At 73.9% G+C, this 56,208-nt stretch carries 49 protein-coding genes and 1 tRNA gene (1 of these 50 only partly in view); 26 read left to right on the top strand and 24 right to left on the bottom strand.

Annotated features, from left to right (window positions below; translation table 11 throughout):
• Nucleotides 1-179 carry the 5' portion of a hypothetical protein gene (locus ACFQBR_RS14400; protein ID WP_267947156.1) on the bottom strand. The gene continues 151 nt to the left of window position 1, outside the view, so 179 of the gene's 330 nt are visible here — the first part of the coding sequence; the start codon lies at nucleotides 177-179; its stop codon lies beyond the left edge, outside the window.
• Between the two features lie 853 nt (nucleotides 180-1,032).
• On the opposite strand from ACFQBR_RS14400, the gene ACFQBR_RS14395 reads away from it, so the two are divergent.
• From ACFQBR_RS14395 to ACFQBR_RS14385, 3 genes are all read left to right on the top strand, one after another.
• Complete coding sequence (locus ACFQBR_RS14395) at nucleotides 1,033-2,469, top strand: DUF6177 family protein (RefSeq protein WP_267947157.1); 1,437 nt, start codon at nucleotides 1,033-1,035, stop codon at nucleotides 2,467-2,469.
• Nucleotides 2,470-3,016: 547 nt separating this feature from the next.
• The gene (eccCa, locus tag ACFQBR_RS14390) at nucleotides 3,017-7,015 is read left to right on the top strand and encodes a type VII secretion protein EccCa (protein WP_344185560.1); all 3,999 of its coding nucleotides are present in this window, start codon (nucleotides 3,017-3,019) and stop codon (nucleotides 7,013-7,015) included.
• 167 nt (nucleotides 7,016-7,182) lie between these two features.
• Complete coding sequence (locus ACFQBR_RS14385) at nucleotides 7,183-7,734, top strand: hypothetical protein (protein ID WP_344185561.1); 552 nt, start codon at nucleotides 7,183-7,185, stop codon at nucleotides 7,732-7,734.
• Between the two features lie 119 nt (nucleotides 7,735-7,853).
• Here the strand turns inward: ACFQBR_RS14385 and ACFQBR_RS14380 are convergent, their stop codons facing one another.
• Nucleotides 7,854-8,447, bottom strand: coding sequence for a hypothetical protein (locus tag ACFQBR_RS14380; protein ID WP_344185563.1), 594 nt, complete (start codon nucleotides 8,445-8,447; stop codon nucleotides 7,854-7,856).
• A complete protein-coding gene (gene cutA, locus ACFQBR_RS14375; protein WP_267947160.1) occupies nucleotides 8,444-8,779 on the bottom strand; it encodes a divalent-cation tolerance protein CutA in 336 nt (111 codons plus the stop codon). Before cutA ends, ACFQBR_RS14380 begins: the two co-directional genes overlap by 4 nt.
• A gap of 66 nt (nucleotides 8,780-8,845) precedes the next feature.
• Between cutA and pyrE the strand changes: the two genes are divergently transcribed.
• Nucleotides 8,846-9,379 carry an orotate phosphoribosyltransferase gene (pyrE, locus tag ACFQBR_RS14370; RefSeq protein ID WP_267947161.1) on the top strand — a complete coding sequence of 178 codons (534 nt, stop codon included), beginning with the start codon at nucleotides 8,846-8,848 and terminating at the stop codon, nucleotides 9,377-9,379.
• Between the two features lie 103 nt (nucleotides 9,380-9,482).
• Here the strand turns inward: pyrE and ACFQBR_RS14365 are convergent, their stop codons facing one another.
• Nucleotides 9,483-9,866, bottom strand: a complete 384-nt coding sequence (locus ACFQBR_RS14365) for a RodZ domain-containing protein (RefSeq protein WP_267947162.1) — start codon at nucleotides 9,864-9,866, stop codon at nucleotides 9,483-9,485.
• Nucleotides 9,867-10,274: 408 nt separating this feature from the next.
• Between ACFQBR_RS14365 and fbaA the strand changes: the two genes are divergently transcribed.
• Together fbaA and ACFQBR_RS14355 are read left to right on the top strand one after the other, a co-directional pair.
• A complete protein-coding gene (gene fbaA, locus ACFQBR_RS14360) occupies nucleotides 10,275-11,297 on the top strand; it encodes a class II fructose-bisphosphate aldolase (RefSeq protein WP_378553568.1) in 1,023 nt (340 codons plus the stop codon).
• A gap of 160 nt (nucleotides 11,298-11,457) precedes the next feature.
• Nucleotides 11,458-11,874 carry a DUF3151 domain-containing protein gene (locus ACFQBR_RS14355; protein WP_267947164.1) on the top strand — a complete coding sequence of 139 codons (417 nt, stop codon included), beginning with the start codon at nucleotides 11,458-11,460 and terminating at the stop codon, nucleotides 11,872-11,874.
• Nucleotides 11,875-11,931: 57 nt separating this feature from the next.
• Here ACFQBR_RS14355 and ACFQBR_RS14350 read toward each other — a convergent pair whose 3' ends face one another.
• Nucleotides 11,932-12,363, bottom strand: a complete 432-nt coding sequence (locus tag ACFQBR_RS14350; protein WP_344181043.1) for an LmrA/YxaF family transcription factor — start codon at nucleotides 12,361-12,363, stop codon at nucleotides 11,932-11,934.
• Here ACFQBR_RS14350 and ACFQBR_RS14345 point away from each other — a divergent pair.
• The 6 genes from ACFQBR_RS14345 (at nucleotide 12,340) to ACFQBR_RS14320 (ending at nucleotide 19,892) form a co-directional block, all read left to right on the top strand.
• Nucleotides 12,340-12,897 (top strand): imine reductase family protein, encoded by a 558-nt coding sequence (locus tag ACFQBR_RS14345; protein WP_344181041.1) that lies wholly within the window; start codon nucleotides 12,340-12,342, stop codon nucleotides 12,895-12,897. The two genes, ACFQBR_RS14350 and ACFQBR_RS14345, sit on opposite strands and share 24 nt — an antisense overlap.
• Before the next feature lie 308 nt (nucleotides 12,898-13,205).
• Nucleotides 13,206-14,489, top strand: a complete 1,284-nt coding sequence (locus ACFQBR_RS14340) for an adenylosuccinate synthase (RefSeq protein WP_267947167.1) — start codon at nucleotides 13,206-13,208, stop codon at nucleotides 14,487-14,489.
• 40 nt (nucleotides 14,490-14,529) lie between these two features.
• Nucleotides 14,530-15,780, top strand: a complete 1,251-nt coding sequence (gene purD / locus ACFQBR_RS14335; RefSeq protein WP_344181039.1) for a phosphoribosylamine--glycine ligase — start codon at nucleotides 14,530-14,532, stop codon at nucleotides 15,778-15,780.
• A gap of 19 nt (nucleotides 15,781-15,799) precedes the next feature.
• The gene (locus ACFQBR_RS14330) at nucleotides 15,800-16,720 is read left to right on the top strand and encodes a phosphoribosylaminoimidazolesuccinocarboxamide synthase (RefSeq protein WP_267947169.1); all 921 of its coding nucleotides are present in this window, start codon (nucleotides 15,800-15,802) and stop codon (nucleotides 16,718-16,720) included.
• Nucleotides 16,721-17,079: 359 nt separating this feature from the next.
• Nucleotides 17,080-18,375 carry a UDP-N-acetylglucosamine 1-carboxyvinyltransferase gene (murA, locus tag ACFQBR_RS14325; protein ID WP_267950568.1) on the top strand — a complete coding sequence of 432 codons (1,296 nt, stop codon included), beginning with the start codon at nucleotides 17,080-17,082 and terminating at the stop codon, nucleotides 18,373-18,375.
• A gap of 251 nt (nucleotides 18,376-18,626) precedes the next feature.
• The gene (locus ACFQBR_RS14320) at nucleotides 18,627-19,892 is read left to right on the top strand and encodes a transcriptional regulator (RefSeq protein WP_378553683.1); all 1,266 of its coding nucleotides are present in this window, start codon (nucleotides 18,627-18,629) and stop codon (nucleotides 19,890-19,892) included.
• A gap of 753 nt (nucleotides 19,893-20,645) precedes the next feature.
• Here ACFQBR_RS14320 and hisC read toward each other — a convergent pair.
• Nucleotides 20,646-21,728 carry a histidinol-phosphate transaminase gene (gene hisC, locus ACFQBR_RS14315; RefSeq protein ID WP_344181037.1) on the bottom strand — a complete coding sequence of 361 codons (1,083 nt, stop codon included), beginning with the start codon at nucleotides 21,726-21,728 and terminating at the stop codon, nucleotides 20,646-20,648.
• A 210-nt stretch (nucleotides 21,729-21,938) separates the two neighbouring features.
• Here hisC and ACFQBR_RS14310 point away from each other — a divergent pair, with 210 nt between their 5' ends.
• Nucleotides 21,939-22,604, top strand: coding sequence for a hypothetical protein (locus ACFQBR_RS14310; RefSeq protein WP_267947171.1), 666 nt, complete (start codon nucleotides 21,939-21,941; stop codon nucleotides 22,602-22,604).
• Between the two features lie 147 nt (nucleotides 22,605-22,751).
• On the opposite strand, the gene ACFQBR_RS14305 is transcribed toward ACFQBR_RS14310, so the two are convergent.
• Both ACFQBR_RS14305 and ACFQBR_RS14300 read right to left on the bottom strand, forming a co-directional pair.
• Nucleotides 22,752-23,744: a MauE/DoxX family redox-associated membrane protein gene (locus ACFQBR_RS14305; protein ID WP_344181065.1), complete on the bottom strand. Its 993-nt coding sequence runs from the start codon at nucleotides 23,742-23,744 to the stop codon at nucleotides 22,752-22,754.
• 2 nt (nucleotides 23,745-23,746) lie between these two features.
• A complete protein-coding gene (locus ACFQBR_RS14300; RefSeq protein WP_344181034.1) occupies nucleotides 23,747-24,718 on the bottom strand; it encodes a hypothetical protein in 972 nt (323 codons plus the stop codon).
• A 483-nt stretch (nucleotides 24,719-25,201) separates the two neighbouring features.
• On the opposite strand from ACFQBR_RS14300, the gene ACFQBR_RS14295 reads away from it, so the two are divergent.
• The 4 genes from ACFQBR_RS14295 to ACFQBR_RS14280 all read left to right on the top strand — a co-directional run bounded on the left by ACFQBR_RS14295 (nucleotide 25,202) and on the right by ACFQBR_RS14280 (nucleotide 29,580).
• Nucleotides 25,202-25,729 (top strand): SigE family RNA polymerase sigma factor, encoded by a 528-nt coding sequence (locus ACFQBR_RS14295; RefSeq protein ID WP_267947173.1) that lies wholly within the window; start codon nucleotides 25,202-25,204, stop codon nucleotides 25,727-25,729.
• A 604-nt stretch (nucleotides 25,730-26,333) separates the two neighbouring features.
• Nucleotides 26,334-27,242 carry an ectoine hydroxylase gene (gene thpD / locus ACFQBR_RS14290; protein ID WP_344181032.1) on the top strand — a complete coding sequence of 303 codons (909 nt, stop codon included), beginning with the start codon at nucleotides 26,334-26,336 and terminating at the stop codon, nucleotides 27,240-27,242.
• Nucleotides 27,243-27,457: 215 nt separating this feature from the next.
• Nucleotides 27,458-28,873 (top strand): sensor histidine kinase, encoded by a 1,416-nt coding sequence (locus ACFQBR_RS14285; RefSeq protein WP_344181030.1) that lies wholly within the window; start codon nucleotides 27,458-27,460, stop codon nucleotides 28,871-28,873.
• 17 nt (nucleotides 28,874-28,890) lie between these two features.
• The gene (locus tag ACFQBR_RS14280) at nucleotides 28,891-29,580 is read left to right on the top strand and encodes a response regulator transcription factor (protein ID WP_344181028.1); all 690 of its coding nucleotides are present in this window, start codon (nucleotides 28,891-28,893) and stop codon (nucleotides 29,578-29,580) included.
• A 44-nt stretch (nucleotides 29,581-29,624) separates the two neighbouring features.
• Here ACFQBR_RS14280 and ACFQBR_RS14275 read toward each other — a convergent pair whose 3' ends face one another.
• The 7 genes from ACFQBR_RS14275 to ACFQBR_RS14245 form a co-directional block, all read right to left on the bottom strand.
• A complete protein-coding gene (locus tag ACFQBR_RS14275) occupies nucleotides 29,625-32,069 on the bottom strand; it encodes an FtsX-like permease family protein (protein WP_344181026.1) in 2,445 nt (814 codons plus the stop codon).
• Nucleotides 32,069-32,818, bottom strand: coding sequence for an ABC transporter ATP-binding protein (locus ACFQBR_RS14270; RefSeq protein WP_344181024.1), 750 nt, complete (start codon nucleotides 32,816-32,818; stop codon nucleotides 32,069-32,071). Before ACFQBR_RS14270 ends, ACFQBR_RS14275 begins: the two co-directional genes overlap by 1 nt.
• A gap of 131 nt (nucleotides 32,819-32,949) precedes the next feature.
• Nucleotides 32,950-33,726, bottom strand: coding sequence for an MBL fold metallo-hydrolase (locus ACFQBR_RS14265; protein WP_267947179.1), 777 nt, complete (start codon nucleotides 33,724-33,726; stop codon nucleotides 32,950-32,952).
• A gap of 31 nt (nucleotides 33,727-33,757) precedes the next feature.
• On the bottom strand, nucleotides 33,758-34,834 hold the full coding sequence (locus ACFQBR_RS14260; RefSeq protein ID WP_267947180.1) for an ABC transporter ATP-binding protein: 1,077 nt from the start codon (nucleotides 34,832-34,834) through the stop codon (nucleotides 33,758-33,760).
• Nucleotides 34,831-35,592: an ABC transporter permease gene (locus ACFQBR_RS14255; RefSeq protein WP_344181021.1), complete on the bottom strand. Its 762-nt coding sequence runs from the start codon at nucleotides 35,590-35,592 to the stop codon at nucleotides 34,831-34,833. The genes ACFQBR_RS14260 and ACFQBR_RS14255 overlap by 4 nt, the downstream gene beginning before the upstream one ends.
• A complete protein-coding gene (locus ACFQBR_RS14250) occupies nucleotides 35,589-36,446 on the bottom strand; it encodes an ABC transporter permease subunit (protein WP_344181019.1) in 858 nt (285 codons plus the stop codon). Before ACFQBR_RS14250 ends, ACFQBR_RS14255 begins: the two co-directional genes overlap by 4 nt.
• The gene (locus ACFQBR_RS14245; protein WP_344181017.1) at nucleotides 36,446-37,492 is read right to left on the bottom strand and encodes an ABC transporter substrate-binding protein; all 1,047 of its coding nucleotides are present in this window, start codon (nucleotides 37,490-37,492) and stop codon (nucleotides 36,446-36,448) included. Before ACFQBR_RS14245 ends, ACFQBR_RS14250 begins: the two co-directional genes overlap by 1 nt.
• A 218-nt stretch (nucleotides 37,493-37,710) precedes the next feature.
• Between ACFQBR_RS14245 and ACFQBR_RS14240 the strand changes: the two genes are divergently transcribed.
• The gene (locus ACFQBR_RS14240; RefSeq protein ID WP_267947184.1) at nucleotides 37,711-38,721 is read left to right on the top strand and encodes a LacI family DNA-binding transcriptional regulator; all 1,011 of its coding nucleotides are present in this window, start codon (nucleotides 37,711-37,713) and stop codon (nucleotides 38,719-38,721) included.
• A gap of 241 nt (nucleotides 38,722-38,962) precedes the next feature.
• On the opposite strand, the gene ACFQBR_RS14235 is transcribed toward ACFQBR_RS14240, so the two are convergent.
• The 3 genes from ACFQBR_RS14235 to ACFQBR_RS14225 all read right to left on the bottom strand — a co-directional run bounded on the left by ACFQBR_RS14235 (nucleotide 38,963) and on the right by ACFQBR_RS14225 (nucleotide 40,426).
• Nucleotides 38,963-39,051, bottom strand: a tRNA-Ser gene (locus tag ACFQBR_RS14235).
• A gap of 214 nt (nucleotides 39,052-39,265) precedes the next feature.
• Nucleotides 39,266-39,598, bottom strand: coding sequence for a hypothetical protein (locus tag ACFQBR_RS14230; RefSeq protein WP_344181015.1), 333 nt, complete (start codon nucleotides 39,596-39,598; stop codon nucleotides 39,266-39,268).
• A 66-nt stretch (nucleotides 39,599-39,664) separates the two neighbouring features.
• Nucleotides 39,665-40,426, bottom strand: coding sequence for a L,D-transpeptidase (locus ACFQBR_RS14225; protein WP_344181013.1), 762 nt, complete (start codon nucleotides 40,424-40,426; stop codon nucleotides 39,665-39,667).
• 228 nt (nucleotides 40,427-40,654) lie between these two features.
• Here ACFQBR_RS14225 and ACFQBR_RS14220 point away from each other — a divergent pair, with 228 nt between their 5' ends.
• Both ACFQBR_RS14220 and ACFQBR_RS14215 read left to right on the top strand, forming a co-directional pair.
• A complete protein-coding gene (locus ACFQBR_RS14220; protein ID WP_267947187.1) occupies nucleotides 40,655-41,362 on the top strand; it encodes a response regulator transcription factor in 708 nt (235 codons plus the stop codon).
• Nucleotides 41,343-43,535: an ATP-binding protein gene (locus tag ACFQBR_RS14215; RefSeq protein ID WP_344181011.1), complete on the top strand. Its 2,193-nt coding sequence runs from the start codon at nucleotides 41,343-41,345 to the stop codon at nucleotides 43,533-43,535. Before ACFQBR_RS14220 ends, ACFQBR_RS14215 begins: the two co-directional genes overlap by 20 nt.
• Before the next feature lie 53 nt (nucleotides 43,536-43,588).
• Here the strand turns inward: ACFQBR_RS14215 and ACFQBR_RS14210 are convergent, their stop codons facing one another.
• Complete coding sequence (locus ACFQBR_RS14210) at nucleotides 43,589-45,553, bottom strand: M3 family metallopeptidase (protein WP_344181009.1); 1,965 nt, start codon at nucleotides 45,551-45,553, stop codon at nucleotides 43,589-43,591.
• Nucleotides 45,554-45,852: 299 nt separating this feature from the next.
• Here ACFQBR_RS14210 and ACFQBR_RS14205 point away from each other — a divergent pair, with 299 nt between their 5' ends.
• The gene (locus ACFQBR_RS14205; RefSeq protein ID WP_344181007.1) at nucleotides 45,853-46,578 is read left to right on the top strand and encodes a hypothetical protein; all 726 of its coding nucleotides are present in this window, start codon (nucleotides 45,853-45,855) and stop codon (nucleotides 46,576-46,578) included.
• A gap of 65 nt (nucleotides 46,579-46,643) precedes the next feature.
• Here ACFQBR_RS14205 and ACFQBR_RS14200 read toward each other — a convergent pair whose 3' ends face one another.
• From ACFQBR_RS14200 to ACFQBR_RS14190, 3 genes are all read right to left on the bottom strand, one after another.
• Nucleotides 46,644-47,504 carry an ABC transporter permease gene (locus ACFQBR_RS14200; protein ID WP_344181005.1) on the bottom strand — a complete coding sequence of 287 codons (861 nt, stop codon included), beginning with the start codon at nucleotides 47,502-47,504 and terminating at the stop codon, nucleotides 46,644-46,646.
• Nucleotides 47,501-48,460, bottom strand: a complete 960-nt coding sequence (locus ACFQBR_RS14195; protein WP_344181003.1) for an ATP-binding cassette domain-containing protein — start codon at nucleotides 48,458-48,460, stop codon at nucleotides 47,501-47,503. Before ACFQBR_RS14195 ends, ACFQBR_RS14200 begins: the two co-directional genes overlap by 4 nt.
• Before the next feature lie 254 nt (nucleotides 48,461-48,714).
• The gene (locus ACFQBR_RS14190; RefSeq protein WP_267947193.1) at nucleotides 48,715-49,278 is read right to left on the bottom strand and encodes an HD domain-containing protein; all 564 of its coding nucleotides are present in this window, start codon (nucleotides 49,276-49,278) and stop codon (nucleotides 48,715-48,717) included.
• Nucleotides 49,279-49,526: 248 nt separating this feature from the next.
• On the opposite strand from ACFQBR_RS14190, the gene ACFQBR_RS14185 reads away from it, so the two are divergent.
• The 4 genes from ACFQBR_RS14185 to ACFQBR_RS14170 all read left to right on the top strand — a co-directional run bounded on the left by ACFQBR_RS14185 (nucleotide 49,527) and on the right by ACFQBR_RS14170 (nucleotide 52,788).
• The gene (locus ACFQBR_RS14185) at nucleotides 49,527-50,096 is read left to right on the top strand and encodes a DNA-3-methyladenine glycosylase I (protein ID WP_344181001.1); all 570 of its coding nucleotides are present in this window, start codon (nucleotides 49,527-49,529) and stop codon (nucleotides 50,094-50,096) included.
• Between the two features lie 117 nt (nucleotides 50,097-50,213).
• The gene (locus tag ACFQBR_RS14180) at nucleotides 50,214-51,038 is read left to right on the top strand and encodes an SDR family oxidoreductase (protein ID WP_344180999.1); all 825 of its coding nucleotides are present in this window, start codon (nucleotides 50,214-50,216) and stop codon (nucleotides 51,036-51,038) included.
• A 139-nt stretch (nucleotides 51,039-51,177) separates the two neighbouring features.
• Nucleotides 51,178-51,954, top strand: a complete 777-nt coding sequence (locus tag ACFQBR_RS14175) for a TetR/AcrR family transcriptional regulator (RefSeq protein ID WP_267947196.1) — start codon at nucleotides 51,178-51,180, stop codon at nucleotides 51,952-51,954.
• A gap of 117 nt (nucleotides 51,955-52,071) precedes the next feature.
• Nucleotides 52,072-52,788, top strand: coding sequence for a class I SAM-dependent methyltransferase (locus ACFQBR_RS14170; RefSeq protein WP_267947197.1), 717 nt, complete (start codon nucleotides 52,072-52,074; stop codon nucleotides 52,786-52,788).
• Nucleotides 52,789-52,929: 141 nt separating this feature from the next.
• Here ACFQBR_RS14170 and rfbH read toward each other — a convergent pair whose 3' ends face one another.
• On the bottom strand, nucleotides 52,930-54,252 hold the full coding sequence (rfbH, locus tag ACFQBR_RS14165) for a lipopolysaccharide biosynthesis protein RfbH (protein WP_267947198.1): 1,323 nt from the start codon (nucleotides 54,250-54,252) through the stop codon (nucleotides 52,930-52,932).
• 325 nt (nucleotides 54,253-54,577) lie between these two features.
• Between rfbH and ACFQBR_RS14160 the strand changes: the two genes are divergently transcribed.
• On the top strand, nucleotides 54,578-55,576 hold the full coding sequence (locus tag ACFQBR_RS14160; protein WP_267947199.1) for a Gfo/Idh/MocA family protein: 999 nt from the start codon (nucleotides 54,578-54,580) through the stop codon (nucleotides 55,574-55,576).
• Nucleotides 55,577-55,588: 12 nt separating this feature from the next.
• Here the strand turns inward: ACFQBR_RS14160 and ACFQBR_RS14155 are convergent.
• Nucleotides 55,589-56,208, bottom strand: a 620-nt coding sequence (locus ACFQBR_RS14155) for a nucleotide disphospho-sugar-binding domain-containing protein (protein WP_378553554.1), incomplete at its 5' end; no start/stop codon positions are given.

Genomic DNA, 56,208 nt, shown 5'->3' with positions numbered 1-56,208 from the left:
CTGTCGGCCTGCAACTTGAAGGAGTCGAAGGCCGCCTTGCCCGCGCCGTCGAACTTTCCTGCGAGCGGTTCCGCGGCCTGGATGAGCTGCTGGATGAGGCTGCTCAGCTCGTCACCGGCGCCGCCGGTGTTCTGGGCCAGCGTGTTCAGAGTGCTTTCGCCGACTTCCCAGCGTGACAACTGTTCACCTGCTTTCCTCGGGGGACCTCGCGAGGCGGTCGCCTCCCGAAGGGGAGGATGCACGCGGAGTGCCCGTGGTTCGGAGGGAGAGTCCCGGAACCGGACAATGGACTCGATCACCCCTGTGGGGGGAATCTGAATAGTACAAGCGACCCCTGACGAAGAAATAGGCGTACTCCGCGACCTGTGGACGGGAAGCCCCGTCCTGGGCCTCCGGGCCGCGCGGGCCGTGTGCGCGGAAGCGGTCGCGTCGGAGGGGTCCGGGCAGGTGGCGGGGGTCCCGGGCGGGTCGGGGGCCTGCCCCGCCCCGGCGCGGCCACCGGCCCCGCTCCGAACGGGGAATGACCGGGGCCGCAGGTCGGAGCGGATATGTCCGCCGCGAATTCCGCCTCGGGAAAACCCCTCCCGTCCCCCGGACCCCGCGGGGCGGTGCGGGTCGCCGCCGCGGCCCGGGGGAGGCCGGGTCCGTCCCCTCCGTCCGCGGTGAACGGCCGGGACACCCGGGGCCGGGCGCCCGGGGCGCCCCGCCCGGGCACCGCCCGGGGGCCCACCGGCGGCGCGTGGCCACAACCGGCCAGCGCCCCGTGCCGCGGCTCCCCCGCCTCCCCTCTCCGGGACGGGGCCCGCCCCTCTCCGGGGCCGGTCCCCGTCCGGCGGAACCGCCGCCGTCGGAGCCGTCACCCGTGGTCCCGCGCCCCGGCCCCGGGTGCGCGCCGGACCCCGCCCGGCGGCCCGGCGGCCGCCCCGGGACCCGCCCGCCGTGCCGCACCGGCCCCGGAACGGCCTCGACCGGTGCCCCGCACCCGGTTCGGTAGGGTTTTCCGCGCCAGGTGACACTCCCGAAGGAGCCCTCTTGAGTCACGACGTGGTCGCCCTGCTGGCCGAGGCCCCCGCCCGGCGCAGCCTCATCGACGCCCTGGTCGCGGCCGGGCCCGACCTGCGCGTGCGCTCCGTCTCCGAGGGCGCCGTCATCGAGCTGCGCGACGACTCCGGCAGGCTCGTCGCCGCCATGCAGGCCGCCCAGCGGCTGGCCCTGTCCGCCGAGGCGGACCGCCTCCTCACCGACGGGATCAGCGACGAGCTGCCCGCCCAGCCCTACTGGGTGGAGGCGCGCGGCGCCGAGCTCGCGGACGTCGACACCGCGGCGCTGGTGCGCCGGTTCGCCGAACACCTGGTCGAGCGGCACGGCGGCGCGGTGTGGGTCCCCGAGCCCCGGCTGCCGGGGCGCGAGGACGTCCTGACCGGCTCCACCGACCACCCCGCCGTCACCGTCCTGACGGAGAAGGCGTTCGTGGTGGTGCAGGACCGCCCCCTGGTCCCCATGAGCGGTTGGCTCGTCGACGCGACCGCCCGGCACGGCCGCGAGGGCCGCCACCTCCAGGTCGTCACCCCCGCGCACAGCCGCATCACCCACTCGCTGCGCTCCCTGCTCACCGACCGCACCGCGCGCTGGGTGGTGCGGAACGGCGACGGGGGCCACCACGACGGCTTCTCCGGGGTCCCCCTCGTGTGGGACCCGGTGTCGGCGTTCGTCGTGGACGGTCCCGCCGACCCCGGTACCGCTCCCCTGCCCCATGCGGACTTCCGCTGGTCCGAGGCCGACGGCGTCCCGGGCACGCAGCTGCTGGTCGACTTCCAGATGGTCCACCCCGCCACCGTGAGCCTCCGGCTGGGCGGGGCCGTCGAACTGGTCGCCGGACACCTCGCCTCGTCCTCCCCCGCCCTCTGGGGCACCAGCGAGCCCCTCGCGCACGCCTGGGACCGGGGCCGCGTCACCGACCTGTGCCGCCGGCGCGCCCCCGGCGCCACCTGGCTGACCTTCACGGGCCGGCCGGAGAGCGTGCGCGAGGAGGGCGCCCTCCCGTTCACCGGGACCCTGCGCGTGAGCACGGTCCCCGACGGGGTCCGGGAGAGCGTCACCCTCGCGGTGGGCCGGCCCGGCGGAGAGGAACCGGACTTCTCCGCCCTGAACGCCATGGTCAAGGAGCTGTCCGCGAACGAGGCACTGCGCAGCCTGACCGTGCAGCGGCTCCTCGGGCGCGCGGACCTCACCTACGCCCCCCGCTGGTCCGGCCTGCCGGTCCCGGTGGGGCTGGCCGTCGGCGTCGACGGCGTCTCCTCGATGGGCACGGACCGGGCCCTCTCCGCCCCCGTCAGGGGCGTGCCCTTCGGTCCGCCGATGACGCCCGCCGTCTGGTACCGGATCGGGGACGGCACCGAGCCCGACTCGTGGGACCGCTTCCGCGCCCTCATGGACCACCTCCGCCCGTCCGACGCGCCCTCCTCCTGACCCGGCCGGTGCGCGCCGCACGCGTGACGGGCGCGGCTCCGCGCGCACCCCTCCCCGGGGCCGCGTACGGGGCCGGCTGCGCCCGGGGGCCGCGGGGCGTGAACCATGCGGGCGCCCCCGGTATCCCACCCAGTGGCGCCCGGTCCACCGGGACGCGTCCTCCGGGGGGTTCCCGGGGCGGCCGTCGGCCGTCCGGTTCCCCTCCCGGGGGTCGGTGTGCGACACCCGGCCCGGCCGGGCCCGCGGGCCCGGAGGGGCGACGGGGCGGAGCACGGTGGGCACGGGCCCGGGACGGCGCAGGAGAACACGACCTGGTGCGGAGGGGACCCTTGGGCCGCGGGCACGACTTCCGGACACTTCTCCCCGATCCCGCGCGGCGGCGTGGCCGAGGCGCCGCCCGGAACCCCCCGGACCCGGCCCGGGGGGCGCTTCGTGCCCGTGCGCACCGCAAGGCTCCCCGAGGTCCGGCTTCGGTAGGGTTCTCCCGGGAACGGGCACCCCTCCCCCGCGCCCTCGTCCTCCCACCCCTGCGCCGAGAGGAAAGCCGATGAGCCTTCGCGTCGTCCACCGGCCGACACGGACCGTCCATCCCACTCCGGCCCAGGACCCTCACGAGGTGGAGGCCCCGCCGACCCTCCCCGACGGCAAGGCCCAGGGCAACCCGCTCATGACCATCCTGCCCATGGTCGGCATGATGGCGTCGCTGACGATCATGATGGTCATGCGCAACCCGGCGTTCATGGCGCTGGGCGGCGTCGTCCTGGTCGTCGCCCTCCTCGCCGCCCTGGCCATGCTGTTCTCCCGGCGCGGACAGGTCGCCCGGCAGCGCCGCAACCAGCGCGAGCTGTACCTCCAGTACCTGGAGGAGCTGCGGGAGGAGCTCGGCGGATGGGAGCAGCGCACCCGCGCGCACGCCCGCCTTCTCGACCCGCCCCCCGAGGCCCTGTACGACGTCGTCCGCGACCCCACCAGGCTGTGGGAGCGCCGCCGCAGGCACCGCGACTTCCTCCGGGTGCGCGTGGGCAGCGGGCTGACGGAGGGCCGCCCCCTCCGCCTCGCCGAGCAGGGGACCGCCCTCACCCCCACCGACCCGTTCATGCTCTCCGAGGCGCAGGCGGCCATCCGCCGGTTCGAGTCCGTCCCCGAGATGCCGCTCACCCTGCCCCTGGACATGGCCGGGAACGTGAGTGTCATCGGGGAGCGCGAGGACGTGATGCGCCTGGTCAGAGCGCTCGCCGCCCAGTTCGGGGCGTTCCACGCCCCCGAGGACGCCGGACTCGCCGTGTCCTACCCGGCCGAGAACGCCGACGACTGGTCCTGGCTGCCGTGGCTGCCCCAGGTCCTGGACCCGCGGCGGCGCGAGGGCGGCGCCGCCGTCCGCCTCATCGCCCCGACCCCCGCCAAGCTCGGCGGCCTCATCGCCGACGAGCTGCGCTCGCGCACCGACTTCGCGTCGGAGGTCCGCAGGGGCATGGGCAAGCGCGAGGCGTACCGGATGATGCGGCGCCTGCTGGTCGTCCACGACACCCACGGCGAGGTGGCCGCCGAGCTCGTGCGGCCGGACGAGGCCGTGGACCCCGCCGACCTCGGCGTCACCGTCCTGCACCTGGTGTCCCGCCAGGTCGACGAGCCCGGCGACGTGAACCTGAGGATCAGCGTCGACGGCGACCAGGTCCGGATCGAGGAGCTGCGCGGCGCCGACCCCGTGGTCACCAGCGGCACCGTCGACGACGTCTCCGCCGCGACCCTGACGGGCCTGGCCCGCATGCTGGCCCCGCTCCGCCTGTCCCCGGAGTCGATCGAGGAGACCGCCCAGGAGGGCGGCAGCGTCGACTTCCCCGCGATGATGGGCGTGCAGGACCCCGGCGCCGTCGACGTGCAGCGCCTGTGGGCGCCGCGCAGCGAGCGGGCGTTCCTGCGCGTCCCGATCGGCGTGGACGACATGGGCCAGCCCGTGATCCTCGACCTCAAGGAGTCCGCGCAGCTGGGCATGGGCCCGCACGGGCTGTGCGTGGGCGCCACCGGCTCCGGCAAGAGCGAGATGCTCCGCACCCTCGTGCTGGCGCTGGCCGCCTCCCACCCGCCCGAGCGGGTGAGCATGGTCCTGGTCGACTACAAGGGCGGCGCCACGTTCGCCCCGTTCGAGGACATGCCGCACGTCGCCGGGGTGATCACCAACCTGGAGGACGACGCGGCGCTCATCGAGCGCGTGTACGCGAGCCTGTCCGGCGAGGTGCAGCGCCGCCAGCAGATGCTCCGCGACGCCGGGAACGTGTCCAACATCGGCGACTACACGTACAAGCGGGAGCACGACCCGGGCCTGCCGCCGCTGCCGCACCTGCTGGTGATCATCGACGAGTTCGGCGAGCTGCTGACCGCACGCCCCGACTTCATCGAGCTGTTCCTGTCCATCGGCCGGATCGGCCGGAGCATCGGCGTGCACCTGCTGCTGTCCAGCCAGCGCATCGAGGGCGGCAAGCTGCGCGGCCTGGACACCTACCTGTCCTACCGCCTGGGGCTGCGCACCTTCTCCGAGGAGGAGAGCCGCACCGTCCTCAACACCCCGGACGCGTTCCACCTGCCCTCGCTGCCGGGGTTCGGCTACCTGAAGGTCGACACCAGCGTCTACCAGCGGTTCAAGGCCGGATACGTGTCCGGCGCCTACCGGGGGCCGGTCGCCGAGGAGGAGGTCTCGGAGGGCACCCCGTCGGTGCGCCCGTACACGGCGTACAACAGCGACGGCGGGCAGGACCCGGCGGCGGCCCAGGCGCCCGGCGAGGACACGCCGATGCCGTCCCGGACGGTCGGGCCGACCCTGCTGGACGTGATGGTCGGACAGTTCGGCCGCCACGGGGAGCGGACCCGGGAGATCTGGCTGCCCCCGCTGCCGTCCGCGACCACGCTGGACACGGTGGCGGGCGCCCCGGTGGAGGGCGAGCGGGGGCTGCGGCTGCCCGGGACCCACGAGCCGATGCACGTCCCGGTCGGCGTCCTGGACGACGCCACCAAGCAGTGGCAGGGCGTGTGGAAGCTCGATCTGACGGCGTCCGGCGGCCACGCGGCCGTCATCGGGGGCCCGCAGAGCGGCAAGACGACCCTGCTGCGCACCCTCGTGCTGTCGCTCGCGCTCACCCACACGCCGGAGCAGGTGGCCGTGTACTGCCTGGACCTGATGGGCGGCGGCCTCCAGTCCCTGGCGTCGCTCCCGCACGTGGGCGGGGTGGCGGTGCGCACCGACAGCGAGCGCGTCCGCCGTACCGTCGAGGAGATCCAGGGGATGCTGGAGCACCGGCAGGCGGTGTTCCGCGACCGGGGGATCGACTCCGTCGCCCAGCTGCGCCGCATGCACGCCCGGGGCGAGGTGCCGGAACTGGCCAGCGCCGACGTGGTGTTCTGCATCGACGGCTTCGGGGCGCTGCGCAAGGACTTCGAGGACATCGACCCCAAGGTCACCGACCTGCTGCAGCGCGGCGGCGGGTTCGGCGTCCACGTGGTCGCGGGCATGCTGCGCTGGAACGACGTCCGGATCGCCGCCCAGTCCAACTTCGGGCAGAAGGTGGAGCTGCACCTGAACGACTCGTCGGACTCCACGATCGACCGCAAGCTCTCGGAGACGATCAGCGCGAAGACCCCCGGGCGCGTCCTCACGGACGCCGAGCTCTTCGGCCAGGTGGCGCTGCCCCGCATCGACGGGGTGGCGGACGGCGACAACCTGGGCGAGGTCGTGGAGAAGACCGTCCGGGCCGTCGACCAGGCCTGGCGCGGCAAGCGCGCGCCCAAGGTGCGCATCCTGCCGCACCGGCTGTCGGCCCGCACGCTGCCGACGGTCGAGTCGGAGCCCCGCCTGGTGCCGATCGGCGTGGACGAGCGCGCCCTGGAGCCGGTGCTGCTGGACCTGTTCGACCGCGACCAGAACCTGCTCGTCCTGGGCGACGGCGAGTGCGGCAAGACCAACCTCCTGCGGCTCATCGCCGAGAGCCTGGTGGAGAGGTACTCGTCGGACGAGGTCGTGTTCGCGGTCATGGACCCGCGCCGCACCCTGCGCAACGTGGTCCCCGAGGAGTACATGGGCGGCTACGCGAGCAGCCCGCGCGTGTGCGCCGGCCTGGCGGGCGGCGTGGCCAAGGAGGTGGAGGGCCGTCTGCCCGAGGACGGGGACGTCGACTCCCTCGAGCCGGGGTCGTTCAAGGGGCCGCGCATCGTGGTGCTCGCGGACGACTACGACGTGCTCACCACGGCGGGCCAGAAGCCGCTGGCCCCGTTCGTGCCGTTCGTGCCGAACGGCCGCGACATCGGCCTGCACTTCGTGGTGGCGCGCCGGGTGGCGGGCGCCGGACGCGGCATGTACGACCCGCTGGTGCAGGCGATGCGCGAGATCGGGACGAGCGCTTTGGTGATGTCGGGCGACCGGAGCGAGGGCCAGCTGCTGCCCCGGGTGTACGCCGCGCCCCAGCCCCCCGGCCGCGGCAAGTGGGTGACCCGCGGCGACACCGGGCGGCTGATCCAGACGGCGGTGCGGGAGGCCCCGATCCCGGACCGGGCCTGACGCCTTCGGCGGAGGGCGCCCGCGGCCGGGTCGGGAGCACGCCTCCCGGCCCGGCCGCTGCGCTCCCGCGCGGCGGTCCCGCCCCCTGGGGGGGGTTAGCACCCGTTTCGCTCCTCCATGGGCGAAAAGGGAGGAGCGGCCGCCGTCCACCGCTGTAGGTTCTCGCAATGACACGATTCACGAGCACCCTCATCGGTACCGGCTTCGGGCTGGCTTTCGTCCTCGCGAACACCGGCCCGCCGCTGTCTCCCACGGTGGCGCTCGCCCTCCGGGTCGTCGCCGTGGCCGCGGTGGTCGCCGTCCTCGCCCTGGTCGTCGCGATCGGCCGCCGGCCGGCCGCCGACCCGGGCCCCGACGGGCCGCGGATGCGGTTCGACGCGTTCTTCGGCGCCGTCCTGGCCGTCGAGGCCGTCGCGCTGTTCGGAGGGATCCTGGCGCTGAGGGCCCTGGACGCGCCGATGCAGGCCAACGTGGCCTGGATCGCCCTCGTGGTCGGGCTGCACTTCTTCCCGCTGGCCCGGCGCTGGCGGGCCCGGTCCCTCGTGTTCACCGCCGTTTACATGTCGGTCCTCGGCCTCGCCGGGCTGGCGATGGTCTTCGCCGGGTACCCGGGGTGGGCGCCCCTCGTGAGCGGTGCGGTCACCGGCGCGGGCATGCTCACCGGGATCCTGGCCTCGCTCGCCGCCGACCTGCGGGCGGCCAAGGCCGTCGACGCATGACCGCGTTCCGGCGGGAGGGCGTGTCCGTCCCGGGCTCCGACCGTGCCGTCCGGCCTTCCGACGGTCCCGGTCCCGGCCCCGGGGTTCCGACGGACACGCCGGGCGCGGCGGGCACGGCCTCAGGACATGCCGCGCAGCCCGACGAGGAGTTCCGCCAGGGCCGCGGCGGCCCCGTCGGGGTCCGTCTCGCGCACGGTCCAGCCGCGCATGGCCGCGAGCCGCGCCACGTGCGCGAAGGCCGGGTCGGTGAGCAGGTAGGCGCACGGGGCGTCCGGCCAGTCGGCCGCCACCGGCAGCCGCTCGGTCCGGTAGGCGGGCGGCTCTCCGGGCCGGGGAGCACCGGGCGGGACCGCTCCCTCGGGGCTCTGCGAGCGCACGAGACCGTCCCGGTCGGCGCTGCCCGGCTGGGGCAGGAACGCGTCCACCAGCACGTAGCCGAACACCGGCCGGTGGGCGGCCCGCTGCGCCGCTCCCACCGCGCCCAGCAGGGGCCCGGCGTCCCCCTCGGCGACGAGGGCGGTCGGCGCGTCCGCCGCGACCAGCCGGTTGATCTCCAGGCTGGCCCGCGCGACGTAGCGCGCCGCGTGCGGCGGCAGTTCGTCCCCGCCCACCTCGGGGCGGACGGCGCCCGCCCCGACCTCGGGCAGCCGCCGGTGGAGGTCGGGCAGCCTGGTGGCGGCGCCGAGGGTCGGGGGGAGGAGGACGGCGATCACGCGGTGCGGCCCGCGGTCTCGTCGCGCACCCACGCCAGGTAGGAGGGGTTGCCGCCCGCCACCGGCACGGCGACCACCTCGGGGACGTCGTAGGGGTGGACGCCGACGATGTGGGCGGTGAGCTCGTCGAGCCGGTCCGCCGAGGTCTTGGCGACCACGGTCCACTCCTCGTCGCTCCGGACCTCGCCCTCCCAGCGGTAGAAGCTGGTGACGGGCCCGCCCACCTGCGCGCACGCGGCGAGCCGGCGGTCGACCACCGACCGTGCCAGCCGTTCGGCGCCGTCCCTCGTGTCGACCGTCGTCTCGACCCGGACGGTCTCGTGCTGTGGCATGGTCGTCCCTCCGTCCCGGCCGCCGCGGTCCGGACCGCCCGACCGGGTGTTCTAGGCTCACTGATCATGAGCGAACGTGATGAACTCCTGCGTCTGATCAACGATAAGGCGGTCGTGCGCGGGAAGGTGACCCTGTCCTCGGGCCTGGAGGCGGACTACTACGTCGACCTGCGGCGGATCACCCTGGACGGGGAGGCCGCGCCGCTGGTCGGCTCGGTCATGCTGGACAACGTCGCGGACCTGGAGTTCGACGCGGTGGGCGGCCTGACGCTGGGCGCGGACCCGGTCGCCGCGGCGATGGTGCACGCCGCGCACGCGCGCGGCCGCAGGCTGGACGCGTTCGTGGTCCGCAAGGCGGGCAAGGCGCACGGCCTGCAGAAGCGGATCGAGGGCCCCGACGTGCGGGGGCGGCGCGTGCTCGCCCTGGAGGACACCTCGACCACGGGCGGCTCGGTGATGACCGCGGTGGAGGCCCTGCGCGAGGAGGGCGCCGAGGTGGTCGCGGTCGCGCTGATCCTGGACCGGGGCGCCCGCGGGCGGATCACGGAGGAGGGCCTGGACTACCGGGCCGTGTACGGCGTGTCCGACCTGGACGTGTAGCGGTCCGGCCCGTGGGCGCGGTTCCGGCCGCGGCCGGGGCCGCCTCCGCGGGGGCGGGGCCCGGTCGGGCCCGTCCTCTCGCGCCGGGGCGGTGCGCGGCCGTCTAACCGTCGATCGTGAAGCTGTGGCCGGGTTCGCGGTCGGCGATGTCGCGCCGGTTCCCGTGGACGAAGACCTCGACGGCGGAGGGGTCGCCGATGGTGACCTCCAGGCCGCCCTCGGCGCTCGCGTAGTTGACCGACTGGCCCTGGGTGACCTCCTGGTCGAGGAGGACGTCGCCTCCGGGGATGCGGACGAAGACGTCGCTGGACTCACCGGTCACACGGATGTGCAGCACACCCATGTTCTCCGGTTCCTCCGACTCCGCCGCCGTTCCCGAGGCGTTGGCGCTCACACTGGCGCCGTTGCCCGGGAGGGAGCGGTACAAGAAGAATCCGCCGAGGGCCAGGAGCGTGACCAGGAGCAGGACAGCCCCGACGATGGCCATCACCTGGCCAACGCCGCGAGGGTCATTCCTATGCCTTCCCACGGCGTTGAATGTAGCGCGTATCACGACAAAAAGCGACAGTGATCGGCCCTCTGTCCAGGGGTTCCCATGATGCGTTCACGTTCGCCCGCGAAATGCACAACTTTTCACACCGGGGCCGGAGAACCGGGAACGCCTGCGCCGTCAGCTGCGACGACACCGGGAACTCCGGACAATTTGGTCTAGACCTTTTCAAGGGCTCCGTGGATTCGGGATACTTGGGTGACACCTGGTGGACACGTCCGGAAGCGCGGCCCGCCCCATGGGCCTTCCCCCGCTCGCCGGCCTCCACCGGGAACGCACGTGGGGTGCCGCCGGAGCGATACCGGCGGCCGCTCGCTCCAGGCCGAATCCAGGGAGAGTCAAGCCATGCCCATCGCCAGTCCCGAGGTCTACACCGAGATGCTGAGCCGCGCGAAGTCCCAGGGCTTCGCCTACCCGGCGATCAACGTGACCTCCAGCCAGACGCTGCACGCCGCCCTGCGCGGCTTCGCCGAGGCGGAGAGCGACGGCATCGTCCAGATTTCCACGGGCGGAGCGGAGTTCCTCTCCGGCGCCTCGATCAAGGACATGGTCACCGGTTCGGTCGCCTTCGCCGAGTTCGCCCGCGTCGTGGCCGACAAGTACCCGGTGAACGTCGCCCTGCACACCGACCACTGCCCCGAGAACAAGCTCGACGGCTTCGTCCGCCCGCTCCTGGAGATCTCCAAGGAGCGCGTCGCCAAGGGCCAGGAGCCGCTGTTCCAGTCCCACATGTGGGACGGGTCGGCCGTCGAGCTGGAGGAGAACCTCCGGATCGCCGAGGAACTGCTGGCGGCGTCCGAGGCGGCCCGCACGATCCTGGAGATCGAGGTCGGCGTCGTCGGCGGCGAGGAGGACGGCATCGTCGGCGAGATCAACGAGAAGCTCTACACCACGCCGGCCGACGCCCTGCGCACCGCCGAGGTGCTGGGCCTGGGCGAGAAGGGCTACTACCTGACCGCCCTGACCTTCGGCAACGTGCACGGCTCCTACAAGCCCGGCTTCGTCAAGCTGCGCCCGGAGGTGCTCAAGAAGGCGCAGGAGGCCGTCGCCGAGAAGCACGGCAAGGACAAGGCCTTCGACTTCGTCTTCCACGGCGGCTCGGGCTCCACCATCGAGGAGATCCACGAGGCCATCGGCTACGGCGTCGTCAAGATGAACATCGACACCGACACCCAGTACGCGTACACGCGTCCGGTGGTCGACCACATCCTCAAGAACTACGACGGCGTGCTGAAGATCGACGGCGAGATCGGCAACAAGAAGGCCTACGACCCGCGCTCCTACGGCAAGGCGGGCGAGGCCGGCATGGCCGACCGCGTCGCCGAGGCCGCACGGCAGCTGAAGTCCGCCGGCAACAAGATGAAGTAGGGGACCCGGCGCCCGCCGCTGCGGCGGGCGCGCCCGCGCGCGGTTCCCGGCGGCCGCACGGCCGCCGGGAACCGCGCCCCCGGAGGACGGGGCCGGGGACGGACGCGCGATGTCGCGGGAGGCACCGTGAGGGGTGCGGACCCGGTGGCAGGATGGGGTCATGAACCTGCACCGGAACCTGCTCAACGAGCCGCCCGAGACCCGTCTGGCCGACAACCCCGAGGCCCGTGAGGCCCTGGCCGGAGCCGACGACCCCACCCCGGTCGCCGGACGCTTCCCCGAGTACTCGGCCGCGTGGGCGCGCCTGGCCGAGCTGGCCCTGGCCGACGGGCAGCCCGTGGCCGCCTACGCGTACGCCCGCACCGGCTACCACCGGGGGCTGGACCAGCTGCGCCGCTCGGGCTGGAAGGGCCACGGCCCCGTCCCGTGGGAGCACGAGCCCAACCAGGGCTTCCTGCGCGCCCTGCACGCCCTGGGCAAGGCCTCCGAGCAGATCGGGGACGCCGAGGAGGCGGAGCGCTGCGCCGACTTCCTGCGCGACTCCAGCGCCGAGGCCGACAAGGTCCTCAACGGCTGACGGCCCGACGGTCCCGGGTTCCGCGCGCGGGCCCCGGGGCCGTCGGCCACCCCCCGCTCAGGCCCGCGGGCCGGACGCGTAGAGGCCGATCAGCCGGGCCAGATGGGTTCCGGCGATCCGCAGCGGAGCCTCGTCCCGCGCCACCTGCGCCGCCATCTCGGCGCCCTCCACGGTGCTGATCACGGTGTACGCCAGATCCGCCGCGTCGTCCTCGGCGATGCCGTGGTCCCGCAGCCTCTCGAACACCAGCCGGCGCCAGTGCGCGAAGGCCGCGTCCGCGGCCCGCCGGATCTCGGGCACGCTGCCCGCCACCCCCAGGGCGGTGGAGGCGACGGGGCACCCGTCCTCCCAGCCGGACTCGCGCATCCCCTCGGCCAGCGCCCGCACACAGGCGACGAGGCCCTCGGCCGGGTCCCCGGCGGCCGTCAGGCACCGGTCCAGCTCGTCCGCGAACTCCCTCTCCCCGTGCCGGATCGCGGCGACCGCCACCTGACCGGAGGCGTCCGGTCCGACCCCTCCGGTATCGGGACCCCGGACACCTCCACCTTCTACAGCGGCCCCCGGGACGTGTTCGAACGCCACCGGGAGACCCTGGAGGTCCTCACCGCCACCACCTACCTCGGCGAGGACCCGGGCCTGGCCGCGCTGCACCACCAGCTCGGGATGGGCCTCTTCTGGACCGGCCTGGTCGGCCGGCTCCACGCTCTGGCGGTCGCCCGGGCGCACGGGATCACCACCGAGGAGTTCCTGCCCCGATCCGTCGCGACCACGGCCTCCCTGGAGGCCGTGTTCCGCTTCTACTCCCCCCGGATCGACGAGGACCGGCACACCGGAGACGCCGAGCGGCTCTCCATGGCGGCGGCAGGCGTCGAGCACGTCGTGGCCACCTCGAAGGAGTCGGGGGTGGACGCCACCCTGCCGTCGGCGCTCCTGGAGATCTCCCGCCGGGGGCCGGCCGACGGACAGGGGTCGGAGAGCTTCACCAGCCTGCTGCGGGTCCTCTCGGTGCCCGTCTCCGGCTGAGGGCCCCGCGGGCCCCGGCCTGCCCCGGGTCCCGCACAGGGGTCCGGCCCGCTCCCCGACGCGTGCCGGACCCGCCGCCCTCCACGCGCGGGCCCGGGACCGGGAGGCCGGGACCCGGACGGCTCCCCCGCCCTCCCGGGGGTCCCGGGCCGGTGTGGCGCAGACGCCCCGGCGCCCCACTTAACCCGGATGCGCAGGTCGTGTACGCTCAATACGCAACGGCCCCTGTCGCTGCCTTGCGCCAGGGGTTCATCCATGTTCGGGGTGGGAACCCCGGTCAGGTGTCGAGCGAAAAGGTAGAGATCCAGATGCCGGCGATCACGCTCGTGGGTGCCCAGTGGGGCGACGAGGGCAAGGGCAAGGCGACCGACCTCGTCGGCGACCGCGTGGACTACGTGGTGCGGTACCAGGGCGGCAACAACGCCGGCCACACGGTGGTCATCGGCGACAAGAAGTACGCCCTCCACCTGCTCCCGTCCGGGATCCTCTCCCCCAACGTGGTGCCGGTCATCGCCAACGGCGTCGTCATCGACCCGGGCGTCCTCCTGGAGGAGCTCCGCGGCCTCGACGAGCGCGGCGTGGACACGTCCCGCCTGCTCATCTCCGCCAACGCGCACCTGATCATGCCCTACCACCGGGCCCTGGACAAGGTCAGCGAGCGCTTCCTCGGCAAGGGCAAGATCGGCACCACCGGTCGCGGCATCGGCCCGACCTACGCCGACAAGGTCTCCCGCCAGGGCGTGCGCGTCCAGGACATGTTCGACCCCTCGATCCTGCGCAAGAAGATCGAGCTGGCCCTGCACGACAAGAACCAGCTGCTCACCAAGGTGTACAACCGGCGCGGCCTGGAGGCCGAGCCGATCATCGAGGAGTACCTCGGCTACGCCGAGCGGCTGCGCCCGTACGTCGCCGACACCTCGCTGATCCTCAACAAGGCGCTCGACGAGGGCAAGACCGTCTACCTGGAGGGCTCCCAGGGCACGCTGCTGGACATCGACCACGGCACCTACCCCTTCGTGACCTCCTCCTCCCCCACCTCGGGCGGCGCGGCCGCCGGTTCGGGCATCGGCCCCACCCGCATCACCAAGGTCGTGGGCATCCTCAAGGCCTACACGACCCGTGTCGGCTCGGGCCCCTTCCCCACGGAGCTGCTCGACGAGCAGGGCGAGTGGCTGCGGACCCAGGGCGGCGAGTACGGCGTGACCACCGGGCGCAACCGCCGCTGCGGCTGGTTCGACGCCCCCATCGCGCGCTACGCCACCCGCATCAACGGCATCACCGACTTCTTCCTCACCAAGCTCGACGTGCTCACCGGCCTGGAGCGCATCCCCGTGTGCGTCGCCTACGAGGTCGACGGGGTCCGCCACGACGAGATCCCGATGACCCAGACCGACTTCCACCACGCGGTGCCGGTCTACGAGTACCTCGACGGCTGGTCCGAGGACATCACCGGAGTCCGCGAGTTCGACGAACTCCCCAAGAACGCACAGGTCTACGTGCGTACCCTGGAGGAGATGGCCGGAGCACCCGTCTCCGCCATCGGCGTCGGTCCCGGACGCGACGAGACCCTCCAGCTGCGCTCCCTGGTCTGACCCCCGCCCGTCCGCCTTCAACACGAAGAGGCCCCCTGCAGTGAAAGCCCTCGTTCTCGGCGGCGGAGGCCGCGAGCACGCCCTCGTCCGCGCCCTCTCCCTGGACCCGGGTGTCACCGGCATCCACAGTGCGCCCGGCAACCCGGGCATCTCCGAGCTGGCCGAGAACCACGTCATCAACGTGACCGACGGTCTCGCCGTGACGGAGCTGGCCGCGCGCATCCGCGCCGAGCTGGTCGTCATCGGCCCGGAGGCCCCGCTGGTCGCCGGTGTGGCCGACGCCCTGCGCGACCGCGGCATCCCCGTGTTCGGGCCCGACCGGGCGGCCGCGAAGCTGGAGGGCTCCAAGGCGTTCGCCAAGGAGGTCATGGAGGCGGCGGGGGTGCCCACCGCCAAGGCGCGCGTGTGCCGGTCCGCGGGCCAGGTCTCCGACGCCCTCGACGAGTTCGGCGCCCCGTACGTGGTCAAGGACGACGGCCTCGCCGCGGGCAAGGGCGTCGTGGTGACGGACGACCGCGCCCTCGCCGAGCGGCACGCCCGGGAGTGCGGCCGCGTGGTCATCGAGGAGTTCCTCGACGGCCCCGAGGTGTCCCTCTTCGTGCTGAGCGACGGTGTGCACGCGCTGCCGCTGCTGCCCGCGCAGGACTTCAAGCGCGCCTACGACGGCGACCGGGGCCCCAACACCGGCGGCATGGGCGCCTACGCCCCGCTGCCGTGGGCGCCGCAGGGCCTCGTGGACGAGGTGATGGAGTCGGTCGTGCGGCCGACCCTCGCGGAGATGAACCGGCGCGGCACGCGCTACCAGGGCCTCCTCTACGTGGGTCTGGCGCTCACGTCGGGCGGCCCGCGCGTGGTCGAGTTCAACGCGCGGTTCGGCGACCCGGAGACGCAGGTGGTCCTGGACCGGCTCGCCACCCCGATCGGCGCGGTCCTCCAGGCCACCGACACGGCCGGGCTGGGCGGCATCGGCTCCCTCCAGTGGAAGCCGGGCGCGGCGGTCACCGTCGTGGTCGCCGCGGAGAACTACCCGGGCGACCCGGTCAAGGGAGACCTGATCGGCGGCCTGGACGCGGCCAACGCGCTGGAGGGCGCGTACGTGCTGCACGCCGGCACCGCGTGGGAGGGCACCGACGGCGTCAAGGCGAGCGGGGGCCGTGTCCTCAACGTGGTCGGCACCGGCGCCGACCTCCGCCAGGCGCGCGAGCGGGCGTACGAGGCCGCGTCGCGGATCGAGCTCCGCGGCTCGTTCCACCGCACCGACATCGCCGAGCGCGCCGCCGCCGAGCTGTAGCAAGGACCGGAGAACCCACATGAGCGGCTTCGTCGTCACCCCCGAGCCCGTCCGGGTCGAGGGGCTCACCCACCTGCACACCGGCAAGGTGCGCGACCTGTACGCGGCGGCGGACGGCAGCCTGGTGATGGTGGCCAGCGACCGCGTGTCGGCGTACGACTGGGTGCTGCCCACCGAGATCCCGGGCAAGGGGCGCCTGCTCACCCAGCTGTCCCTGTGGTGGTTCGACCAGCTGGGGGACCTGGTGCCCAACCACGTCCTGTCCGACGTCCCACCGGCGGGAGCGCCCGCCGACTGGGACGGGAGGACACTGGTGTGCCGCCGGTTGGACATGGTGCCGGTGGAGTGCGTGGCGCGCGGCTACCTGACCGGTTCCGGCCTCGCCGAGTACCGGGTCGACGGCACGGTGTGCGGCGTCGCCCTCCCCGACGGCCTCGTCGACGGCTCCGAGCTTCCCGAGCCGGTCTTCACCCCGGCCACCAAGGCCGAGGTCGGCGACCACGACGAGAACGTGTCGTTCGAGGTCGTGGCCGACCGGCACGGAGCCGCCCTCGCCGCCGAGCTGCGCGACCTCACCCTGCGCGTGTACCGGCGCGGCCGGGAGCTGGCGCGGGAGCGCGGCGTCATCCTCGCCGACACCAAGTTCGAGTTCGGCCGGGACGCCGACGGCGCCCTGGTGCTGGCCGACGAGGTGTTCACCCCCGACTCCTCCCGGTACTGGCCGGCGGACGAGTGGGCCCCCGGACGCCCGCAGACCTCCTTCGACAAGCAGGTCCTGCGGGACTGGCTGGCCTCGCCCGAGTCGGGGTGGGACCGGGCCTCGGAGACCCCGCCGCCCGCGCTTCCGGAGCACGTGGTGGAACGCACGCTGGACCGCTACACGGAGATCCATGAGCGCCTGACCGGCCGGAAGCCCGGTCTCCGCGCCGGGAACCGGTAGTGATTCGGCGCACGGGGCAGTCGTTTCACGTCGGGGACCACGTATGGTGGTGACGTTGTGCGCGGCGTCCCGCCGGCGTCCTGCCACGCGCGCGGCATCCCTGGTCTTTCCCTTGGGCCGAATACCTCTTTGGCTGTTTGACCGGTCCCCATCCACGTCCGGCGGGTATACCACGTTCTGTGCCGGTACACGCGGGTGGGTGCTATAGAGTCGTCGCGAGCACCGGCTTCACCGGCCGCGCAGGTCACGCGCAAGATGGTCGCAACGTTCCAGGGGAAACCCGCGTCTAAAACGCATACAGGCGAAACCCGACGAGGGTGACCTTTTTTCACATCTGCCTCACAAAGGAGCACATGAGCATGGGCCAGGAGGTTCGTTACCGCGTCCGCGGCGGACGCCCCCTCAGTGGAACGGCGTTCATCCAAGGCGCGAAGAACGCCGTCCTGCCGATGATCGGGGCCGCTCTACTCGCGGCCAAGGGCCGTACCGTGCTGCGGAACGTGCCCGTCATCGAGGACGTCTACCGCGCGCTTGAGCTCGCCGAACACGTGGGCGCCAAGGTCGAGTTCCACGAGGCCGAGCGCACCGTCGTCATCGACGCGTCCCGTCTCAACGACCCCGAGCGCGCCGTCCTGCCCGCCGAGATCGCGGCCCGCTTCCGCGGCTCCGTGCTCTTCGTTCCCGCGCTGATGCACCGCACCGGCCGCGCCCGCATCGAGGGCGTCGGCGGTTGCAACCTGGGCAGCCGCAACCTCGACTTCCACTACCGGGGCTTCGCGCGCCTGGGCGCGGAGGTCACCGAGGACCTCGAGCGCAACCACATCAACGTGGAGGCCAGCAACCTCCGCGGTGGCCGCCTCTACCTGGACACGCCGTCCCACACCGGTACCGAGAACCTGCTCATGGCCGCCGTCCTGGCGCCGGGCACCACGGTGATCGAGCACGCGGCCCTCGAGCCCGAGGTCATCGACGTCATCAACTTCCTGAGCGCCATGGGCGCCAGGATCAGCGGCGGCGGCACCGGGCTCATCACGGTCGAGGGCGTCGAGGAGCTCACCGCGGTCGAGCACACGATCATGTCGGACCGCATCGACGCCGGCGTGTTCGCGATGACCGTCGCCGCCACCGGTGGCGAGGTCAGCCTGGTGGGCGCCCACCTGGACCACCTGGGCGTGGCCCGCTGGAAGCTCGAGCAGATGGGCGTGGGCTTCTCCCAGGAGGGCGCGGTCCTGCACGTGCAGAGGGACCCCTCCGTGCCGCTGCGCCCGATCAACGCCGTCACCTCGCCGTTCCCGGGCTTCGCGACCGACCTCCAGTCGCCGCTGATGGCCCTGGCCACCCTGGCCGAGGGCGAGAGCTACATCCACGAGGCCATCTACGACGGCCGGTTCGCCCTGGCCGACGAGCTCAACAAGATGGGCGCGAAGATCGAGGTCGAGGGCACCCGCGCCATCGTGCACGGGCCGACCAACCTGCGCGGGGCCGAGGTCATCGCCCACGACCTGCGCACCGGTGCGGCCCTGGTCCTCGCCGGACTGGTCGCGGAAGGTGAGACAATCGTGGCGCCCGGATACCTGGTTGACCGCGGTCACTCCCAGTTCGCGGCGAGGCTCGCTGCTCTCGGCGCGGACGTGGAGCGCGTCGTCGTCTCGTAGGGAGCCGAAAGCGCAGTTCAAGCCGGGGTGGGGGCTTGCCTCCCACCCGGGCTTTCGGCGTTGATATCGAAAACGATCTTCTTTGGCCCCGCACAATGGGTACGATCTCGGCAATCATGCCGTGACAGAGATCGGGTCGGGAAACCAGTGGGCGCACATAGTGAAGAGCGTGGAATGGTAGCGGGGAGCAACCCGAGGTGAGTGCCCAGCGTACTGGCGATTTGACGATCGGCGTCATAGGGCCCCATGAGGTGGTCGAACGGGTCATGCTCATGGGCCCGGGGTCCACCGGGCCCCTCAACGCCAGACTCATCGCAGCCGCGTACCGAGATGAGCAAGAGGCGACGGACAAGGTCGTCAGGCTGGGTTCGGCGATCGACGCCTACCTGTTCGCCAGCCCTGTCCCGTACGAGTTCGCGCGCAAGGCCGGGGTTCTCACGATGCCCGCCACCTTCGTGCCGCTCGGCGGGGCCAGCCTGCACGAGGCCCTGCTCCGGGCGACCCTGGACGACCGGTACGACCCGACCAGAGCCAGCCTCGACGTGCTCAGCCGCGCCGACGTGGTCGAGGCCTACTCCGAGGTCGACCTGCCCGTGGACGGCATCCACGTGCACGAGGAGCTCACGAACACCGCGCAGCTCACGTCCTTCCACGAGGGGCTGTGGCGGCGCAAGGCCACCCGCATGGCGATCACCTGCGTGCGCGGCGTCGCCGAGCGGCTGGAGGCCATCGGCGTCCCCGTGATCCGGTTGCGGCCCACCAACGCCGGCGTGCGCAGCGCCCTCCAGACCGCGGGTCTGCTGGGGGCGCACCACCGGCTGGAGGAGGCCCAGCTGGGCGTCGTGGTGGTGGACGTGCCCACGCTGCGGGACTCGTCCCGGCGGTCGACCCCCCGGTACTGGCGCGAGGAGCTGCGGCTGTCGCTGCACCGGCTCCTCCTCCAGGAGGCCCACCGGATCAACGCCACGGCCCACCGCCTGGACGACCATTCGTTCATGGTGACCGCCACGCGGGGATCCCTCGTGACCGCGACCGAGGGGTTCCGGCAGCCGCCGTTCGTGGAGCGCATCAAGGCGGAGCTGGGGATCGCGATCGAGGTCGGGATCGGCATGGGGCGCACCACCCAGGACGCCGAGGCGCACGCCCGGGCCGCCCTGAACCGCGCCCAGGCGTCCCGTCAGAGCTTCGCGGTGGACCGCGAGGGTCGTTCCCTGGTCCCCGCCCAGCGCGCGCCCGCACGGCAGTCCTCCGAACCGCTGCGCACCAAGGGCCGCGAGACGTTGATTCGGCTCTCGGAGAAGATCGCCGAGGAGGACGGCCCGCTGGTCGTCGACGCGGAGAACGCCGGGCGCATGCTCGGCGTCACCTCCCGGACCGCGCGCCGGCTGCTGCGCACCCTCGTCGAGGAGGGGCTGGCATGGCCGCTGCCCCCCAACCGCACCCTCCAGCCCGGCCGCCCGCGCCAGCTCTACAGGCTGATCGTGGAGAAGCTGGACAAGGACGCGGCGGGCAAGTAGGCGGTGGGCGGACAGGCGCCACACGTACGCGGGCGGGGGCGGTTCCCAACGGGACCGCCCCCGCCGCGTGCTGCCCCGGTGCTGCGGGGGCGACCGCCCGGGGACGGGGACGGGCGACCGGGCGAGGGCCCGGTGCTGCGGGGGGCGACCGTGTAAGGCCCCGGTGGACGACCGGGCGAGGGCCCGGAGGCTCCCGGGCGAGGGCCCGGCCCCAGCCGCGAGGGGCTGCGGAGCAGTCCGGGACCACTCTGTGAGGCGTCCGCGGGGGCCTGTGGGGAACAAGCCCCGGGGCGAGGCGATCGGGCCCGTGAAGGCGTCCGGGGCGACCGGGCGGCCAGGTTCGCGGTGACGGACAGCGGGCCGACCAGGTTTTCCGGAGACGTGGCGGACCGCGTACGGGATCCGCCGGAAGCGGTACGGCCGGGTTCTCCACAGGCCGTGGAGAGGCGTTGCCCGCGGAACGGCCCGGTGGGAGCGTGGAACACGGGGGCGCCGCACAGCGGCCACGGGGAGCCGCGGGTCCCCCGAATCGACGCTACCCCTCTCCAACCCGCCCCCGCCATCCCCGTCCACAGGCTGTGGATAATCCGGTGACAATCCCGTTCCCCGCTGCCAGACCCCCGCGCATGGACGACGAGGCGGCCCCCGCTCCCGGGGGCCGCGCACCGGCCACCCGGGCGCCCGTGCGGCCGGTGCGCCGGACACCCCGGCCGGCCGGACGGGCACCGCCGCACGGGCACCCCCGCGGGTTCCCTAGCGGCGCTCGGCGTAGGAGGTGGCCACGGCCAGGAACGCGTCGTTCTCCTCAGGGGTGCCGAGGCTCACGCGGGCGCCCTCGCCCGCGAACGGGCGCACCGAGACGCCCGCCTCCGCGCACGCGGCGGCGAAGTCGAGCGTGTCCCCGTCCAGCCGCAGCCACACGAAGTTGGCCTCGGTCGGCGGCACGGTCCACCCGGAGGCGACGAGCGCGTCGCGGACGCGGTCGCGCTCCGCGACGGTGGCCGCCACCCGCTCCATGAGCTCGTCCTCGGCGTCGAGAGAGGCGATCCCCGCGGCCTGGGCGATGTGGTTCACGGCGAACGGGACGAGGGTCTTGCGGACCGCGTCGACCACCGGCGGGTGGCCGACCAGGTAGCCCAGGCGCACCGCGGCCAGGCCGTAGGCCTTGGAGAACGTGCGCAGCACGGCGACGTTGGGCCGGTCCCGGTAGAGGTCGACGCCGTCGGGCACGCGGGGGTCGCGCACGTACTCCAGGTACGCCTCGTCCAGGATCACCAGCACGCTGTCCGGGATCCGGTCCAGGAAGGCGGTCAGCTCGTCCTCGCGGACCGTGGTGCCGGTCGGGTTGTTGGGGTTGCAGACGATCACCATGCGGGTGGCCGGGGTGACCGCGTCCGCCATGGCGTCGAGGTCGTGCGCCTCGTCCTTCAGCGGAACCTGCACGGGGGTGACCCCGGCGAGCCCGGCGAGCAGCGGGTAGGCCTCGAAGGACCGCCAGGCGTAGACGACCTCGGCCCCGGGTTCGCCGACCGCCTCCAGGAGCTGCTGGAGCATGCCGACGGAGCCCGCGCCGAGGGCGAGGTGCTCCTCGGGGACGTCCAGGCGCCGCGCGAGACGGGAGGTGAGCTCCTCGGCGCCCGGGTCGGGGTAGCGGTTCAGCTCTGCGGCCGCCCGCGCGACGGCCTCACGCACCGAGGGGAGGGGGCCGTAGGGGCTCTCGTTGGAGGAGAGCTTGACGGACCGGCCTTCGGGGCCGACGACCTTCCTGCCCGGCTTGTACGGGGGGATGCTCTCCAGCACCGACCGCAGATATGGCGATTTCGACTCCGACACCATTGTCCTTCCTCAATACTTTGTGCTAACCCCGCGACACGCTCAGCGATCTCGCGCCCGGGCCGATCACCGCACCCAGCGGAAATATCGCACAAACGAGGAGATAGCACCATGCGTTTGCGTCCCTGTCCCGCCGGCTCAGCTCGGATTCCGGCTGGTCAGAACCCCCGCCCGCGGGGAGGGCGGGCACACGTCCGGCCATTGGCTCTTCCCATGGTCCTACCCGTGGTGGTCATGCTCAGTGCGTGCGGCGGCGGGGCCGAGGGGGGAGACGATCCCAACGCCGAGGCCGCCGCCGCCCTGTACGACGCGCACCCGCTGCACGTCCGCGACGCCACCCTCGTGCCCGAGGGCAGTGAGAGCGGCACCTACTCCGAGCTTGTCACAGTGCGGTACAGCGCCGAGGTCCGGGCCACCACCGAGCTGGACAAGCCCGAGTGCCTGGACGCCTCGAACCGCTGGGGGGACCTGGACGGGGTGCAGGGGGCGCCCGCCTCCGTGGCCGCCTACGAGTGGTCCGAGGGCGCGGTGTCGCACATGCTGGTCCAGCTGGACGAGGGCACCGCCGCCGAGGCGCTCGCCGCGAGGCCTCCGGAGAGCTGCGCCGCGTACACCGCCACCTACGAGGACGGGACCACGTCCGACTACGGGGTGAGCGACCTGGAGGAGGTCCCGGAGATCGGCGACGAGTCCCGCGCCTACGCCATCGAGGTGAGCTCCGCGGAGGAGGACAGCCGCATGTTCAGCATCATGTACCGCAACGGCGGCCTGGTGGGCACCACGTCGATCCTCGGCCAGGGCGCGCTGGAGGACTACGAGGAGATGCTCGTCGAGTTCAGCGAGGCCGCCGTGGAACGCCAGGACCGGATGCTGGGCTGAGGACCCCGGCCGCACCGCGGCGGCCCGCCCGGGATCCCGTTGTCCGGCCCGGCCCCGGCGGGCGGCGCGTCGGCGCCCGGACGCCCGGTTCCCCGCGGGGGCCGCACGGAACCGGTCCGGCGGGGGCCGGTCCCGTGCGGGAACCCGTCACACCGGCTGGCCGGTGTCGGCGTCTCGCGAGTGGTCGGGCATCATCCTGGCCGGGTGCTCACGCGCCGCCCGGAGCGTCTCCGCGGCCCGGGCCGCGTCGTGCCGCTCGGCGTCCCGCCTGGCCGCCTGGCGCGGCCGGGGAAGCCTGCGCGGCGGCCCGACCAGTTCGAGGCCGGTCACGGCGCCGAAGGAGGCGACCACCGCCCCGCTCCCCCGGTCGACGAGCACCGCGCGCACGCCGGTACGGCGGCGCCCGCCGATCCTGACCGCGTACACGACGTCCACACGCCGCCCGTGGCGCATCCCGTCGTAGCGCAGGAACCGCCAGCAGCCGTGCCTCCACACGTCGTCGGGCTCGGCCTTGATCATCACGTTCTCGTTGGTGCGCCACACGTCGCTGCGGCGCAGTCTGCGCACCGTACGGCGCATCGGGACCTCGCGCAGCTCGCACGGCTCCCGGTGGAGGGTCCGGGCCGCCACCTCGCGCAGCTCGGGGCTGAGAGCCGCGAGGAGCAGCAGTTCCGCGCCCAGGACCCAGCCGTGCAGCGCGGTGGGGGCGAGGGCCACCTGCCACCCGGCGGGCTCCAGGCCCGGCGTGGCCAGGGCGGCGGCGGACAGGAGCCCGGCCCGGGTGAGCGTGCGCCAACCGATGGGGGCGCGGCTCAGCCCGCCGAAGCAGCCGCAGCCCGCCTCCGGGTCGCGCCTGCGCGCCAGGACCAGCACCACCACCGACGCGGCGAACACGACGGCGGTGAGCAGGCGCACGGCGTCGCCCGGGAGGCCGGTGAGGACCAGCAGCCCGACGGCGAGCGCGACCTCCAGGAGGCCGGTCCCGACGGTGGCCGGGCGTCGCAGGCGCTCGGGCACCAGGACGGCCAGTCCCGAGCCGGCGGCCTGTCCGGTGGTCTTGCTCGCGGCGCCGAGCAGGAGCAGCACCGCCAGCAGCGGCAGCTGGACCTCGCGGAACGCCTCCACGATCTCCGGCAGCATGGTCATCCCTCCCCGTTGTGGACCGTCATGGTCGCGTTGAAGCAGCCGTCCTCCAGAAGCCCCCCGAGCGCGACGAACGCGGTCATGGTCAGGGAGGCGATCCGCCCCGCCCCCTGGCCCCCGCAGGCGGGGCACAGGTCGCACAGCCAGCTGTCGGCGGCGGCGCAGTCCACGACGGGGAGCACGGCCGTGTCCCTCGTGCAGTCGTTGCGCAGGTTCGGCGTCGCACCGGCGGACAGCAGCGGAAGCGGCACGCAGGAGGTGCGCCGGTCGCAGTCCGCGTCGTGGCCGACGGGGTCGAGGGCCGGATAGGCGAGGCCGTCGACGCGGGCGCGCGGGTCCAGGTGGGACGAGCGCCCCCAGGCGGGGTCGTACCAGGTGGCGATGCCGCTGAGCGTGGTGGAGTGGCGGGGTGTGGGCGGCCTCGGCGGTGTGGCGCTGAGCGGGTAGGGCGGCTGCGTCGTGGCCGGTCGGGCGGCCCACACGGCCCCCTCGCGCCAGACCCCGACGGCGTCGAAGACGTAGCCGGGTTCCAGGCGCGGGTGGCGGACGGCGATGCGGCCCGAGGTGCGGTAGGGGAGGACCACGGTCGTGCGGGGACGGCCGTGGCCGGGGTCGATCTCCAGGGTCTCGCCCTCGCGGCCGACGATGACGCCGGTCGCCCGGGCGGCCTGGGCCCACACGCGTTCGGCGACGAGGCGGCCGTCCTGCGAGCAGAGCACCACGGCGTCGTCGCCGTCCCTCAGGTCGTCGGGCCGGACCTCTCCCCCGCGCCAGAACACGGTGGCGCGGTCGTACAGGAACCGCTCCTCGCCCCGGGGCGTGGCCAGGCAGAGCATGTGCGTGGTGGCGCCGACGACCACGCCGCGCACGACGCGGTCGCCCACCGGTGTGGGTTCGGGCGCGGTCTCGGGGCCGAGCACCGCCGCGGTGAACCTTCTGCGGTCCCTTCCGCTGTCCGTCATCACTGACATGTCGTCTGCGCCCCCTTGTCACCCGACTCGTCACTCTCTGCCCATTGTCCCGGTCGGAACCACCGGCCACCGGCCACACGCCGACACGCACCTGTTCGGGTGGTCCGCATGTCCCGGACCTTGCTCGCGGCAACCTTCCGGAAGCCGGTACGTCCGGGGCAGTGCCCCATGCGGACCATCCACCATGATGACCGCATGCAGCCGCTTGAGTACAGCTTGTGGCTGCAAAGTCGCAGATAGACCCGATACACACCGATAGATCCACAAAAATGACCAAGAGTCTGCGCGCCGCCCCGCCCTTCCCCGGCCCCGCGCCCCGGCGTGTCGGGGGTCCGGCCCGGGGCCGCCGCCCGACGGGACCGGCCCTCCATGGCGTGCCGTTGGCCGGCACATGGGGCACAGGTGCCCGGAGATTTGCGTTCGCTGTGTGACAGTGAGGGGAAGAAAGCATGACAAAGCAGCACGCAGCACCTGTGAGAGTCGGTGGTCGGCGTGACAGGAACTACCCGGACCCCCAGGTACGACGAGTTCAGCCGCTACGTGGCCGAGCGCGGCCCCGCCCTGCTGCGGATGGCCCGCTCCCTCACGAACAACCTCGCCGATGCCGAGGACCTGCTCCAGGCCGCCCTCGTGAAGACCTTCCTCTCCTGGGAGCGGATCGCCGACCCGAAGGCCCGCGACGGGTACGTGCGCCGGGCGATGGTCAACACGCAGATCTCCGAGTGGCGCCGCAAACGGCTGGACGTCTACCCCACCGACGACATCCCCGAGCAGCGCGTGGACGACCCCACCTGGCGCAGCGACCTCGCCGACGTGGTCGGGCGGGCCATCGAACGCCTTCCCGACCGCCAGCGCACCACGGTCGTCCTCCGCTACTACGACGACCTCACCGAGGCGCAGATCGCCGCCCGGATGGGCGTCACGCTCGGCACCGTGAAGAGCACCCTGTCCCGGGCCGTGGACAAGCTGCGACGCGACGCCGACCTCGTCATCGAGCGCGCCGTCAACTGACCCGCCGACACCGGCGGCGCGACGGGCAGGCCCTCCCACGGCCCCGCCCCCTCCCCGGACACGGACCGGCACAGCCCCGAGGGGCGCGCCGGGCCCCGCGCGCCTGTCCGGACGGACACCGGGAAGGAATTCGCAGGCAGTGCCGGACGGCGCCCGCGAACAGGGCCGATACGGCAGAGGCGGCATGACACCGTGATCGGATCTTCCGGTCACCCTGGGAGAAACCACCGACACCCTCCGGCATGATTATCGGCGTTCCCGGCGGGCATGGCCTGATCCGGCGGGTGGAACTGCGGACCGGCGGAGGGCGCCCGCGCGGCCCGGTTCCCGTTGCGGGGCGCCGACGGCCACGGACCGTCCACCGCCGGCTCCGAAGGGGGTCGACGGTGTCGACGGCCCAGGCCGGCGTCGGCGCCCCACGAGGAACCGCACCGCGCAGGAGTCCCGGACGGCCCCGCGACACCGCGCCGAGCGCGCCTCCGGCCGACCGCGGCGGAATCCGGTTCCGCCGGGCCCGGAGGCCGTGGCCGGGCGCGAGGCGCCCCGGACCGCAACCGTCCGCCGACGAGGAAAACGACGGGCACCGAGAAAGGAGAGGCGTCCCATGACCCTGGTAGACGTCCACATCCAAGATCGATATCCGACACGCGTCGAGTCCGGTTCCGACCGGAAGTGGATCACCAGCGACGAACCGACCGTCCGAGGCAGCGCGCAGGAGGGACCGGCCTCCGCCGAAGAGCTCGCCGAACACGCCCGCAACGGATTCCACATCCAGCGGGACCTGCTGTCCGACCAGGAGGTCGGCGCCTGCATGGACGAGCTCAAGGCGATGACCGACGACCCGGCGATCCGCTCCGACGAGCGCACGATCATCGAGCCCGCCTCCGAGGAGGTCCGCTCGGTGTTCGACGCCCACTTGTTGAGCGATCGCATCGCCCGTCTGATCCGGGAACCCCGGATCCTCGACAGGGCGCGCCAGATCCTCGGCTCCGAGGTCTACGTGCACCAGAGCCGGGTCAACTTCATGCCCGGCTTCCGCGGCACCGGCTTCTACTGGCACTCGGACTTCGAGACCTGGCACGCCGAGGACGGCATGGCCGACATGGCGGCCGTCAGCATGTCCATCGGGTTGACCGACAACCACCCGTTCAACGGCGGGCTGATGCTCATGCCGGGCGCCCACCGGACGTTCGTCCCGTGTCTGGGCCGCACGCCGGACGACAACTACAGGTCCTCGCTGAAGGCCCAGAAGGTCGGTGTCCCGCAGGAGGAGGACATCGCCGAGCTGGCCCGGCGCCACGGGATCGAGCAGTTCACCGGCCCGAGCGGGTCGGCGCTGTGGTTCGACTGCAACAGCATGCACGGATCAGGGAACAACATCACCCCGTACCCGCGCTCGAACATCTTCGTGGTGTTCAACAGTGTGGAGAACGCTCTGGTCGAGCCGTTCGCCGCGCGGGAGCGCCGGCCCGGGTTCGTCGCCTCGCGCGACTTCACGCCGCTGAGGGCCTGACCGGGGACGTCGCGCCCGCGGTCGACCGCGCGCGCGACCGCCCGGCCCGCCGGAGGGCGGGCCGGGCGCCCCGGACACGGACGGCGCCCCACCGCGGCGCCGCTTCCCCTCCCCGACCCCCGAGAGCCCGGCCCCGGGGCCGCGGTCGGCCCGCACCGCGCGTACCTGACTTTCGTCAGATGACGGGACCGGCGCCGGACGTTACCTTCCGAGATATGAGAACCTCCCCGGCAGCGATCCCGCCCGGACACGCCGCCCTGGCGTGCTCGGTCCTCGTGGCTCTGCCGGCTCTTGTGTGGCCCCTCCTCTTTCTCCTCGTCCCGCTGCCCGCCCTGCTCACCGGGCGCCTGTCCTCGGATCCGCGCCCTGCTGTCGCCGTGTACGCGACCGGTGCGGCGGGAGGCGCCGGATGGCTGCTGTTGTCCGGTCAGCCCTTGGGACTGTGGATCACCGGGAGCGTCCTGGTGCTGTTCGCCGTGCCCCTCCCCTGGTTGGTGGGCCTGTACCTGCGCAACGCCGCAGCCCTGGAGGAGGCGGGGTGGGATCGGGCGCGGTTCCTGGAGAGCGAGGCGAGACTCGTCGCCGAACGGGTCCGCATGCGCGAGCGCTCCCGCATCGCCGGCGACCTCCACGACGCCGTGGGCCACGAGCTCAGCCTGCTGTCGCTGCGCGCCGGCGCCCTGGAGATGGCGGAGGACCTGTCCGAGCAGCGGCGTTCCGAGGCCGCCGAGCTGCGCGAGGCGGCGGCACGTGCGGCCGACCGGCTGGCGGAAGCGCTCGGTGTGCTGAGAGTCGATGGCGAGGCCGCGCCTCTGGGTCCGGCGGACGACACCCTCACCGCCCTGGTGGAACGCTCCAGGGCGTCCGGGATGGAGGTGGTTCTGAGCCAGGAGGGCGACACGCGTGCGCTGCCCGTGCTCGTGGACCGGGCCGTGTACCGGGTGGTCCAGGAGTCCCTGACCAACGCCGCCCGGCACGCTCCTGGCGCGGCCGTGCGGGTCACCGTCGAGACGGGGGCCGACGAGGTCGTGGTCCGGGTCGTCGGATCCGCGCCCGGGAAGGGATACCCACGAACCCACGGGGTGAGTGGCGGAACCGGGCTCGAGAGTCTTCGCGAACGTGTCAGGCTGGTCGGCGGGACGTTCGGTGCGGGGCCCGAGGGGCCGGGCTGGGCCGTGTCGGCCCGTATGCCCGTACGGGGGCGGCCGCACCCCGGGGGCGCGGCGGCACGGGACCAGCACGCGGAACCGTCGGGCCTGAGCACCCACCGCCTTGCCCGCCGCCGTACCGGGTGGGCGATAGGCCTGATCGTGGGCCTCGCCATGACAGCGGCTCTCCTGGGATACGGGCTGGCTCTCGCCCTCAACGCGCACCAGGCCGCGACCGCGACACTGGAACCCGAGGTCTTCGAGCAGTTGCGCCCGGGCCAGGACCGGGCCGAGGTGGAGGCCGTCCTGCCCGAGAACCGGCTGGGCGCGACCTCCACAGGCGGGGAGGAGAACGGGATGCGGCCGGGACTGGAGTGCTCCCTCTACCGGTCGAGCCCGCAGATCTTCGACGGTGACCACGATCGGTACCGGCTGTGCTTCGACTCCGAAACCCTGGTGTCGGCCGAGGTGGTGACGTGGTGAGGAGGGTGACGCCGACCATGGTCAGAGTGCTGCTGGTGGACGACGAGGCGATGATCCGCGCCGGTGTGCGTTCGATCCTCGCCAACGACCCGGGGATCGAGGTGGTGGCGGAGGCCGCCGACGGCCGGGAGGGCGTCGAGATGGCACGTGCGTACCGCCCCGACGTCGCCCTGGTCGACATCCGCATGCCGGTGATGGACGGGCTGGACGCGGCGGCCGAGATGCGGCGCGTCGCACCGGGAACGGGCGTGGTCATCCTGACCACCTTCGGCGAGGAGGAGTACGTGGTCCGGGCCCTCGCCGGAGGCGCCGACGGGTTCCTCCTCAAGACGGGCGACCCCCGTGAGCTGATCCTGGGGGTCAGGGCCGTGTCCGAGGGCGGCGCGTTCCTCTCCCCGCGGGTGGCACGGCGGGTCCTGGACGAGCTGGACCGCGGCCGGGCCGCGGAGCGCCTCGCGGCCGGTGGGCGGGTGAGCGGCCTGACCCGACGCGAGCGCGAGGTCCTGGCCCTGCTCGGCGCGGGGCTGTCCAACCTGGAGATCGGTCGCAGGCTCTTCCTCGTGGAGGGCACGGTGAAGGGTCACGTCAGCACGATCCTCAAGCGCCTGGGGGTCCGCAACCGCGTGGAGGCGGCGGTACTGGCGCACGAGGCGGGCCTGGTCGACCACGCCGGGAACGCCCCCGGGCCCCTTCCGGACGGCGGCTGAGGGGCCCGCCGGGGTCCGCCCGGCGGGGCGGACCCCGGCGCCGGTCAGTCGGCGCCCAGCCCCTCGGCCGGGGCTATCCGCGCCGCCCGCCGGGAGGGGAGCACGGTGGCCGCCGCCGCGATGACCAGGGCGGACACGAGGACGAGTGCCAGCTCCGCCCAGGGGACCGCGACGACGAGGGGTGCGGTCCCCCCGACGACCGCGTTCACCCCGACCAACCCGTAGGGAATGCCGATCACGAGCCCCAGCAGTGCGCCCAGGACGGCGATGACCGCTGCCTCCACCGCGAGTGTGCTCCTCAGCCCCCCTCTGGTCAGTCCCAGCGCCCGCAACAGTGCCAGTTCCCGCGTCCTCTCCAGGACGGACAGGCTCAGGGTGTTCGCCACTCCGAGGCTGGAGATGACCACCGTGACCAGGAGCATCGCCAGCGACAGGTTGACGAGGACGTCGAGGACGTCGGTGAGGCCGGTCCGTTCAGCGAGGGCTCCGCTCAGCGTGATCGCGGGGTCCGCCCCGGCCACCCGGCTCATCTGCTCGGCGAGGGCGTCGTAGTCGGCCCCGGCGGCAGCCGTGCCCCAGACCATGCCCCGCTCGTCACCCGGGGCGACCGCGTCCAGGGCCTCCTCCCGCACCACGGGGCTCGCGGCCCCGGAGGAGGTGGCGAGTTCGGACGCGTACAGCGTGAAGCGGTGCGCCTCGCCGTCGACGGACAGGTCGACGGTCTCCCCCTGCGCGGCGCCGAGCGCGTTCAGCTGGTCCTCGGACACCAGCATGGCCGGGGCTCCGGTGCCGTCCGCGGCCAGGTCCTCGGCCCCGACGGCCCGCGCCAGCTCCGGGGAGACCCCCACCAGGGTGGTCTCGCCCAGACCCTCGACGGTCACCTGTTCGGTGCGCGGCGTCTCCACCAGCACCAGGTCGTCGATGTCGCGGACCATGTCCACGGTCGCCGCGGGCACCGAGCCGGTGTCCACCCGCGCGCTCACGTCCACGGGGAACCGGTCGTCCAGATCACCGTCGATGGTGGCCCGCCCTGTGCTCGCGGCCGTGGCCAGGGCCGCGATCAGCCCGAGCCCGAGCACCAGGGTGAGGGTGGCCGTGGCCGCCCTGCCCGTGTTGCGCCGGAGGTTGGCCCCCGCCAGCTCGGCGACACCGCCCCGGAGACGCAGCAGGCGGTCGGCCCCTCCGATGAGACGGGAGATCGCGTAGCGCAGGGCCATGAGCAGGCCGACGGCGCCCACGGAACCGCCTGCGATGGACACGGGCAGGTTCTCGGCGAGCATGCCGAACACCATCACCGCCGCACCGGTGGCGGCCGCGGCGAGCCCCACCGCATGGGCGGGCCGGAAGCGGACCCCGTTCTGGAGCGGAGCCGAACGCAGTGCCTCGACCGGCGCGGTCCCGGCGGCCTTGCGGGCGGGGAACCACGCGGCGCACACGGTGGTGGCCACACCCGTCAGGAACGCCCCGGCCAGGGCCGGAACACCGACGTGCAGGCCGCCCCCGGTCAGTTCCATCAGCGAAGCGCCCGCGTACCCCGCGCCCACGCCCGCGGCCACACCGATCGCCGAACCGATGGAACCGATGATCAGCGCCTCGGCGAGAACCAGGTTGCGCACCTGGGACCTCTCCGCGCCCACCAGCCTGAGGAGCGCGGTGTCGCGGCGCCGCTGGGAGAGCAGGATGGTGAACGTGTTGGCGATGACCAGGGCGGCCGCGAGCAGGGCGATGAGGGCGAACACGAGCAGGATGAGTTCCAGCTGCTGGGCGCCGCCCGCGAACCGGTCCGCCGCCAGCCGGGACTGTTCCTCCGCCGTCATCGGGTGGAGATCGTCGGGCAGGTCGGCTCCCATGCTCTCGACCACCGCCTCCGGAGAAGTCCCGTCGGCGATGTCGGCCGTGACGCTCAGCGGGCTCTCCCCGGCGAAGAAGCCCTCCGACGTGTAGAACTGGTACTGGACCCCGGTCAGCGGCCGGAATCCGATGTCGGCCGCGCCGACGACGGTCATGTCGGTCGTTTCCCCGTCGCCTACGAGAAGGCTCACGGTGTCGCCCACCGCGAGCCCCGCGGAGTCGAGGGTCGGTGCGTCGGCCACCATCTCGGCGGCGTTCGCGGGCCACTCCCCCTCCGCCAGCTCGAACCACCGGAGTTCGTCCCGGTCGGAGATGCTGTAGAGGTTGGCGGTGGCGCGGATCTCGTCCGTGACGAGCTGGACGGTGCCCGCGTGGAGGGGGGCCGTGGCCGTGACGTCGGGGTGCTCGGCCACCTGCTCGGGCCATCCGGCACCGGGATCGGCCGCCTCCGGATCGCGGTCCACGATCACGTCGGCAGCCGACAGCGGGGCCGCGGCGACGATGCGCAGGCCGGCGGACGAGGTCGCGGCGAACACGGCGGTGGCCGCCAGGAACAGCGTGCCGAGCACGATCGCCGACAGGACCGAGGCGAGCCGGGCGGGGTGGGCGGCGGTCTGCGCCCAGGCGTAGCCGGGCATCAGGCCTCCGTCCGGGCCATGGCGGCCAGTACCTCGTCGGTGGTCGGCCGTTCGAGCGTGCCGTGGAGGGCACCGTCGGACAGCAGCAGCACCCGGTCGGCGTAGGTGGCGGCGACCGGGTCGTGGGTGACCATGACGATCGTCTGTCCGAGCCGGGTGCCCGCCTCGCGCAGCCGGCCGAGGAGTTCGTGGCCGGTGGAGACGTCGAGGGCGCCGGTCGGCTCGTCCGCGAAGACCACCGCGGGCTCGGTCAGCAGGGCTCGGGCGATCGCGACGCGCTGCTGCTGGCCTCCCGACATCTCGGAGGGGCGGTGTCCGAGCCGGTCCCGGATGCGCAGGGAGCCCACGATCTCGTCGAAGAACGCCCGGTCCGGGGTGCGGCCGGAGAGCTTGAGCGGGAGCAGGATGTTCTGCTCCGCCGTCAGGGCCGGCAGCAGGTTGAACGCCTGGAAGACGAAACCGATGCGCTCGCGCCGGAGCCGGGTCAGCCGCCGGTCGTCCAGGCCGGCGAGGTCCGTCCCCTCGACCAGCACCCTCCCCGAGGTGGGCGTGTCCAGCCCGGCCAGCAGGTTCATGAGGGTGGATTTTCCGGAGCCGGAGGGCCCCATGACGGCGACGAACTCGCCGCAGGAGAAACCGAGGCTCACCCCGGCCACCGCGGTCACCGCCGTCTCGCCCCCGCCGAACCTCTTGACGAGGTCGACCGCTTCGAGAGCGGTGTCATCCACTGTGATGGTCTGCTTGTTCATGGAGCCTTCCCTCGTCGGACCTTCGGGGTCCCACGCTAGGAAGGCGCGGTGTCGCGCCGACAGTGCCGACCGACGGGGGCCGCCCCCGACGATCGTCGGGGACGGGCGGGGGCCGGGGCGGGCCGGCCCCCTCAGAAGCGGCTGCCGGGCCTGGCCACGCTCACCTCTCCGGTGAAACCGCGGGCCGCGTGCCTCCTGCCCTCCTCCCACATGCCGGGGTCGGCGAAGTGGGTGAGAACCAGGTGCCCTGCCCCTGCCTCGGCGGCCAGCTCCCCGGCCATCGCGGCGGTGAGGTGGCCGTGGCCGTTCAGTGCCTGGTCGTCGGCCTCCAGGTAGGTCGCCTCGCACACGAACAGGTCGGCGCCCCCGGCCGCGCGCACGACGGCCTCGCAGTACCCCGTGTCGGAGGAGAAGGAGACCACCCTGCCGTCGGGGTCCTCGAAGCGGAGCGCGGCCGAGGGGACGCTGTGGTGGGCCCGGAAGGAGCGGAAGGACGTCCCGGCCGCCTCGTAGCGGGTCGTCCCGTCCATGGCCATCTCCCGGGGCTCGAAGGACTGGGCGATCGGGCTGTTCATCGTGGGCAGCGTCGGGATGCCGAAGACCGCGTCGAAGGCGGCCAGGCGCGGGGCCTCCCCCGCCGGGTAGTACAGGGGGATGCGCGGCAGGACCTCGGGGAAGGTCCACCGGTAGGCCCAGGCCATGAGGTCCAGGCTGTGGTCGGCGTGCAGGTGCGTCACCACGATCCCGCGCAACCGGTCGAGCCCGTAGCGCGCGCAGTAGGCCAGCAGGGACCCCGGGCCGGCGTCGACCAGCAGGACGCCGTCGCCGGTGTGCAGCAGGTAGCAGGAGGCGGGGCCCTCCGCCGTGGGCGCCGTGGCGTTGGATCCGAGGATTTCGAGTTCGAGCACGGTTGCTCCTTCGTACGGTGGCCTGGCGGTCTCAGGGGGCGGGGACGAGCAGGGTGGCGCGGCCGGGGACGACCGCCAGCGACACGGAGCGGCCGATCCGGGCGTCGGGCGGGACCCGGACCCCGAACACGTGGCCGTGCGCGTCGACCGTGAGGCGGACGGCGTCGCCGACGAACTCGGCGTGCACCACCCGCGCGGTCACCGCGGCCCCGTCGTCGCGGTCGGTGACGGTGAGGCTGTCGTCGCGCAGGAGGAGGCGTGTGCGGCCGTGGCCGGTCGGTCCCGTCCCCAGGTCCTCCGCCGGGATCCTCCACCGCCCGTCGAGCACCGCGGCCCCGTCCGGGGAGCGCTCCGCCTCCAGCAGGACCGCGCCGGCCAGGAAGTCCGCGACGAAGGCGTCGGCGGGGTCCTCCCAGAGTTCTCGGGGGGTCCCGAACTGCACCAGGGTCCCCTCGCGCATCAGGGCGATCCGCGTCCCCAGGGAGAGGGCCTCGCGCTGGTCGTGCGTGACGATCAGCGTGGCGCACCCCGAGGAGGAGAGCATGGCGGACAGCTCCCTGCGCAGGCCGCCCCGCAGCTGGGGGTCCAGGGCCGCCAGGGGCTCGTCCAGGAGGAGGACGTCCGGTTCGACGGCCAGGGCCCGGGCCAGCGCCACGCGCTGGCGCTGGCCGCCGGACAGCTGGCCGGGCCGGCGACCCGCCAGCTCGGTGAGCCGGGTCAGCTCCAGCATCTCGGCGACCCGTCGGCGCCTGCGGTCCGCCGGGAGCCGTCGGGCGCGCAGGCCGTAGGCGATGTTGCCCGCCACGCTCATGTGCGGGAACACCGCGTAGTCCTGCGGGACCAGGCCCACGCCCCGGCGGGCCGGGTCCAGGTGCGTGATGTCGCGCCCGCCCAGGCCGATGGCTCCCCCCGCGACCGGGGTGAGCCCCGCCACCGCGCGCAGGGTGCTGCTCTTGCCGCAGCCGGAGGGGCCGACGACGGCCACGGTCTCGTCGGGCCGCACCTGCACGGACACCCCGCGCACGGCCTCGGTGTCGCCGTAGCGGATGGTCAGGTCGGACACGGTGAGACCGGGCGCCCCGGTCTCGGGTTCACGGAGATCGGTCACGGAGTGCTCCTCAGGGCGCGCCGCCGGGCCAGCACGATGGCCGTCAGCACCGGGGCGACGAAGGCGATGAAGATGATCGACTGCGCGGACGCGGGTTCGAGCCTCTGTGTGGAGTAGGAGTCGAACAGGGCGAACGGCACGGTGGGCGTGGCGGGCGGGTTGACGAAGAAGGAGATGTTGAACTCGCCGAAGGAGAGGGCGAACACCATCGTCACCGCCTGGGTGAGGGCGGTGAGGCAGCCGGGAACGGTGACCGTGGCCAGGACCCTGGCCGAACCGGCCCCCAGGCTGCGCGCCACCCCTTCGTGGAGGCGCAGTTCCTCGTCCGCCAGCGCGGGGACCAGGGCGGCCAGGGTGAAGGGCAGCGTGAACACCACGTGTCCCATGACCAGCAGCAGCCCGCTGGGGCGCAGTGCCGCGTAGGCGCTCACCAGGGCGACGCTCAGCGCGATGCCCGGCACGGCCAGGGGGACGTTGACGAGGTATCCCGTCAGCCGGGTCAGCGGCGAGGGGTGGCGGGCCACCCACCAGGCCAGGGGTCCGGCGAGGACGAGGTTGACCGCCACCACCAGCGCCGCCACGGCGAGACTGCGGACGATGACGGGGGCGAGCGGGGGCCAGGCGTGGGCGAACCAGTCGAGCGTGAACCCTCCGCCCCAGGGCCCCTGCGAGAAGTCGACGCTGGTGGCGACCACCAGGGTCGCCAGGATCGGGATGAGGACGAAGGCGCAGACGGCCCGGGTGACGGCGCGGTTCACGAGGCCACCGCCCGACCGACCAGGCGCCCCAGGCCGCGTCCGAGGACCAGCGCCGCGACGGCCATGGCCGCCAGCAGCACCGCCAGGGTGGAGGAGGCGGCCAGACGGTAGCCGGTGGTCAGTGCGTTGGCCACGTCGAGCGGGAGCAGGCGGATGCCCTCGGAGAGCGTGGCGACCGTGCCGTACCCGCCCAGGGCGATCGCCGCCGCGGTGCCCCCGGTCTCGATGAGCGCGGGAAGCAGCAGGGGCAGGGTGACCGTGGCCAGTACACGCGCCTTGGAGGCGCCCAGGGTGCGGGCGCTCTCGGTGAGCGAGTGCGGCAGCCCGGCCGCGGCGGCGCGCAGCGGCCCCAGGACGCGGGGCAGCGAGAAGTAGACGTAGGCGACGAGGAGGCCGGGCAGGGTGTAGGCCAGGCCGGCGAACCCCTCCCACAGCGGTGCGAGCAGCCCGGTCCTGCCGTTGAGCACGATCGCGAAGAACCCGATGATGATGCCGGGGAGGGCGATCGGCAGGGTGAGCAGGGCGTCGGTGGAGGCGCCTCCGGCCCCGGCGCGGTCCTGCCGTGCCTGGTGCAGCACGACGGGGACGGCGATCACGAGCGTGGCCAGGACGGCCGCCCCGGCGACCAGCGCCGACGCGGCCAGGGACTCGCGGACGGACGCCGAGGCCAGGGCGTCGGCGTAGTGCTCCAGGGTGGGTCCCCCGTCGGCCGGGGCGCTGCCCAGGCCGAGGGAGTTGCCCACCAGCACCGCGACCGGGTAGGCGCTGAACAGGCCGATGACCGCGAGGGCCGGGAGCGCGGCGGTCCACGGGGGCGGCGTGCGAAGGCGCACGCGCGCGGTGCCGGGGGCCACTAGAAGCCGACCTCGCTCTGGTACATGTCGATGAACTCCTGCTGCCGCTCGCCCTGTTCGAGGTAGTCGATGGTGATCGCGCGCTCGTAGTCGGCCTCGGGCAGGACCTTGTCCGCGAGCTCCTCCGGCATCCCGCCGACCACCGGGCGCATGTACCCGTCCGCGAAGAGGCCCTGGCCCCGCTCGGAGAAGTAGAAGTCCAGGAGCTCCCTGCCGTTCTCGGCGTTGGGGGCGCCCTCGACCAGGCCGACGATGTAGGGAATCTGCAGCGACCCCTCCTCGGGGATGACGACGCTGACGTTCGCGCCCTCGTCCCGGAGCTTGTAGCCGTTGAAGTCGGTGTCGATGAGGATGGGGATCTCGCCCTGGGCGACCTTGGCGGTGGCGGTCTGGGCCGAGGTGGAGGCGCCGTTGTCCTTCAGCTCGGCCAGGTAGTCCAGGCCCGGCCCCCAGTCGGACAGGTCGCCGCCGAGCGCGTGGTTGACCGCCGTCGCGGCGGAGTAGCCCACGGCCGCCTGGGTGGGGTCGAGGTAGCCGACCTTGCCCTCGTAGGCGGGGTCGAGGAGGTCCTCCCAGCCTTCCGGCACGGGCGCGCCGTCCAGGTGGTCCTCGTTGACGATGAAGGCGATCGTGCCGGTGTGGACGGCCGTCCAGTTCCCGTCGGGGTCGCGCAGGTCCTCGGGGACCTCCTCCGCCCCCTCCGGCACGTGGGCCTGGAGGACGCCGGCCTCCACGAGCTGTCCGGCGAAGGCGATCCCGGTGTAGGCGACGTCGGCGACGGGCGCCCCCTTCTCCGCCTGGAGCGCGGCCAGGGCCTGCCCGGAGTTCTTCGGGTCGTTGGGGGCCTGGATCCCGGTCTCCTCGGTGAAGGCGGCCAGGACCTCGCCGTAGTTCCCCCACTCGGCGGGAGAGTTGTAGGTGATGACGGTGCCGCCGTCGCCGGTGGCCGAGGCCGGGGGGAGATCGGCGTTGCCGCAGGCGGTCAGGGCGAGGACGGCGGTGATCGCGGCCGCACTCAGGACGCCGCGGCCGTGGGCGAGGGTCATGGGGATCTCCGTGGTCGGCGCGGCGCCCGTCGGACACCGCTGTTCCAGATCGTGTGATTAAACGATTAATCAGCACTGTGACCTGCCATGACGCAAACGGTGTCCACGGCTTGAACTCCCGAGGAACAGCGCTCGGCGCTACCAGGCCCGCGCCGGTTCCGGTCCCTGCGGGCACACGGTACTTTTCGAGTCCACGGCCGCCGTCCCCGAGGAGTGCCATGCCCGAACCGACCAAGCGCGCGACCCTGCGGGACGTCGCGGCCGGGGCGGGCGTCTCGGTCGCCCAGGCCAGCTTCGCCCTCAACGGCACCGGCCGCGTGGCCCCGGCGACCGCGGAGCGGGTCCGCCGCGTCGCCGCGGAACTGGACTACCAGCCCGACGGCCGGGCCCGGGCGCTGCGCACCGGACGGCGCTCCGCCTACGGCGTGGTGATCCGGAACATGCGCAACCCCTTCTTCCTGGACGTGCTGCGCGGCATGGAGACCGTCGCGCACCGCAAGGGGGCGCTCCTGCTGATCATGAGCTCGGACTACGACCAGGAGCGGGAGGGCGCCGCGCTGCGCAGGCTCGCCGCCGAGGCGGTCGCCGGGATCGCCATCGCCCCCATCGGCCGGCGCGGCCGCCTCCTGGAGTGGATGGACCGCCACACCCATATCCCGGTGGTGGCCTTCAACTGCACACCGGAGCCCGATCGCGAGGGGGCCGCGAGCCGCCTGTCCACGGTCGGCCCCGACGACGACGCCGCCGTCTCCCTGGCCGTGGCGCACCTGGCGGAGCGCGGGCACCGCGAGGCCGCGCTGCTGACGGCGCCCGAGGCCCTGGCCGCCGACTGGGGACGCGAGGAGTCCTTCCTGCGCCGCTGCGCGGAGCACGGGATGGCCGGAGACGTGGTGCGCGGCCCGCTGGACCACGAGGCGGTGGCCCGCAGGTCGTCGGAGATGATGGCGCGTCCGGGTCACCGCGCCCTCGTCGTCAACTCCGACCACCTGAGCGCCGCCGTCTACGACGCCGCCCGCTCCCGGGGCCTGCGCGTGGGCCGGGACGTCAGCGTCGTGGGCCACGACGACCTGCCCACCTCCGCCCTGCTGGACCCGGGCCTGACCACGATCGCCGTGGAGCGCGAGGCCCTGGGGGAGCAGATCATGGACCTGCTCGTGGAGGGCCCCGGCACCGCCGTGCGGCTGCCCGTGCGCCTGGTGGAGCGGGGGTCGGTCGCGCTCCTGGCATGAGGCGGCCGGGGGCGGCGGCGCGCGGCGGCGGAGCGAGCGGTGCCCGGAGTCGAGGAGCGGCGCCCGGGGGGACGGCGCGGGCTCCCCGGCGTGGAGCCGGAGCAGCGTGGGCGCGGTGTGGGCCGTCTCCACCGTTCGGCTGATCCCCTGAGACGGGGTGAGACCGCATGCCACGGCGTGCAACTGAGACCGGGCACGCACGAGGGGCCCCGCGCCGAAGCGCGGGACCCCTCGTGATCTGCGGAGGATCGGGGATTTGAACCCCGGAAGGCGTTGCCACCTAACCGCATTAGCAGTGCGGCGCCATAGACCTGACTAGGCGAATCCTCCTGGCTGTGACAAGACTACAGACACCACGGACCGTTGCGCAAAACGAGGGCCCGGATCGCGGCACGGGGGCGCGCCGCACGCGGGTGGAGCGGCGGAACGGAAGGCGCGCCCCCGGTCCGCCGCTCCCGTGCGGGACCACCGCGCGACGGCCGCGGCACCCCGGCACCGTGTTCCGCGGGGCCGCGGGGCTCGCGCCCCGCGGCCCCGACGGGGGTCAGCCCGTGTAGTTCGGGTCCTGCTCGACCGGAGGCGCGGGGGCGGCCTCGGGCGCGACCGGGTCCGGCTCGACGGAGGCCCCCTCGCCCGGGCTCGGCTCCTCGGAGGGGGCCTCCACACCGGGCTCGGGCTCGGCGCACTCCCCCGGCAGGCCGGCCCCGCCCTCCTCGGGGGCGACCACGCCCTCGGCGGGATCGGCCGGGACGGGCACCGCCGGGCAGTCGCTCTGGGAGGGCGGGACGGCCGGCTCGTCGGCGGCGAACGCCGGGGCGGCGCCGAACAGGGCGAACGCCGCGATGCCGGCGGCGAACAGGCTGGTCTTCAGACGCATGGTGGGTCCTTCTGGTCGTTCGGTGTGTGCGGGGTACCGCCCCGCGCGGCGGTCCGGGGCCGGGGGTCAGCCGGAGATCTCGACCGGCGTGCCGATCGGCAGGTTCTCCGCCATCCACGTGACGTCGTCGTTGGAGACCCGGATGCACCCGTGGCTGACCTGGCGTCCCAGGGCTTCCTCGTCGTTGGTGCCGTGCACGGCGAGCTGGCCGGGGCCGCCCGCGAAGGTCTCCAGCGTCTCGGAGAAGCCGCTCAGCCCGAAGGCGTAGACGCCGTAGTCGCCGTCCGGGTCCGGGGGCCGAAGCAGTTCGGTGAAGTAGTAGCGGCCGGGCGGGGTGGGGGTCTCGTTCGCCCCCGTGCCGATCACCCCGGCGCGCACCTCCTCCTCTCCGTCGTGGACGGTGAACTCGAAGGCCTCCGTGTCGATCTCGACGCGGAACTCGGTGGTGGACAGCTCCACCTCGTCGCTCCTGATCCAGCCCGTGGAACCGTTGGGCCGGACCGGGAGGAGCACCTCCAGCCACTCGCCCTCGTTCCGTTCGACGAGGAACGTGCGGTCCACCCCGAAGTCGTTGGGGCTCGTGAGGGTCTGCGACGCCTCCGCGCCCTCCTTCTCGGCGTGGACGTCGACCTCCCCGCCGACGACCGTGGCGATCTCGACCGCCTCGGCGCCGGCGTCCCCGCCCGCTCCGGCGGCCGGTTCCCCGGCCCCGGGTGCGTCCTCGGACGCGGGTGCGGACGAGCAGGCCGTGAGAGCGGCCAGGGCCGCGGCGGCCGCGAGTGACGGCAGGGCCCCGGTGGTTCGTCGGGGCGGCGTGGATCGACGCATGGAATCCGTCCGGCTTCGTTCGGGGAGGCGTCCGGCGGACCGTTTCCCTGCCGGACGAGATCGAAGAATCGCGGACGGATGTGAAGAACCCGTGTGCCCGTCGTGTGTCTCCTGTGTGGTGACCTGGGGCGGCCCGGAACCGCCGGTCCGGGGCCCGCGGGGGACACGTACGATCGAGCCGCGGCCGGCCCCGGGACCGGCCGCCAACCGAGCCGAGCGGAGGTCGCCGTGTGCGCGCATGTGCTGGTCGCGGAGGACGACGTGAACCAGGCCGACCTGATCCGTCGCTACCTGGAGCACGAGGGCCACTTCGTCCGCGTGGTGCACGACGGGCGCGCCGCGGTCGAGGAGCACCACCGCGAGCGGCCCGACCTGGTCGTCCTGGACGTGATGATGCCGGTCATGAGCGGCCTCGAGGCGTGCCGCACGCTCCGCGCGGAGTCGGACGTCGCGGTGCTGATGCTCACCGCGCGCTCCACCGAGGAGGACCTGCTGACCGGCCTGGACCTGGGCGCGGACGACTACGTGACCAAGCCCTACAGCCCGCGTGAGCTGATGGCGCGGGTGCGCACGCTGCTGCGCCGGTCGCGGCGGGACCCCGACGGTCCGGACCGGGTGCTGCGCGCGGGCCCGGTCGCGGTGGACCCGTCACGGCACGCCGTGCGGGTGGACGGCGAGCCGGTGGAGTGCACGCCGGCCGAGTTCCAGCTGCTCGCCGCGCTGGCCGCCCGGCCGGGGCGGGTCCTCACCCGGGCCCAGCTGCTGGAGTACATCCACGGCATGAGCCGGTTCATCACCGAGCGCACGATCGACGTCCACGTGAAGAACCTGAGGAAGAAGCTGGAGCCGAACCCCCGCAAGCCGGTGCGGCTGGTCACGGTCTACGGCGTCGGCTACAAGCTCGTCGGGGCCGGCGATGGTACGTCGCCGGGATAGGGGCGCCCCGCGGGCCCGCGGCCGCCGGGCGCGTCCCCGGGCCGGGGGAGCCCTGCGGCACAGCCTGCTGGCGCGCCTCCTGGCCAGTTCGGTGCTGGTGGCGGTCTGCTCGATCACCGCGACGGCCTGGCTGGCGGTGCAGGGGACGTCGGAGTCGATCAGCGTCCAGCAGGGCGAGACCCTGGCGGTGGACACCCGCATCCACGACACCCTCGTCGCGTACGCGGCCACCCACCCCGCGTGGGACGGGGTGGGGTCGACGGTGGAGGAGCTGGCGGACGAGACGGGGCGGCGGATCGCCCTGACGACCGAGAGCCACGGCCTGCTGGCGGATTCGGCGGGCGGTGACCGGCCGCTCCCCCACCGCACGTCCTCGGTGATCGACCCGCTGGCGGTGGACGTCACGCTGGCGTCCGGCCTCGCGGGGCGCATCGACCCGCGCGCGGTGGGACCGTTCGCCCTGCCCCGGGAGGACCGGTCCCGGCTGCTGGAGGTCGCAGAGTCGGGCGCGGCCTGCCTGAGCGGGGTGTACGGGCTGGCCGCGGAGGTGGAGGCCGGCCCGAGCGGTCGGCCCGCCGTGACCGGGGACCCGGTGGACGACGCCGTGTGGTCCGACTGCGGGCTCGACGCGCTGGACGAGCCGACCGGGAGCGAGCGGGAGGCCCTGGCGGAGTTGAACCGCCTGGTCGCCTCCTGCCTCGACCTCGGGGAGGACGGGCTGCCCGGGGCGGAGTTCCGCATGGACGGCGCCGCCGGGGTCCCGGTGGCCGAGCCCGTGGGGGACGGGGCCCCGCCGGCGGCGGACGAGGCGCGCGCCCCCCGGGAACCGGTGGAGGAGCGGCCCGGGGACTCCGGGACCGACCCGGGCGTGCCCGCAGTTCCGAGCGAGGAGCCCGCCGACGGCGGATCGGTCGAGGCGCCCGTGGAGGAGCCGGCTCCGCCCGGGCTCCCGGAGGCGCCGATCGCCCCGGACCAGGAGGCCCCGGCGCCCTCTCCGGCCCCCGACCCCGTGGCCTCGCCGCCGTCCGAGGAGCCGTCCCCTCCCGCGCCCCCGAGGTTCGACGCGCGCACCTCGGCCTGCCTCGACTCCGGTGTCCGCGAACAGCTCGATCCCTACGTGGCCCCCGCCGCGCTGCTGTTCATCGACGACCCGTCGGAGGAGCCGGAGACCGGCCTGTCCCTGTCCCGCGAGGGCCTCCTGCGCGTCGCCGGGGTGGTGCTGCTGGTACTGGTGCTGACGGTGGTGGTGAGCGTGGCCGTGTCGACCCGCCTCGTCCGCCCGGTCCGCGCGCTGACCGACGCCGTGCGGCGCATGCGCGCCGGGCAGGGGACGGCGCGGGTCGAGGTGAGCGACTCGGGGGAGATCGGGCAGCTCGCGGCCGCGTTCAACGAGATGTCGGAGCACCTGGCGCGGCTGGAGGACCAGCGCAAGGCGATGGTCAGCGACGTCTCCCACGAGCTGCGGACACCGCTGAGCAACCTGCGGGGCTGGCTGGAGGCCGCCCAGGACGGGGTCGCGGACCTGGACCGGGAGCGCATGGGGATGCTGGTCGGCGAGACGCTCCTGCTCCAGGACATCATCGACGACCTCCAGGACCTGGCGCTGGCGGACGCGGGGAAGCTGCGGCTGTCCCCGGAGCCGGTCGACGTGGGCGCCCTGGCGGCGCAGGTGGTGGACGGCCAGCGCCTGCGGGCGGAGACGGCGGGGCTGCGGCTGGTCGTGGAGGTGGAGGACGCGGTGGCCGTGGTCGACCGGACCCGGCTGCGCCAGATGGTCGGGAACCTGGTGGGCAACGCGCTGCGGCACACCCCGGCCCCCGGGACGGTCGCCGTCCGGGTGCGGCGCGCGGACGGGATCGCGGGCCCGGCGGGCGGGCCGCCCCGGGACGGCTCCGGCGGCGACGTCGTCGTGGAGGTGGAGGACACGGGGGTCGGCATCGCACGGGAGGACCTCCCGCACGTGTTCGACCGGTTCTGGCGCGCGGACAAGTCGCGCAACAGGCGCACCGGCGGCAGCGGCCTGGGGCTGGCCATCGTGCGCGGCCTGGTGGAGCTGCACGGCGGGTCGGTCTCGGTGGAGAGCGTGCGGGGCGAGGGCACCGTCTTCACGGTGCGCCTGCCCTCGGCAGGCCCTCCGGACCGGCCGGAGCCGCCGGGGCCGTCGGCGTCCTGAGCCCCCGGCCCGGCGCCTCCGGCCCCCGCGGCGGGAGCCCCGGTCCCCTCCGCCTACTCCAGGCCGCGGCGGCGCAGCAGGGGCTCCATCCGCGGCTCGCGGCCGAGGAAGCCGCGGAAGGCCTCCATCGGGTCGGTGCTCCCGCCGACCGAGAGCACCCGCTCCCGGAAGCGCTCACCGTTCTCCCGGGTGGGGCCGCCGTTGGCGGTGAACCACTCCACGGCCTCCGCGGCGAGGACCTCGCTCCACACGTACGAGTAGTAGCCGGCGCTGTAGTCGTTGGAGAACACGTGCATGAAGTAGGCGGTGCGGTAGCGGGGGCGCACCTGCGCCAGGCCGAGGCCCCAGGCCTCCAGGGCCCGCTCCTCGAAGGCGGCCGGGTCCACGGCCTCTCCGGCGCCGATGCGGTGCCAGGACCAGTCGAGCAGCGCCGCCGCGAGGTACTCGACGGTCGCGAAGCCCTGGTTGAACCGCGTGGCCGCGGCCATCCTCTCGACGAGCTCGGCGGGCACGGGTTCGCCGGTCTCGTGGTGCCTGGCGTAGTTGGCGAGGACCTCCGGCCGGTGCGCCCACATCTCGTTGGCCTGGGAGGGGAACTCGACGAAGTCGCGGGGGACGCCGGTGCCCGAGAAGCGGGGGAAGCGCACCGCCGAGAACAGGCCGTGCAGGGTGTGGCCGAACTCGTGGAAGGCCGTGCGGACCTCGTCGAGGGTGAGCAGCGTCGGCCCGGACGCGGGCTTGGTGATGTTGAGGTTGTTGACCACCACGGGCCGTTCGTCCAGGAGGAACGACTGGTCGACCAGGTTGTGCATCCAGGCCCCGCCGCGCTTGGTGGGGCGGGCGTAGGGGTCGAGCAGGAACAGCCCGAGCCCGGTCCCGTCCTCCTCGAACACCTCCCACACGCGCACGTCGGGGTGGTAGCCGCGCAGGTCCGTGCGCTCGGCGAAGGTGACGCCGTAGAGGAGGGTGGCGGCGTGGAGGACCCCGTCCCGGTAGACCCGGTCCAGCTCGAAGTAGGGCCGCAGGGCGCCCTTGTCGAAGTCGTGGCGCGCCAGTCGGACCTTCTCGGCGTAGAAGGGCCGGTCCCACGGTTCGACGGGGTGTCCGGCGTGCTCGGCGAGCGCCTCGGCCTCCTTCTCGGCGTTGCGGACGGCGGGTCCGACCAGCTGACCGAGCCGTTCCTCGACCGCCCCGACGGTCCTCGCCGTCTGGTCGGAGACCTTGAGGGAGGCGTGGTCGGGGTGGCCGAGGAGGTCGGCCCGCTCGGCCCGCAGCGCGGCGATCCGCGCGGCGAGACCGAGGTTCTCCGGGGCGCGCTCCGTGCTGAGGGTGTACAGCCGCTCGCGGGTGGCGCGGTCGGTGAGCTGGGCGAGCGCGGGCTGCACGGTGAAGTTGAGCAGGGGGAGCACGTACTCCCCGTCCTTCTCGACCGCCCTGATCTGGGCCTCGTCCAGCCCGTCGAGCAGTGCGGGGTCGTGTACGACGAGCGCGGACTCCGAGGAGGCGCGGAGCACGTTCTGCGCGAACTCCGTGGCGAGGCCGGCGAGCTCCTCGTTGAGCTGCCGCAGCCCGGCCTGCTGCTCCTCCGCGAGGTCGGCCCCCGCGGCGGTGAAGTCGGTCCTGTACCGCTCCAGGAGGCGGGTCTCCTCCGGCCCCGAGGCGGTGACCTGCTCGATCCGCCGCCACAGGGCGCGGTGGAGGGAGATCGCGTCCCGGTGGTTGGCGGCCCTCGGGGCGATCTCCTTCTCGATCTCCCTGATGCCGTCGGTCGCGTCCGAGCCGGCCAGGGTGCGGAACACGGCCTCGACGCGGCGGAGGGTCCTGCCGGACCGCTCCAGGGCCGCGAGCGTGTTGTCGAAGGTCGGGGGCTCGGGATCGTTCGCGATCGCGTCGACCTCGGCCAGGTGTTCGGCCATGCCCCGCTCGAACGCCGGGAGGAAGTGCTCCTCGCGGATGCTCGCGAAGTCGGGCAGCTGGTAGGGCAGACCACTGGGAGCGAAGAACGGGTTGTCGGTCAAGGCTCGGGCTCCTCGTGATTCGTGCGCGTCGGCCTGGCGGTCCGTGTGCCTGGAATGGACACGTGTGCCGGGAATGCCGGTGCCGTTCTATCGCGGCCTGCCCGCGCTGTCACACCGGTTCCGCCCGGGGCGCGCACGCTCCCGCCTGGAACCGCTGTCCCGTCGGGGTTTCCGGGAACCGGGGTCCCCGCCCGGACGTCCGAGGCAGGGAGGGACGGCTCCCGTTCCCCCTCCCGAGCCCCGGGCACGCGCGGCTCCGGACCGGCCGCACTCCCCCGCAGACGCCCCCGGAGGCCCCTGTGCACCGTCCCCCGCACCCCCCGCCGTCCGCGCAGCCGGGCCGGGTCCCGCCCCGGACCGCCGGGAGCTACGCCCGGGCGTACCGGCGGCGGCGCGTCATCGGGTCCGTCCTGTTGGGTGCGGCCCTCGCCGTCATGGTGGGGAACGGCGCGACGATGATCGTCGCCGCCGAGGCGGAGGGTCCCTTCGGCCTGTTCAGAGGCATGGCCTGGGCCCGGACCGTCCATGCCTGGGCCGACACGGTCGGCGTCCTCGCCCTGGTGGCCGTCCCGCCGCTCATGGGCTCGGCCCTGGTGTACACCATGGTGAACCACTGGCCGCCACCGGATCGGATCCCCCCGTGGACGACGCCGGGGGACCTGCGCGCCGCACAGGCCCTCGTCCGGCACGGGCTGATCGGCTCCGACGCCCGCACCGACCAGGTCGCACGGGCGGTGTCGGACGCTCTTCTCGCACAAGCCGCCTTCCTGCCTCCGCCGTTCCGGTCCGCCGTCGTCACCGTGTCGGTCGTGTGCGGCGCGCTCGTGGTCTCGGTCGGTCTCTACGGGACCGTCCGGTCCCTCCTGGAGGAGGACCTGAACGGCCTCGCGACCGGTGTGCACACCGTCCTCATGTTCATCGGCTTCCTGTGCCTGGTCCCCCTCGCGAGTGCCAGGCAGGCGAGGGCGCGCCGGTACCTCGCCCTGTACGACGCGGCCCACCGGCGGGCGGGCCGGTACGGCTGACCGGGCGCCCCGGCGGCCGGACCCGTGTCCGGCCGCCGGGCCTCCCCGCCGTGGCGCGGCCCCGGCTACCCGGCCATGTCGCGGTACCGCCGGACGCAGAGCGGGAAGAAGACCGCGACGATGGCCAGCGGCCACACCACCGCCATGAGCAGCGCGTTCTGCGCGATCCAGGTCTCACCGCCCCAGCCCGGGTTGCCGAACAGTTCGCGGGTGGCGGTGACGGTGGAGGACAGCGGGTTCCAGTCCGCGACCGTCCCCAGCCACAGGGGCATGGTCGCGGTGGCCGCGAACGCGTTGGACAGGAACCCCAGCGGGAACTCCAGGGTGTGCACGGCCGTGACCGCCCCCTCCCCCCGGACGGCCAGGCCCACGTAGATGCCGAGCCACACCAGGGAGAAGCGCAGCAGCAGGAGCAGGCCGACCGCCGCCGCGGCCTCGCCCCCGGTGCCGTTCCACTGCCACCCCGCCAGCAGGCCGCAGCCGAGGAGGATCGCCAGCGTGATCGCGGACCTGAGCATGTCGGCCGCGCAGCGCCCCACCACGACGGCGGACGGCGCCATGGGCATGGAGCGGAAGCGGTCGGTGACGCCGCGCGCCATGTCGTGGGAGACGGCGGTGACCGTCTCGCCCACGCCGAAGACCATGGTCATGGCGAACATGCCGGGCATCAGGAACTCGCGGTAGTCCCCGCCGCCGGGCACGGTCATCGCCCCGCCGAACAGGAACCCGAACATCAGCAGCATCATGACGGGGAAGAGCAGCCCCGCGACGAGCTGTCCGGGACGGCGCAGCCAGTGGAGGACGTCGCGCCGGGTGATGGTCCACCCGTCCGCGACCGCCCAGCGGACGCGGGCGGCGAATCCGCCGGCCTCCCCGTGGGCGGGGCCTGCGGCGGACGGAGCGGACGGAGTGGCGGTCGCGTTCATCGTGTGGTCTCCTCCTCGGCCTCCGTGAGGTGCAGGAACACCTCGTCCAGGGTGGGGCGGCGCAGGACGACGTCCTCCACGCCGATCCGCTGTTCCTCCAGGGCCCGCACCACCTCGGTGAGCGCCGCGACCCGGTCCTCCACGCCGACGCCGACCCGGCGGTTCTCCACGTCGGTGTCCGGCTCCGCGCCGACGACCCGCCGCACGATGCCGGCCGCCCCGGCGAGCGCCGCCGGGTCGCGGACCACCAGGTCGAGGCGGTCGCCGCCGAGCCGGGACTTGAGCTCCCCGGGGGTGCCCTCGGCGACGACCCGGCCGGAGGAGACCACGGAGATCCGGTCGGCGAGCCGGTCCGCCTCCTCCAGGTACTGGGTCGTGAGCAGGACGGTCGTGCCGCCCGCGACCAGCTCGCGGACCGCGCCCCACACCTCGTCGCGGCTGCGCGGGTCGAGTCCGGTGGTGGGCTCGTCCAGGAACAGCACGGGCGGTGCCAGGATCATGCTCGCGGCCAGGTCGAGGCGGCGCCTCATGCCGCCGGAGTAGGCGCCGACCGGCTTCCTCCCCGTGTCGGCCAGGCGGAACCGCTCCAGCAGCTCGACCGCGCGCGCGGCGGCCCTCCGGGAGCCCAGGTGGTGGAGGCGGCCGAACATCTCCAGGTTCTGGCGCCCGCTCAACACCTCGTCGACGGCCGCGTTCTGTCCCACCAGTCCGATGCTCCGGCGCACCCGGTCCCCGTGGGCGGCCACGTCGTGTCCGGCGACGCTCGCCGTGCCCTCGTCGGCGCGCAGCAGCGTGGTGAGCACGCGCACGGCGGTGGTCTTGCCCGCCCCGTTGGGGCCGAGCAGCCCGCACACGCTGCCGACGGGCACATGGAGGTCGAACCCCCTCAGCGCCCAGCTCCGTCCGTAGCGCTTCCCCAGGCCCCGCGCGGTGACCGCGCCCCCGGTCGTCTCCACGGTGATCTCCTCTTCGACAGCCGATCCCCTTTGCCGTACGGCGTACTGTACGGTCTACGGTCCAGAGAACACAAGGGCGCCGGAGATCATTCCTGACGGGATGAAGCGCGCGGCGGGCGGCCTCGGCCGCCCCTCCCGGCCGGCCGGTTCTCCGGGCCCCGCGCCCCCGGGGACGGGCGGGGGCCGGCCGCCGGAGGTGTCCGGCCCCCACCGCCGCGGCGTGGTCGGCGGCGGGCGGAGCGCGCCGGAGTGCCCTATCCCCCGGTTCCGGGCGGGGCCACCGCATGGCGGGCCTGGTGTGCCAGCCGGGCGTCCGCGCCGTCGGCCAGTTCCCGGAGCACGTCGTCCAGGGACGCGAAGACCTCCCAGGCGGGCAGCTCCGCCGCCTCCGCCAACCGTCGGGTGACGAGGAGCTCCAGCCCCTCGACGCGAGCGCCCTTCCAGATCTTGTCGGAGAGGCTGACCAGCAGGTCCTCCAGCGTCCGGCCCTCGGCGGACCAGTCCCCGTGGGTGGCGCAGAACCCGGCCAGACGCGCGGGCACGCCGCGGGACAGCAGCAGCCGCTCCCCCGCCGCCTCGTGCAGGCGCCCCGGTCCGGTCAGCTCCCCGGGATGCCCGGTCTTGCCGATGTCGTGCACGGCGGCGCCGAAGCGGACGGCCCCGGCGTCCACCGGCAGGCCGGGGTGGCGGTCGGCCAGCCACGCGAGCAGCGCGACCGCCGCTCCGTGGACGAGGTCACCGTGCGCCACCAGGCGGGGCGGCGCCCCGACGTCGGCCAGGAGCCGGGCGGCCTCGTCCGGTACGGCGATGACGTCCATGGGGTTCGGACTCCGTTTCCCGCGCGCTCCCGCGCGCACCGGGGGACGGCCGCGGGAAGGCCGTGGCCGCGCTCCACGATAGACCCGCCGGTCCGGTTCCCTCCGGGGCCGCCCGCGGACGCCGGACGCCCCGGCGCGCCTCCCCGCGGGCGGAGCTCCCGCGCGCCCGGGGCGGGAAGGACCCCGCCCCGGACGGTCGGCGGTCTCCGCGACAATGCGGTGACCGCAGTCGACACCGAGGAGCACCCATGCCCGACCAGGACCAGCGCTGCGCCTGGGCCCGGAACGCGTCGGACCTGATGAAGGCCTACCACGACGAGGAGTGGGGCAGGCCGTCCCGGGACGACGCGTACCTGTTCGAGCTGCTCGTGCTGGAGGGCGCCCAGGCCGGGCTCTCCTGGTCCACGGTGCTCGGCAAGCGCGAGAACTACCGCCGCGCGCTGCACGGCTTCGACCGCTCCCGGATCGCGGGGTACGGCCAGGAGGACACCGACCGGCTCCTCGCGGACCCCGGCATCGTCCGCAACCGGCTCAAGGTGGCCTCGGTGGTGCGCAACGCCCGCTCCTTCGAGCGGGTGCGCGAGGAGCACGGCAGCTTCGCCGCCTACCTGTGGGGCTGGGTGGACGGCGAGCCCGTGGTCAACCGCTTCACCGAGCCGTCACAGGTCCCGGTGAGCACCCCGCTGTCCGACCGGGTCAGCAAGGACCTCAAGGCGCGCGGCTTCAACTTCGTCGGCACCACGATCGTGTACTCCTACCTCCAGGCCGTCGGGGTGGTCGACGACCACCTGGCCGGGTGCCCCGCCGCCTCCGCCTGAGCCGCCGCGCGCCCCAGTGGTCCGCCGCTCTCCCGCACCCTGTTCCGTACGGTGTACTGTACGCCATACGAAACAGGCGGGCACGCCCCCGCCGCCCCCACTGGAGGAGAGAGAGCCATGACGTTCCTCGTCGCGGGCGCCACCGGAACCGTCGGCCGCCACGTCGTCGACCAGCTGCTCGGCGCCGGGCTCCCGGTCCGCGCGCTCACCCGCGATCCCGGTCGCGCCCGTCTCCCGGAGGGAGCGCGGGCGGTGCGCGGCGACCTCACCGACCCCGACAGCCTCGTCCCCCACCTGGAGGGGGTGGTCGGCCTGCACCTGATCACGTTCGGCGGGGACGACTACGCGCCCCTCGACACGGCGCCGCGGATCGTCGAGCTCGCCGAACGGGCGGGGGTCCGCCGGGTGACGGTCCTGTGCGACTTCCACCCGGGTCCCGTCGAGGAGGCCCTGGCCGCGAGCCCCCTGTCCTGGACGCTCCTGCACCCGGTCGAGTTCATGGCCAACACCCTCGACTGGGCCGGGTCCGTCGCGGAGGAGGGCGTGGTCAGGGAGGTCCGCACCCACCCCAGCGCCCTGGTGCACGAGGCGGACATCGCCTCCGTGGCGGTCACCGCCCTCACCGAGGACGGACACGGCGGCCGCGCCTACCCCCTCACCGGCCCCGAGGCGCTGACCCCCGGGGAGCGGGTGGCGGTGCTCTCCCGGGCGGTCGGCCGGGAGATCGCGCTGGTCCGGACCAGCCCCGAGGAGGAGGCCGGGCGGCTGCGCGCCCTGGGCCACGACGAGGAGTACATCGGCTTCGCCGCCCGGCTGGCCGCGGACCCCCCGGAGGTGGGAACCCGGCCCCTGCCCACCGTCGAGGAGGTCACCGGGCGGCCCGCCCGCGGGTTCGCGGCGTGGGCCGAGGAGCACAGGGACGCCTTCCTCGGCCGGGGCTGACCGCCCTCGCGGGGACCGCGCACCGGGAGCCCGCCCCCCCGTGCCGCGGGCCCGGGAGCTGCCCGGAACCGGCGGCCACCCGGCGTGACCGCCCTGCCGTACACTGACCGGGCACCGGACCGGAAGAGCAGGGCGGTCAATGTCCACTCAGCACACCACGAGCGGCGACCCCGCGCGCAGCCTGGCCTTGCTGTGGCGTACCCAGGAGCCCACCAGCAGGCGCAACAAGCCCGACCTGAGCGTGGACCGGATCGTGTCCGTGGCCTCCGGGCTCGCCGACGCCGACGGGCTCGCCGCGCTGTCCATGCGCAAGGTCGCCGAGCGCCTCGGCGTCGGCACGATGTCCCTGTACACCTACGTCCCGGGCCGGGGCGAGCTGATCGACCTGATGCTCGACGCCGCCTACGCGGGCCTGCACGCGGACGGCGGACGGCCCGACGGCTGGCGGGACCGGCTGGGCGCCATCGCGCACGCGAACTGGCGCCTGTTCCTGCGCCACCCGTGGATGCTCCAGGCCTCCCGGGGGCGCCTGCTGGGCCCCAACCTCGTCGCCAAGTACGAGTACGAGCTCTCCGCGGTCGACGGCCTCGGCCTGACCGACGGGGAGATGGACTCCACGGTCAGCCTGGTCAACAGCTATGCGGAGGGCGCCGCCGCCCAGGCCGTCGCGGTCGGCGAGACCGAGCGGGCGTCGGGCATGACCGACGGCCAGTGGTGGCGCGCCCACGGCCCGGTCCTCGCCTCCCTGATCAGGGACAGCGACTATCCGACGGCCTCCCGCGTCGGAAGCTCCGTCGGGCGGGAGCACCGGACCGTCTACCCGGCCGAGCACGACTTCGCGTTCGGGCTGGAACGCGTCCTGGACGGGATCCAGGTCCTGGTGGACTCCCGGTCCTCCTCCGCGGACGGCGTGTAGTTCCGCCGGCGCCGACCGCGACCCGCCGGGAGGGAAGGCGCCCGGTTTCCGGTGCCCGACGCCCCCCGGGTCGATACGGTGAGGGCCGGACCCACACGGAGCGAACCAGGGAGCGGTATGGGGGACATCGGCCTGTCGTTGATCGGGGACCTGTACCGCAAGTACCGCGACCCGCTGGCGAAGGTGCGCGACGCGCAGCGCGCGTTCCACCGCGCCACGCGGGACCGCATGACCCCGCAGCTCGACGACCTGGAAGCGGAGATCACCTACCTGCTCCTGCGCGAGACCCGTCCGGACACGGTGATGGAGCTGGGCACGTTCCACGGCTGGTCCACGACCTGGATCCTGTCGGCGCTGCGCGACAACGGGACGGGGACGCTGCACTCCTTCGACATCGTGGACAACGTGGTGGCGAACGTGCCCTCCGAGCTGTCGCTGGGCCGCTGGGAGTTCCACAAGGGCGACATCCGGGAGAACATGTCCCGGGTTCCGGAGGGGATCGGCTACCTGTTCGTGGACGCGGCCCACAACGGCCGGTTCGCGCGGTGGTACCTGTCGGAGCTGTTCCCCCGGGTCGCGCCCGGGACCCCGGTCAGCGTCCACGACGTCTTCCACGGCAGGCGGGCCCTGCCGCTGACCGAGGGGGCGGTCGTGCTGGCGTGGCTGCGGAGGACGGGCACGGACTTCTTCACGCCGTCCCGCAGGAGGGCGCCCGCCCCGTACACGGCGCTCCTGGAGCTCAAGGAGGAGCTGGGCCTGGGGGAGCCGGTGCGCACCAGCAGGGACAACCCGATGATCTACTTCCGGATGCCCGAGCACCTGCCGTCCGCGTGAGCCGCGCCCCGGCGCGTTCCGGGCGCGGGACGCGCCGGGGCCGCCGGGCTTCCGCCGACCGCGCGGCGCGCCCTTCGCGCAGGGGCGTCCCGTCGGGGTCTGCGCCCGGCCGCCCCCTCGGCGACAGCGGGCGGGGCCCGGTCAGGGGGCGACGGCGCCCCGCTCCTTGACGAACTCGGTGATGGAGGAGACCACGTAGTCGATCATCTCGTCCGTGAGGCCCGGGTAGACCCCGGTCCAGAACGTCTGGTCGGTGGCGATGTCGCTGTTGTCCAGGTTCTCCGCCACCCGGTGCGGGCGGTCGAGGTAGGCGGGGTGGCGGGTGAGGTTTCCCGCGAAGAGCAGCCGGGTGCCGATCCTGCGGGACTCCAGGAACCGGACCAGCTCCGCCCTGCCGAACGGCGCCTCCGGATCGACGGTGACGACGAACCCGAACCAGCTCGGATCGCTGCCCGGCGTGGCCTCCGGGAGGATCAGGCCGGGCACCCCGTCCAGGCCCTCCCGCATCCGGCGCCAGTTGCGCCGCCGGGCCTCCCCGAAGGAGTCCAGCTTCTCCAGCTGGGTGAGGCCGAGCGCGGCCTGGAGGTCGGTTCCCTTCAGGTTGTAGCCCACGTGCGAGAACGTGTACTTGTGGTCGTACCCCTGCGGCAGGGTGCCCAGCTGGTAACTGAAGCGCTTCCGGCAGGTGTCGCTCTCCCCCGGCTCGCACCAGCAGTCGCGGCCCCAGTCGCGCATGGACTCCACGACGCGCGCCAGCAGGAGGTTGGACGTGAGCACGCACCCGCCCTCGCCCATGGTGATGTGGTGGGCCGGGTAGAAGCTGACCGTGGAGAGGTCGCCGAAGGACCCCGTCACCTGCCCGTCGTAGTACGAGCCCACCGCGTCGCAGTTGTCCTCGACGAGGAACAGGCCCCGGTCCTCCGCGATCTGCGCGATCTCCCGGGCCTGGAAGGGGTTGCCCAGGGCGTGGGCGATCATGATCGCCCGGGTGCGGGGGCCGATCGCCCTCTCCACGCGCTCCGCCGTCGTGTTGTACGTGCGCAGGTCGATGTCCACGAACACGGGCACGAGCCCGTTCTGGAGGATGGGGTTGACGGTCGTGGGGAACCCCGCCGCCACCGTGACGACCTCGTCGCCGGGGCGCAGGCGCTCGTCCTCCAGCAGGTGGGAGGTCAGGGACGACAGCGCCAGCAGGTTGGCGGAGGACCCCGAGTTCGTCAGGTGGGCCTTGCGGCGCCCGAGCCTCCGGGCGAACACCGACTCGAATCGGCGCGCGCTCCGGCCCGCCGCGATGCGCATGTCGAGGGCGGCCTCGGCGAGCGCCACCCGGTCGTCCTCGTCCAGGACGGCGCCGGACGGCCAGATCTCCGTCACGCCCGGCACGAACTCGCGCTCGGTCCGCCTGGACCGGTGGTAGGCGCGGACCGCGTCGAGCACGGCCGCGGCCTCGTCACTCGTCTCCATGCGTGGTTCTCCCCTCCTGGGCGGGCGGTGCGGGAGGGCGCAAGCGCCGCCGACCGCCCCCGTGGACACCGGATCTCGGCCGTCCGGGGTCTGTGCGCCCCGGCACGGCGCCGGACACACTAGGGCATGTTCCGCGAAAGCCCCCGCCGCGCGGGGGCCGGTGCCCGCGCGCTCCGGCGGAACGGGGACCGCCCGGCCCCCGGCGGGCCGGGCCCGGGTACGGCGGTGTCCCCCTCCGTCGCGCTCTGGCAGTATGTGCGGCGGCGCGACCGGAGTGGGCCGCGGCAGCCGGCGCTCGGGAGCCGGCCGACACGAGGGAGGTCGTGTGTCCTCGACGCTCGGAAGCACGGGAGCACCGGTGCGGCTCGGGGTGCTCGGCTGCGCCGACATCGCGTGGCGGCGCGTCCTGCCGTCCGTCGCGGCGACGCCCTCGGTGCGGCTCGTCGCGGTCGCCAGCCGGGACGCCGCCAAGGCGCGCCGGTTCGCGGACCGCTTCGGCGGCGAGGCGGTCACGGGTTACGCGGATCTCCTCGCGCGGGACGACCTCGACGCCGTGTACGTGCCGCTGCCCGTCGGCCTGAGGCACGAGTGGGTCGGGCGCGCCCTGGCGGCGGGTCTGCACGTCCTCTCCGAGAAACCCCTCACGGTCGGCCCCGACACGTCGGCCGAACTGCTGGCCGAGGCCGGGCGGCGCGGCCTGACCGTCATGGAGAACTTCGCCTTCCGGTACCACCGGCAGCACCACGAGCTGAGGCGGCTGGTCTCGGAGGGCGCGATCGGGCGCCCGCGCGCGCTCATGTGCGAGTTCGGGGTGCCCGAGCGCGCTCCCGGGGACATCCGGCACGACCCCTCGCTGGGCGGTGGGGCGCTCCTGGACGTGGGCGTGTACCCGCTGGCGCTGGCGCAGTTCCTGTGGGGCGACGGGCTCCGGGTGGGCGGCGCGGTCCTGGAGCGCGGCGCCGACACGGGGGTGGACGTGCGCGGCTCGGTGCTGCTGCGCGCCCCGGACGGCGGGACGGCGCAGGTGGGGTTCGGGTTCGGGCTGCACTACCGCAACGAGTACACGGTCTGGGGGGAGGCGGGCGCCGTCCGGCTGGACCGCGCCTTCACCCCGCCGGAGACACTGCGGCCGACCCTGGAGCTGCGGACCGGGGCGGGCACCGAGGACCTGGTGTCGGAGCCGGACCACCAGTTCCGCAACCTCCTGGACGCCTTCGCCGACGGTGTCCGCGGGGTGGCGCCGGTGGACGCGGCGCCGGTCCTGGAGCTGGCCGATCTCGTCGACCGCGTCCGCCGGAGCGCGGCGGAGGCCGTCACCGGCTGACCGGCCCGGGGTTCAGCCGCGGGTGAGTCCCACGAGCGCGTCCGCGAGTTCGGCCGGGGACGGCAGGGCCGCCATCGCCTCGCGCACGCCCGCGGCCCCCCGGGCGAAGGACGGGTCGTCCAGGAGCCGGGAGGCCGACCGGCTGATCGTCTCCGCGGTCATCGCCCGGTGGGGGACGGTGATGGCCGCTCCCCCGTCGGCGAGCATGTCGGCGAGCATCGGGTCGTCGAACCAGCTGGGGACGATCACCTGCGGAACGCCGTGTGCCAGCCCGGTCAGGACCGTCCCCCATCCTCCGTGGTCGACCATGGCGTCACAGGTGGGGGCGAGTGCGTGCAGGGGCACGTACTCGGTCAGGCGGGTGTTGGCGGGGACGGGGCCGAGGGCGTCCTGTTCGCGGGCGGGGAGGGTCGCCACGACCTCCGCGTCCAGATCGGCCAACCCCTCCAGCAGCGCGCGGAACAGGGCCCTGCCCCCGCTGTCCTGGCCCATGAGGGTCGTGCCGAGGGTGAGGGCGATGCGGGGGCGCTCGGGCGGGGTGCGCAGCCAGTGGGGGACGACGGCCCTGCCGTTGTAGGGGACGTAGCGCATGGGCAGGTAGGTGAGGTCGTGGGGGGTGGGGACCCTGAGGG

The sequence above is a fragment of the Nocardiopsis tropica genome (genome assembly GCF_042660575.1).
GTDB lineage: Bacteria > Actinomycetota > Actinomycetes > Streptosporangiales > Streptosporangiaceae > Nocardiopsis > Nocardiopsis tropica.
Note: the sequence above shows the minus strand (reverse complement) of the source record. Positions and strands in the feature narration are given on the sequence as shown.

Coding starts and splice junctions, on each gene's coding strand:
- fbaA (WP_378553568.1), top strand. CDS start 10,275: ATGCCCATCGCCAGTCCCGAGGTCTACACCGAGATGCTGAGCCGCGCG.
- ACFQBR_RS14310 (WP_267947171.1), top strand. CDS start 21,939: ATGGTCCTACCCGTGGTGGTCATGCTCAGTGCGTGCGGCGGCGGGGCC.
- ACFQBR_RS14245 (WP_344181017.1), bottom strand. CDS start 37,492: ATGACCCTCGCCCACGGCCGCGGCGTCCTGAGTGCGGCCGCGATCACC.
- ACFQBR_RS14385 (WP_344185561.1), top strand. CDS start 7,183: ATGACACGATTCACGAGCACCCTCATCGGTACCGGCTTCGGGCTGGCT.
- pyrE (WP_267947161.1), top strand. CDS start 8,846: ATGAGCGAACGTGATGAACTCCTGCGTCTGATCAACGATAAGGCGGTC.
- ACFQBR_RS14180 (WP_344180999.1), top strand. CDS start 50,214: ATGACGTTCCTCGTCGCGGGCGCCACCGGAACCGTCGGCCGCCACGTC.
- ACFQBR_RS14185 (WP_344181001.1), top strand. CDS start 49,527: ATGCCCGACCAGGACCAGCGCTGCGCCTGGGCCCGGAACGCGTCGGAC.
- ACFQBR_RS14275 (WP_344181026.1), bottom strand. CDS start 32,069: ATGCCCGGCTACGCCTGGGCGCAGACCGCCGCCCACCCCGCCCGGCTC.
- ACFQBR_RS14365 (WP_267947162.1), bottom strand. CDS start 9,866: ATGGCCATCGTCGGGGCTGTCCTGCTCCTGGTCACGCTCCTGGCCCTC.
- ACFQBR_RS14300 (WP_344181034.1), bottom strand. CDS start 24,718: ATGTCAGTGATGACGGACAGCGGAAGGGACCGCAGAAGGTTCACCGCG.
- rfbH (WP_267947198.1), bottom strand. CDS start 54,252: ATGGAGACGAGTGACGAGGCCGCGGCCGTGCTCGACGCGGTCCGCGCC.
- cutA (WP_267947160.1), bottom strand. CDS start 8,779: ATGCCACAGCACGAGACCGTCCGGGTCGAGACGACGGTCGACACGAGG.
- thpD (WP_344181032.1), top strand. CDS start 26,334: ATGACCCTGGTAGACGTCCACATCCAAGATCGATATCCGACACGCGTC.
- ACFQBR_RS14200 (WP_344181005.1), bottom strand. CDS start 47,504: ATGAACGCGACCGCCACTCCGTCCGCTCCGTCCGCCGCAGGCCCCGCC.
- ACFQBR_RS14170 (WP_267947197.1), top strand. CDS start 52,072: ATGGGGGACATCGGCCTGTCGTTGATCGGGGACCTGTACCGCAAGTAC.
- ACFQBR_RS14270 (WP_344181024.1), bottom strand. CDS start 32,818: ATGAACAAGCAGACCATCACAGTGGATGACACCGCTCTCGAAGCGGTC.
- ACFQBR_RS14340 (WP_267947167.1), top strand. CDS start 13,206: ATGCCGGCGATCACGCTCGTGGGTGCCCAGTGGGGCGACGAGGGCAAG.
- ACFQBR_RS14285 (WP_344181030.1), top strand. CDS start 27,458: ATGAGAACCTCCCCGGCAGCGATCCCGCCCGGACACGCCGCCCTGGCG.
- ACFQBR_RS14280 (WP_344181028.1), top strand. CDS start 28,891: ATGGTCAGAGTGCTGCTGGTGGACGACGAGGCGATGATCCGCGCCGGT.
- ACFQBR_RS14240 (WP_267947184.1), top strand. CDS start 37,711: ATGCCCGAACCGACCAAGCGCGCGACCCTGCGGGACGTCGCGGCCGGG.
- ACFQBR_RS14190 (WP_267947193.1), bottom strand. CDS start 49,278: ATGGACGTCATCGCCGTACCGGACGAGGCCGCCCGGCTCCTGGCCGAC.
- ACFQBR_RS14215 (WP_344181011.1), top strand. CDS start 41,343: ATGGTACGTCGCCGGGATAGGGGCGCCCCGCGGGCCCGCGGCCGCCGG.
- ACFQBR_RS14330 (WP_267947169.1), top strand. CDS start 15,800: ATGAGCGGCTTCGTCGTCACCCCCGAGCCCGTCCGGGTCGAGGGGCTC.
- ACFQBR_RS14305 (WP_344181065.1), bottom strand. CDS start 23,744: ATGCTGCCGGAGATCGTGGAGGCGTTCCGCGAGGTCCAGCTGCCGCTG.
- eccCa (WP_344185560.1), top strand. CDS start 3,017: ATGAGCCTTCGCGTCGTCCACCGGCCGACACGGACCGTCCATCCCACT.
- murA (WP_267950568.1), top strand. CDS start 17,080: ATGGGCCAGGAGGTTCGTTACCGCGTCCGCGGCGGACGCCCCCTCAGT.
- ACFQBR_RS14355 (WP_267947164.1), top strand. CDS start 11,458: ATGAACCTGCACCGGAACCTGCTCAACGAGCCGCCCGAGACCCGTCTG.
- ACFQBR_RS14225 (WP_344181013.1), bottom strand. CDS start 40,426: ATGCGTCGATCCACGCCGCCCCGACGAACCACCGGGGCCCTGCCGTCA.
- ACFQBR_RS14230 (WP_344181015.1), bottom strand. CDS start 39,598: ATGCGTCTGAAGACCAGCCTGTTCGCCGCCGGCATCGCGGCGTTCGCC.
- ACFQBR_RS14175 (WP_267947196.1), top strand. CDS start 51,178: ATGTCCACTCAGCACACCACGAGCGGCGACCCCGCGCGCAGCCTGGCC.
- hisC (WP_344181037.1), bottom strand. CDS start 21,728: ATGGTGTCGGAGTCGAAATCGCCATATCTGCGGTCGGTGCTGGAGAGC.